The 56,777-nt window shown below is 59.4% G+C and carries 57 protein-coding genes (1 of these 57 only partly in view); 32 read left to right on the forward strand and 25 right to left on the reverse strand.

The genetic code is table 11. The features are described 5' to 3' along the window. Positions 1–151: 151 nt before the first annotated feature. From FCH38_RS20440 to FCH38_RS20465, 6 genes are all read left to right on the forward strand, one after another. Positions 152–742 (forward strand): methyltransferase family protein, encoded by a 591-nt coding sequence (locus tag FCH38_RS20440; RefSeq protein WP_174374954.1) that lies wholly within the window; start codon positions 152–154, stop codon positions 740–742. 159 nt (positions 743–901) lie between these two features. Then, on the forward strand, positions 902–1,375 hold the full coding sequence (locus tag FCH38_RS20445; protein WP_174374955.1) for a VOC family protein: 474 nt from the start codon (positions 902–904) through the stop codon (positions 1,373–1,375). A gap of 258 nt (positions 1,376–1,633) precedes the next feature. Next, a complete protein-coding gene (locus FCH38_RS20450; RefSeq protein ID WP_046800504.1) occupies positions 1,634–2,977 on the forward strand; it encodes an extracellular solute-binding protein in 1,344 nt (447 codons plus the stop codon). An 86-nt stretch (positions 2,978–3,063) separates the two neighbouring features. Beyond that, positions 3,064–3,954, forward strand: a complete 891-nt coding sequence (locus FCH38_RS20455) for a carbohydrate ABC transporter permease (RefSeq protein ID WP_149901428.1) — start codon at positions 3,064–3,066, stop codon at positions 3,952–3,954. Positions 3,955–3,961: 7 nt separating this feature from the next. Further along, positions 3,962–4,846 carry an ABC transporter permease subunit gene (locus tag FCH38_RS20460; RefSeq protein WP_174374956.1) on the forward strand — a complete coding sequence of 295 codons (885 nt, stop codon included), beginning with the start codon at positions 3,962–3,964 and terminating at the stop codon, positions 4,844–4,846. Between the two features lie 40 nt (positions 4,847–4,886). Continuing rightward, positions 4,887–6,011, forward strand: coding sequence for a sn-glycerol-3-phosphate import ATP-binding protein UgpC (locus tag FCH38_RS20465; protein ID WP_174374957.1), 1,125 nt, complete (start codon positions 4,887–4,889; stop codon positions 6,009–6,011). Between the two features lie 18 nt (positions 6,012–6,029). On the opposite strand, the gene FCH38_RS20470 is transcribed toward FCH38_RS20465, so the two are convergent. The 7 genes from FCH38_RS20470 to FCH38_RS20500 form a co-directional block, all read right to left on the reverse strand. Next, positions 6,030–6,857: a carbohydrate ABC transporter permease gene (locus FCH38_RS20470; protein WP_046800433.1), complete on the reverse strand. Its 828-nt coding sequence runs from the start codon at positions 6,855–6,857 to the stop codon at positions 6,030–6,032. Further along, on the reverse strand, positions 6,854–7,738 hold the full coding sequence (locus FCH38_RS20475) for a carbohydrate ABC transporter permease (protein WP_046800432.1): 885 nt from the start codon (positions 7,736–7,738) through the stop codon (positions 6,854–6,856). The genes FCH38_RS20470 and FCH38_RS20475 overlap by 4 nt, the downstream gene beginning before the upstream one ends. 69 nt (positions 7,739–7,807) lie before the next feature. Continuing rightward, positions 7,808–9,082 (reverse strand): extracellular solute-binding protein, encoded by a 1,275-nt coding sequence (locus tag FCH38_RS20480; protein ID WP_149901431.1) that lies wholly within the window; start codon positions 9,080–9,082, stop codon positions 7,808–7,810. A 72-nt stretch (positions 9,083–9,154) separates the two neighbouring features. Further along, positions 9,155–10,228 (reverse strand): ABC transporter ATP-binding protein, encoded by a 1,074-nt coding sequence (locus tag FCH38_RS20485; RefSeq protein WP_153516715.1) that lies wholly within the window; start codon positions 10,226–10,228, stop codon positions 9,155–9,157. Positions 10,229–10,235: 7 nt separating this feature from the next. Further along, complete coding sequence (locus FCH38_RS20490) at positions 10,236–11,747, reverse strand: alpha-N-arabinofuranosidase (RefSeq protein ID WP_153516714.1); 1,512 nt, start codon at positions 11,745–11,747, stop codon at positions 10,236–10,238. 121 nt (positions 11,748–11,868) lie between these two features. After that, positions 11,869–12,798 (reverse strand): ArsR/SmtB family transcription factor, encoded by a 930-nt coding sequence (locus FCH38_RS20495; RefSeq protein ID WP_149901434.1) that lies wholly within the window; start codon positions 12,796–12,798, stop codon positions 11,869–11,871. A gap of 160 nt (positions 12,799–12,958) precedes the next feature. Beyond that, positions 12,959–14,251: an ABC transporter substrate-binding protein gene (locus FCH38_RS20500; RefSeq protein ID WP_153516713.1), complete on the reverse strand. Its 1,293-nt coding sequence runs from the start codon at positions 14,249–14,251 to the stop codon at positions 12,959–12,961. Between the two features lie 111 nt (positions 14,252–14,362). On the opposite strand from FCH38_RS20500, the gene FCH38_RS20505 reads away from it, so the two are divergent. From FCH38_RS20505 to FCH38_RS20520, 4 genes are read left to right on the forward strand one after another with little or no spacing between them, the layout of a single operon-like run. Then, positions 14,363–15,427, forward strand: a complete 1,065-nt coding sequence (locus tag FCH38_RS20505) for a LacI family DNA-binding transcriptional regulator (protein ID WP_174374958.1) — start codon at positions 14,363–14,365, stop codon at positions 15,425–15,427. Then, the gene (locus tag FCH38_RS20510; protein ID WP_174374959.1) at positions 15,420–17,297 is read left to right on the forward strand and encodes a DUF2264 domain-containing protein; all 1,878 of its coding nucleotides are present in this window, start codon (positions 15,420–15,422) and stop codon (positions 17,295–17,297) included. Before FCH38_RS20505 ends, FCH38_RS20510 begins: the two co-directional genes overlap by 8 nt. Continuing rightward, positions 17,294–18,310 (forward strand): hydroxyacid dehydrogenase, encoded by a 1,017-nt coding sequence (locus tag FCH38_RS20515; RefSeq protein ID WP_174374960.1) that lies wholly within the window; start codon positions 17,294–17,296, stop codon positions 18,308–18,310. The genes FCH38_RS20510 and FCH38_RS20515 overlap by 4 nt, the downstream gene beginning before the upstream one ends. Next, complete coding sequence (locus tag FCH38_RS20520) at positions 18,307–19,089, forward strand: sugar phosphate isomerase/epimerase family protein (RefSeq protein WP_174374961.1); 783 nt, start codon at positions 18,307–18,309, stop codon at positions 19,087–19,089. Before FCH38_RS20515 ends, FCH38_RS20520 begins: the two co-directional genes overlap by 4 nt. A 174-nt stretch (positions 19,090–19,263) precedes the next feature. Here FCH38_RS20520 and FCH38_RS20525 read toward each other — a convergent pair whose 3' ends face one another. The 4 genes from FCH38_RS20525 to FCH38_RS20540 form a co-directional block, all read right to left on the reverse strand. After that, the gene (locus FCH38_RS20525) at positions 19,264–20,337 is read right to left on the reverse strand and encodes an ABC transporter ATP-binding protein (protein WP_149901440.1); all 1,074 of its coding nucleotides are present in this window, start codon (positions 20,335–20,337) and stop codon (positions 19,264–19,266) included. Between the two features lie 77 nt (positions 20,338–20,414). Continuing rightward, a complete protein-coding gene (locus tag FCH38_RS20530) occupies positions 20,415–21,290 on the reverse strand; it encodes a carbohydrate ABC transporter permease (RefSeq protein WP_174374962.1) in 876 nt (291 codons plus the stop codon). Further along, the gene (locus FCH38_RS20535; protein WP_149901489.1) at positions 21,283–22,161 is read right to left on the reverse strand and encodes a carbohydrate ABC transporter permease; all 879 of its coding nucleotides are present in this window, start codon (positions 22,159–22,161) and stop codon (positions 21,283–21,285) included. Before FCH38_RS20535 ends, FCH38_RS20530 begins: the two co-directional genes overlap by 8 nt. Positions 22,162–22,242: 81 nt before the next feature. Beyond that, positions 22,243–23,532: an ABC transporter substrate-binding protein gene (locus FCH38_RS20540; protein WP_174374964.1), complete on the reverse strand. Its 1,290-nt coding sequence runs from the start codon at positions 23,530–23,532 to the stop codon at positions 22,243–22,245. 118 nt (positions 23,533–23,650) lie between these two features. On the opposite strand from FCH38_RS20540, the gene FCH38_RS20545 reads away from it, so the two are divergent. From FCH38_RS20545 to FCH38_RS20605, 13 genes are all read left to right on the forward strand, one after another. Further along, a complete protein-coding gene (locus tag FCH38_RS20545; RefSeq protein WP_153516707.1) occupies positions 23,651–24,349 on the forward strand; it encodes a TetR/AcrR family transcriptional regulator in 699 nt (232 codons plus the stop codon). 246 nt (positions 24,350–24,595) lie between these two features. Further along, the gene (locus FCH38_RS20550; protein ID WP_174374965.1) at positions 24,596–25,738 is read left to right on the forward strand and encodes a Gfo/Idh/MocA family protein; all 1,143 of its coding nucleotides are present in this window, start codon (positions 24,596–24,598) and stop codon (positions 25,736–25,738) included. Positions 25,739–25,748: 10 nt separating this feature from the next. After that, positions 25,749–26,912, forward strand: a complete 1,164-nt coding sequence (locus FCH38_RS20555) for a DUF993 family protein (protein ID WP_174374966.1) — start codon at positions 25,749–25,751, stop codon at positions 26,910–26,912. 24 nt (positions 26,913–26,936) lie between these two features. Further along, complete coding sequence (locus tag FCH38_RS20560) at positions 26,937–27,758, forward strand: sugar phosphate isomerase/epimerase family protein (protein WP_174374967.1); 822 nt, start codon at positions 26,937–26,939, stop codon at positions 27,756–27,758. A gap of 19 nt (positions 27,759–27,777) precedes the next feature. Next, entirely contained in the window at positions 27,778–29,013 is a 1,236-nt protein-coding gene (locus FCH38_RS20565) for a Gfo/Idh/MocA family protein (RefSeq protein ID WP_174374968.1), read from the forward strand. Between the two features lie 334 nt (positions 29,014–29,347). Next, on the forward strand, positions 29,348–29,521 hold the full coding sequence (locus tag FCH38_RS20570) for a hypothetical protein (RefSeq protein ID WP_174374969.1): 174 nt from the start codon (positions 29,348–29,350) through the stop codon (positions 29,519–29,521). Positions 29,522–29,787: 266 nt separating this feature from the next. Beyond that, on the forward strand, positions 29,788–29,997 hold the full coding sequence (locus tag FCH38_RS20575; RefSeq protein WP_046800412.1) for a cold-shock protein: 210 nt from the start codon (positions 29,788–29,790) through the stop codon (positions 29,995–29,997). Between the two features lie 104 nt (positions 29,998–30,101). Next, entirely contained in the window at positions 30,102–30,389 is a 288-nt protein-coding gene (locus FCH38_RS20580; protein WP_149901446.1) for a cold-shock protein, read from the forward strand. Between the two features lie 27 nt (positions 30,390–30,416). Continuing rightward, positions 30,417–30,653, forward strand: coding sequence for a 30S ribosomal protein S21 (rpsU, locus tag FCH38_RS20585; RefSeq protein ID WP_046800410.1), 237 nt, complete (start codon positions 30,417–30,419; stop codon positions 30,651–30,653). 34 nt (positions 30,654–30,687) lie between these two features. Beyond that, on the forward strand, positions 30,688–30,903 hold the full coding sequence (locus FCH38_RS20590) for a hypothetical protein (RefSeq protein ID WP_149901447.1): 216 nt from the start codon (positions 30,688–30,690) through the stop codon (positions 30,901–30,903). Between the two features lie 146 nt (positions 30,904–31,049). Continuing rightward, entirely contained in the window at positions 31,050–31,322 is a 273-nt protein-coding gene (locus FCH38_RS20595; RefSeq protein WP_149901448.1) for a hypothetical protein, read from the forward strand. Between the two features lie 87 nt (positions 31,323–31,409). Then, positions 31,410–31,547 carry a hypothetical protein gene (locus FCH38_RS20600; protein WP_174374970.1) on the forward strand — a complete coding sequence of 46 codons (138 nt, stop codon included), beginning with the start codon at positions 31,410–31,412 and terminating at the stop codon, positions 31,545–31,547. Positions 31,548–32,134: 587 nt separating this feature from the next. Beyond that, positions 32,135–32,422 (forward strand): hypothetical protein, encoded by a 288-nt coding sequence (locus FCH38_RS20605; RefSeq protein WP_153516704.1) that lies wholly within the window; start codon positions 32,135–32,137, stop codon positions 32,420–32,422. A 383-nt stretch (positions 32,423–32,805) separates the two neighbouring features. Here FCH38_RS20605 and FCH38_RS20610 read toward each other — a convergent pair whose 3' ends face one another. Continuing rightward, a complete protein-coding gene (locus tag FCH38_RS20610; RefSeq protein ID WP_174374971.1) occupies positions 32,806–33,903 on the reverse strand; it encodes an acyltransferase family protein in 1,098 nt (365 codons plus the stop codon). A 309-nt stretch (positions 33,904–34,212) separates the two neighbouring features. Here FCH38_RS20610 and FCH38_RS20615 point away from each other — a divergent pair, with 309 nt between their 5' ends. The 4 genes from FCH38_RS20615 to FCH38_RS20630 all read left to right on the forward strand — a co-directional run bounded on the left by FCH38_RS20615 (position 34,213) and on the right by FCH38_RS20630 (position 38,833). Continuing rightward, entirely contained in the window at positions 34,213–34,449 is a 237-nt protein-coding gene (locus tag FCH38_RS20615) for an acyl carrier protein (RefSeq protein WP_046800405.1), read from the forward strand. Between the two features lie 316 nt (positions 34,450–34,765). Beyond that, positions 34,766–35,290: an RNA polymerase sigma factor gene (locus FCH38_RS20620; RefSeq protein WP_174374972.1), complete on the forward strand. Its 525-nt coding sequence runs from the start codon at positions 34,766–34,768 to the stop codon at positions 35,288–35,290. Then, positions 35,287–36,237, forward strand: a complete 951-nt coding sequence (locus FCH38_RS20625; RefSeq protein WP_174374973.1) for a FecR domain-containing protein — start codon at positions 35,287–35,289, stop codon at positions 36,235–36,237. Before FCH38_RS20620 ends, FCH38_RS20625 begins: the two co-directional genes overlap by 4 nt. A gap of 91 nt (positions 36,238–36,328) precedes the next feature. Continuing rightward, positions 36,329–38,833 (forward strand): TonB-dependent receptor, encoded by a 2,505-nt coding sequence (locus FCH38_RS20630; protein ID WP_236776669.1) that lies wholly within the window; start codon positions 36,329–36,331, stop codon positions 38,831–38,833. Positions 38,834–38,893: 60 nt separating this feature from the next. Here the strand turns inward: FCH38_RS20630 and FCH38_RS20635 are convergent, their stop codons facing one another. The 6 genes from FCH38_RS20635 to kduI form a co-directional block, all read right to left on the reverse strand. Further along, complete coding sequence (locus FCH38_RS20635; RefSeq protein ID WP_174374974.1) at positions 38,894–39,988, reverse strand: glycoside hydrolase family 88/105 protein; 1,095 nt, start codon at positions 39,986–39,988, stop codon at positions 38,894–38,896. A 99-nt stretch (positions 39,989–40,087) separates the two neighbouring features. Further along, on the reverse strand, positions 40,088–40,966 hold the full coding sequence (locus FCH38_RS20640; RefSeq protein ID WP_174374975.1) for an amidohydrolase family protein: 879 nt from the start codon (positions 40,964–40,966) through the stop codon (positions 40,088–40,090). Then, complete coding sequence (locus FCH38_RS20645; protein ID WP_174374976.1) at positions 40,963–42,099, reverse strand: D-galactarolactone cycloisomerase; 1,137 nt, start codon at positions 42,097–42,099, stop codon at positions 40,963–40,965. Before FCH38_RS20645 ends, FCH38_RS20640 begins: the two co-directional genes overlap by 4 nt. 24 nt (positions 42,100–42,123) lie before the next feature. Further along, positions 42,124–43,035 carry a 5-dehydro-4-deoxyglucarate dehydratase gene (gene kdgD / locus FCH38_RS20650; protein WP_174374977.1) on the reverse strand — a complete coding sequence of 304 codons (912 nt, stop codon included), beginning with the start codon at positions 43,033–43,035 and terminating at the stop codon, positions 42,124–42,126. Between the two features lie 114 nt (positions 43,036–43,149). Then, positions 43,150–43,893, reverse strand: coding sequence for a 2-dehydro-3-deoxy-D-gluconate 5-dehydrogenase KduD (gene kduD / locus FCH38_RS20655; RefSeq protein ID WP_174374978.1), 744 nt, complete (start codon positions 43,891–43,893; stop codon positions 43,150–43,152). Beyond that, positions 43,890–44,714: a 5-dehydro-4-deoxy-D-glucuronate isomerase gene (kduI, locus tag FCH38_RS20660; RefSeq protein WP_174374979.1), complete on the reverse strand. Its 825-nt coding sequence runs from the start codon at positions 44,712–44,714 to the stop codon at positions 43,890–43,892. Before kduI ends, kduD begins: the two co-directional genes overlap by 4 nt. A 137-nt stretch (positions 44,715–44,851) precedes the next feature. On the opposite strand from kduI, the gene FCH38_RS20665 reads away from it, so the two are divergent. From FCH38_RS20665 to FCH38_RS20675, 3 genes are all read left to right on the forward strand, one after another. Beyond that, positions 44,852–45,649: an NAD-dependent epimerase/dehydratase family protein gene (locus tag FCH38_RS20665; protein ID WP_174374980.1), complete on the forward strand. Its 798-nt coding sequence runs from the start codon at positions 44,852–44,854 to the stop codon at positions 45,647–45,649. Between the two features lie 89 nt (positions 45,650–45,738). Next, positions 45,739–46,476, forward strand: coding sequence for a FadR/GntR family transcriptional regulator (locus tag FCH38_RS20670; RefSeq protein ID WP_174374981.1), 738 nt, complete (start codon positions 45,739–45,741; stop codon positions 46,474–46,476). Between the two features lie 42 nt (positions 46,477–46,518). Further along, entirely contained in the window at positions 46,519–46,836 is a 318-nt protein-coding gene (locus tag FCH38_RS20675) for a cupin domain-containing protein (RefSeq protein ID WP_174374982.1), read from the forward strand. Between the two features lie 7 nt (positions 46,837–46,843). Here the strand turns inward: FCH38_RS20675 and FCH38_RS20680 are convergent, their stop codons facing one another. The 6 genes from FCH38_RS20680 to FCH38_RS20705 all read right to left on the reverse strand — a co-directional run bounded on the left by FCH38_RS20680 (position 46,844) and on the right by FCH38_RS20705 (position 54,753). Then, positions 46,844–48,076 (reverse strand): M24 family metallopeptidase, encoded by a 1,233-nt coding sequence (locus FCH38_RS20680; protein WP_174374983.1) that lies wholly within the window; start codon positions 48,074–48,076, stop codon positions 46,844–46,846. A gap of 315 nt (positions 48,077–48,391) precedes the next feature. Next, entirely contained in the window at positions 48,392–50,395 is a 2,004-nt protein-coding gene (locus tag FCH38_RS20685) for an aldo/keto reductase (RefSeq protein WP_174374984.1), read from the reverse strand. Positions 50,396–50,433: 38 nt separating this feature from the next. Next, the gene (locus FCH38_RS20690) at positions 50,434–51,519 is read right to left on the reverse strand and encodes an ABC transporter ATP-binding protein (RefSeq protein WP_153516692.1); all 1,086 of its coding nucleotides are present in this window, start codon (positions 51,517–51,519) and stop codon (positions 50,434–50,436) included. A 9-nt stretch (positions 51,520–51,528) separates the two neighbouring features. Then, the gene (locus FCH38_RS20695; protein WP_174374985.1) at positions 51,529–52,365 is read right to left on the reverse strand and encodes a carbohydrate ABC transporter permease; all 837 of its coding nucleotides are present in this window, start codon (positions 52,363–52,365) and stop codon (positions 51,529–51,531) included. Further along, positions 52,362–53,222, reverse strand: a complete 861-nt coding sequence (locus FCH38_RS20700; protein ID WP_174374986.1) for a carbohydrate ABC transporter permease — start codon at positions 53,220–53,222, stop codon at positions 52,362–52,364. Before FCH38_RS20700 ends, FCH38_RS20695 begins: the two co-directional genes overlap by 4 nt. A 259-nt stretch (positions 53,223–53,481) precedes the next feature. Continuing rightward, entirely contained in the window at positions 53,482–54,753 is a 1,272-nt protein-coding gene (locus FCH38_RS20705; protein ID WP_174374987.1) for an ABC transporter substrate-binding protein, read from the reverse strand. 92 nt (positions 54,754–54,845) lie between these two features. Here FCH38_RS20705 and FCH38_RS20710 point away from each other — a divergent pair, with 92 nt between their 5' ends. Beyond that, entirely contained in the window at positions 54,846–55,736 is an 891-nt protein-coding gene (locus tag FCH38_RS20710) for a helix-turn-helix domain-containing protein (RefSeq protein WP_174374988.1), read from the forward strand. Here the strand turns inward: FCH38_RS20710 and FCH38_RS20715 are convergent. Next, positions 55,733–56,587 carry an AraC family transcriptional regulator gene (locus FCH38_RS20715; protein WP_174374989.1) on the reverse strand — a complete coding sequence of 285 codons (855 nt, stop codon included), beginning with the start codon at positions 56,585–56,587 and terminating at the stop codon, positions 55,733–55,735. The genes FCH38_RS20710 and FCH38_RS20715 overlap by 4 nt on opposite strands. Before the next feature lie 123 nt (positions 56,588–56,710). On the opposite strand from FCH38_RS20715, the gene FCH38_RS20720 reads away from it, so the two are divergent. Then, positions 56,711–56,777: the 5' portion of an MFS transporter gene (locus tag FCH38_RS20720; RefSeq protein ID WP_174374990.1), read on the forward strand. Its footprint extends 1,142 nt past the window's final position; 67 of the gene's 1,209 nt are visible here — the first part of the coding sequence; it begins with the start codon at positions 56,711–56,713; its stop codon lies beyond the right edge, outside the window.

Consider the following 56,777-nt stretch of genomic DNA (forward strand, 5'->3'; position numbering starts at 1 on the left):
TCTTTCCTTAGCCGCATCCGCTCACACCAAGGCCATGGGACCGTTGTAACAAGGACGTATTATTGCTGTTTATACTCTGCGCATCAGACGAATCGGATATGGCTGTCCTTCGCCGATACGTTGCGGCTTGCCACTTTTTTCGGGAGAACCCATGATTGACGTTGCAACCGCGCTCGCCGTATGGGCCTATATTGCCGGTTTTCTATTTTTGACGGCGCGGCTGGCGAAGCAGACGGGAGAACCGATCTGGCTTTTCGCAAAAGGCCGTGAGCGACAGGCTGTTCCCGCCATGCTCTTTCGCCTCGCTTTTCTCCTTGGCGCTCTGCTGCCGCTCATCACCCTGTGGCTGGAGCCGCAAAATCCGGTCTGGCTTCTGAACCGCAGCGATCTTGGCGCCGCAATCCGGATTGGCGGCATGGTAATGGTGCTGGCCGGCGGCCTCATCGCGCTTTATGCGCAGAACCATATGGGCAGGTCATGGCGCATCGGCGCGGCCGAGGGTCATCTTGGCGCAATCGTCGATACCGGTCCTTTCGGCCGTTCCAGAAATCCGGTCTTTGTCGGTCAGATCGTGTTGTTTGCCGGGCTGGTGCTGGTGTTTCCATCGCCTCTACAGCTTGTTGTCGCCATCGCTCTTGTCATCGCCGTGTCGCTGCAGGTGACTATTGAAGAACGTGTGCTGACGAAAGAGCTTGGTCCGGCATATGACGCCTATCGGCGCCGGGTGCGGCGCTGGCTTTGACGATAGTCAAACCTGAGCCGTGGCGCGGCCTTCAACTTTTTCGGAACATTCATCCGCCGCAGGCATTTTATGCCGAATGGGGGGGGGCCGGCCATGGGCCGGCGAATTTCCTTGCCTGTTCAGGCAAGATGACGAGTTCCAACCTGGAGGAGCAAGCAGATGAAAAAGAACACGATCTGTATCTGGTACGACAAGGACGCCGAGGCCGCCGCCAGATTTTACGCCGCGACCTTTCCCGACAGCGCGGTAACCGCCGTTCACCACGCGCCGAGCGATTACCCCTCCGGCAAGAAGGGCGATGTGCTGACGGTGCAGTTCACCGTGGCCGGCGTTTCCTGCATCGGGCTTAACGGTGGATCAGCCTTCAAACAAAGCGAGGCTTTCTCGTTCCAGATATCGACCGAAGATCAGGAAGAAACCGATCGCTACTGGAACGCCATCGTCGGCAATGGCGGTGAGGAAAGCGCCTGCGGCTGGTGCAAGGACAAATGGGGCGTCTCCTGGCAGATCACCCCGCGCGTGCTGATGGACGCCATGGCAGCCGGCGGCGCGGAGGCCAAACGTGCCTTCGAGGCGATGATGGACATGAAGAAAATCGACGTCGCCGCCATCGAAGCCGCACGCCGCGGTTGATGCTTCCGCACTATTCAGCAGTAAGTAGCGAAATTAACTTGATCCCGGAAACATCCGAAAAATAAGGGAAAATCCGATTTCCTTGAATTAATCGCCTTTCCCCGCCGCGCAGATCGTCCTGCGCGGCAAGTCATCATAAAACGTTCAACAAAGTGTAAGCGATCCGTCAAAGACGGCTGTTAGCAGAGCCCGTGGCTTCGTGCTGGGAACATGATGTTCTTGCCGATCATGCCATCATCCATCAACGGGGCTCAACTCATGAAATCTTCCGCTCTGACCTCTTTCGTGGCCGGCGTCGCCATTGCTGCCGCCTTCGGCGCCACGGCTGCCCACGCAGAAAAGACCAAGTTCGAATTCTGGTACGGCCTTTCCGGCGATCTTGGCGATCGCGTTCAGGAAACCTGCAAGAAGTTCAACGATTCGCAGGCTGAATTCGAAATCGTCTGCACCTCGCAGAACGATTACGACGCCACGCTGCAGAACACGATTGCCGCCTATCGCGCCAAGAAGCAGCCCGCCATCACCCAGATCTACGATGCCGGCACGCTGGACATGATGCTGTCCAAGGCTTTCGTTCCCGCCAAGAAACTGATGGCCGACAACGGCTACAAGATCGACTGGGACAATTATTTCCCCGGCATCGCCAACTATTATGCCACCGCTGCGGGCGAGCTGAACTCGTTCCCCTATAACTCCTCGACCGCGATGTTCTATTACAACATCGACGCTTTCGAAAAAGCTGGCATCACCTTCAAGCCGGACACCTGGGAACAGGTTCAGGAAGCCGCTACGAAGCTCAAGGCCGCCGGCTTTGAATGCCCGCTGGCCTTCAACTTCGACACCTGGATGCTGATGGAGCAGTTCTCCGCCATCCATAACCAGCCGATCGCCACCAAGGGCAACGGTTACCAGGGCCTCGACGCCGAACTGACGATCAACAAGACGAAGTTCGTCGATCACGTCAAGTTCTTCAAGAAGATGCAGGACGAGAAGCTGTTCGTCGTCAAGACCAAGCAGCTCGGCATGGACATCCTGCCCGCCTTCACCTCGCAGACCTGCCAGATGTTCATGACCTCGATCGCCAATCACGGCACCGTCGCCAAGACCATGCCGGAAGGCGTGAAGTGGGACGTTGCCATGCTGCCGGTCTGGAAAGGCACTGAACGTCATAACTCGCTGGTCGGCGGCGCGTCGCTATGGGTCATGGCCGGCCGTCCGGATGCCGAATACAAAGGTGCAGCCGCGTTCCTGAACTTCATCGCCCAGCCGGAGATGGTTCAGTGGTGGTCGACCGTCACGGGCTACATCCCGGTCACCAAGACCGGCTTCGACGCCATGAAGGCCAATGGCTTCTACGACAAGGCTCCCTATAAGGGCCGTGAAAAGGCCATCGAAAGCCTGACGTTTACGCCGCCTTCGGAATATACCCGTGGTATCCGCCTTGGCGGTTTCACGCAGATCCGCAAGGAAGTCGCCACCTCGCTCGAAGCCATCTTCATGCAGAATGCCGATGTTCAGGCTGAACTCGACAAGGCCGTCGAGCGCTCGAACGCCGGCCTGCGCCGCTTCGAAAAGACTTATGCCGGCGCCAAGCTGAACTAAGTTCCGTAAATTTTCGAAGGACTTGCCCGCAGAGTCTCAAGCTTTAGGGCAAGTCCACCCATCTCTCCAGTATTGCCGGTTTTTTTATGGAAAAGCGCGCCGTCTTCAAAAGCACGTGGTTGCCCGTGCTATTCGCCCTGCCACAGCTTCTGCTGATCTTCCTGTTCTTTTATTGGCCCGTGGCGGCGGTCATCAACTGGGCCTTCACGCTCGAACCACCTTTCGGCGGCGCTGCGGAATTTGTCGGTCTCGCCAATTTCGAGGAGACCTTTCTCGATCCGCTTTATTGGCATTCGGTGCTCGTCAGCATGGTCTTCGCCATTGCCGGCCCATTCTTCACCATTCTCATCGGCCTCGTTCTGGCGCTTTGCGTCGATCGTGCGCTTCCCGGCTCCAGTTTCTTCCGGGTGCTTTATATCCTGCCCTTCGCCATCGCCGGCCCCGCCGCGGGCATGGCCTTCCGCTTCATCCTGTCGCCGGAACGCGGCCTTGCCGCCTCCCTCAACGCCTGGTGGCCGGATATCTGGAACCCGGCCAAATACGGCGAGCACGCGCTGATCCTCGTCATCGCCATCTTTGTCTGGAAATGGGCGGGTTATACCTTCATCTTCGTGCTCGCCGGCCTGCAATCGGTGCCGCGCTCCTTGACGGAAGCCGCCGCCATGGACGGTTCCGGCCCCATTCGCCGCGCCATCGACATTCAGGTACCGCTGCTTGCCCCCACTTTGTTCTTTCTGACCGTCATCATGATGACCGAAGGCTTCGTCGGGGCCGATACGTTCGGCATCGTCGCCTCCACCACCGAAGGCGGCCCCAACCGCGCCACCGAAGTGATGGTTTACCGCATCGTCAGCGAAGCCTTCGAGGGGCTGAACTATTCCGGCGCCTCGGCGCAGAGCCTCGTCCTCATCGGTCTCATCATGATTTTCACCTTCGTCCAGTTCCGCTTCGTCGAGCGGCAAGTCCATTACAAGTGAGGCGGCGATGATCCAGCGCACACCCTATGCCGACGCCCTGACCTACGCGATCATGGTGGTAGGTTTTTTTCTCCTCATCGGCCCGTTCATCGTCGTCATTTCCGGCGCCAGCCAGACGATCCAGCAGGTCAATAGCGTACCGTTCAACTTCATGCCGCAAGGCGAATTTTTCACCAATGCCGAGGCAGCCTGGAAACGCGCCAATCTCGGCAACGCCCTTTTGAACAGCATGATCATGGCGACGCTGGTCACGATCGGCAAGGTAGCCCTTTCGGCCTGCACAGCCTTTGCCATCGTGTTCTTCCGCTCGCCGCTCAAACATCTGTTCTTCTGGACGGTGTTCATCACCCTGATGTTGCCGCTCGAAGTGCGTGTGGTGCCGACCTATTCCGTGGCCGCCGATCTTTTCCAGCCGTTCCGCGCCATTCTGGGGCTGTTCGGCATTGAGGTGACGGTCGAGTGGAACCTGCTGAACTCGTATGCCGGCCTCACTTTGCCGCTGGTCGCCACGGCCACCGGCACCTTCCTCTACCGGCAATTCTTCATGACGGTCCCTGACGAACTGGCCGAAGCCGCCCGCATGGACGGTTCAGGCGCCGTGCGCTTCTTTGTCGACATGCTGCTGCCGCTGTCGCGCACCAACATGCTGGCGCTCACAACCATCATGTTCGTTTATGCCTGGAACCAGTATCTGTGGCCGCTCTTGATGGTCACCGATCCCTCCTACAAGACGGTGATGATGTCGCTACGCGCGCTGTTGCCGGCCGAAGACGGCACGCCGGACTGGAACGTCACACTCGCCGGTTCCCTCATCATCATCACCCCGCCGCTTCTCGTCGTGGCCTTCCTGCAACGCTGGTTCGTCCGCGGCCTCGTCTCGTCCGACAAGTGACGGCACGGCGCGTGGTTTTCAACAACAAGGTTTTCCTATCATGGCTCAGATCGATATTCGCCAGGCCCGCAAATCCTATGGCAAGACCCAGACCCTGCACGGCGTAGATCTCTCTTTCGAATCCGGCGAATTCGTCGTCATTCTCGGCCCATCGGGCTGCGGAAAATCCACGCTTCTGCGGATGATCGCCGGGCTGGAAGAGATCACATCAGGCGAAATCGCCATTGGCGGGCGCGTCGTCAACAAGCTGGAACCGCGTGAGCGCGGCTGCGCCATGGTGTTCCAGAATTACGCGCTTTACCCGCATATGTCGGTCGCCGGCAATATTGGTTATGCACTGAAGGTCGCCGGTGTTGCCAAGGCCGAGCGCCTGCGCCGCATCGAAGAAACCGCAAAGATCGTCGGCCTTACCGATTATCTGGAGCGTAAGCCGGCCGCCCTTTCCGGCGGCCAGCGCCAGCGTGTGGCCATGGCCCGTGCGATCATCCGCGAACCGCAGGTCTTCCTGTTCGATGAGCCGCTCTCCAACCTCGACGCCAAGCTGCGTGTCACCATGCGCGCCGAAATCCGCAAGCTGCACCAGCGCCTTTCCGCCACCTCCGTCTTCGTCACCCATGATCAGGTGGAAGCCATGACGCTCGCCGACCGGCTGGTGGTGATGAACAAGGGCAACGTCGAACAGGTCGGCCATCCGCTCGATATCTATCACCGCCCGGCCACCACCTTTGTCGCATCCTTCATCGGTTCACCGGCCATGAACCTGTTTACAACAAGGGTCGAAGTCGAATCGCCTGCCGTGATGCTGGGTGGCGCGGCGGTCAGGCTCTTCCCTGAAACCGGTCTCGAACTGCGCGGCCGCGACGTAACCGTGGGCATCCGCCCGGAACAGTGCCTTGTCAGCACGGAAGAAGGCGCGGGCGTACCGGCGATCGTCGATTTCGTCGAAGAGCTCGGCTCCGGCCGCATCGTGCATGCCGAGATCGCCGGTGAAACCTTCTCCGCCGCAATCGGCGAAGACCTTTCGGTCAAACCCGGCCAGCGCATCCACCTCACCATGCCGCCTGCGCACCTGCATTTCTTCGACCCGGCCACCGGCAAGCGGATCGAAACGGAAGGAGCAAACGAAGCCAACAGCGTCGGCAAGGAGGCATTGCTGGCGGTCTAAAAGACAAGGCCTTTCGGCTTACCCCTTCACGCCTGACGAAATCATGATGGCCTCCGTCACGCGCCGCTGGAAGATGACGTAAGCGATGATGACCGGTAGCGCTGCCAGCATTGCAACGGCCATCAGCCGCGCATAGGCGACACCGAAGGCGTCGTTGACCTGGGTGATGCCGACGGGGATGGTCATCATGTTTTCCGAGGTGACGACGAGGAAGGGCCAGAAGAAGGCGTTCCACACGGAAATGAAGGTCACGATCGCCATGGCGGTCGTGATCCCCCAGTTGAGCGGCAGATAGACCCGGAACAGGATCGTGTATTCGCCGCCGCCATCCAGCACCACAGCCTCGCGCATCTCCTTCGGCACGCTGTCGAAGAACTGTTTGTAGACGATGATGACGATGGGGGTGATGAGCTGCGGCAGGATGATGCCCGCCCAGGTGTTGATGAGGTTGAGGTTCTTCATCAGGATGAACTGCGTGACGACAAGCGTCTGCGCCGGCACCATGAAACTTGCCAGCACGATGCCATAAAGCAGCCGCCGGCCGGGAAAGCGGATCTGCGACAGCGCATAGGCACACAGCATCGAAATGAACAGGACGGAGACCGTGACGATGACGGCGGTGCCAATGGAATTGACATACCAGGTCAGCAGCCGCGTGTTGAAGATCGCGTTTACGTAGGCGCCCAGCTGGAACTCATCCGGCAGCAGCGATGTGTTGCCGGCAACATTCTCATCGGAGCGAAGCGAGGTAACGAAACTCCAGTAGAGTGGAAAAATCCACACCAGCGCTGCCGAAAAGGTCAGCAGGGTAAGAACGATGTTCTCGAGTTTTCTGGTCGGGCTCATGAGTTCCTCCGGATGCGCAGCAACTGGAACTGGAGAACGGAAACAATGACGATCAACAGGAAAAGCACGGTCGCAACGGCCGAGGCATAACCGCCATTGTTCATCTGGAAGGCCTCCCGATAGACCTTGAGGAGAAGCACAAAGCTGGAATTGAACGGGCCGCCGCCGCTCAGAAGATAGATCTGGTCGAATATCTTCAGTTGCAGGATCAGTTGCAGCGTCAGGACGAGTGCCGTCACCGGCCACAGAAGCGGCCAGGTGACGCGGCGGAAGCGTTGCCAGGTCGTCGCGCCATCCAGCGCCGCCGCCTCATAAAGCTCGGTTGGAATATTGCGCAGGCCGGCTATGAAAAGCAGCACGTTAAAACCGTTTGTCCACCAGATGGTGACGACAGCGACCATCGGCATCACCCAATAGGGGTTCTTGAAGACAGCGACCGGCTTGCCCGCCAGCAGCGAAATGACCGGCTGCAGAACACCGAATTGCAGATCGAGCATCCAGGCCCAGATCTCCGTCACCACAGAAACCGGCAGCACGTAAGGCAGGAAAAACAGGCTCATGGCGATTGTCTGCCCGATGCCCGACAGCCGGCTGACGGCGAGTGAAATCATCAGCGCGATGATGGTGGTCGGCACCACGGTCAAGAGAACGAAATAACCGTTGTTCTTCAGCGAGGTGACAAACAGCCGGTCGCCCAGCAGTTTCGCGTAGTTCTCAAACCCGACCCAGTTTCCCTCGCCGATCAACGGCGCATCGGTAAAGCTGATGCGCACCATTTCGATCAGCGGATAAAGGAAGAAGGTGGCGAAGACGACGATAAATGGCGTCACCATCGACAGCGCGATCAGCGACTTCTTCCGCCGGTTTTCAATCATTGCCATTAAATGCCTCCGGGCCTCTGCGCATTGCGCGATGCCCTCCAGCCATTGGGGCCGGAGGGCAGGCGTGGATTACTTGAGTTTGCCCTGAAGTTCGGACTGGATCTGCTCGACGGCTTCCGCGCTGCCGACAAAACCCTGTATGGCCGGTGCGATGACGTTGAGCGCCGCGTCATAGGCCGGAGAGGCAACCCCGGTAATCGTGGTCTTGGGGTCAAACACCGCCGCCTCCGCCAGCGTGGCATAGGTGGCGTTTGGCTGCATGGCCTTATATTCGGGGCTTTCAGTAATCGATTTATAGGCTGGAATATGTCCGGCATCGGCCCAGCTGATGGCGTGTTTTTCCATCCAGCCGATCACCGTCATGACGGCGGCGCGTTTTTCGCCGGAAACCGTGTTGTCGCCTTCATTGGGGATTGCGAAAGCGTGGGAATCCGCCCAGGTGGCGCGTTTGCCCATCAAAGGCGGCACTTCCACCGCACTCCATTTGAAACCGAGCTTGCCGTTCTTTTCCAGATCCTTGTAAGTCGGCACTTCCCAGACGCCATTCAGCTGGAAGGCGGATTTGCCGGCGGAAAACAGCGCCACCGAGGCCTCATATTCCGCCTGTTCCGGCGCCCAGCCGTTTTCCCGCCATCTGGACATTGTGTCGATGGCTTTGGCGGCCTTTTCGGCATTGTCGCCGGCCAGAACCTCCTTGCCGGTGACGAGTTCGCCACCCTGCTGCGACAGCAGCGTGTAAAACACCCGCCAGACCCCGCCTTCACCGCCCGACTGATAGGTGATCGGCGTTTGCACGCCATTTTCCTTCGCCCAGGCCAGCGCCTTTTCGAAATCCTCGATCGTCTTGATGCCGGTCAGCTTGCCTTCGGCATCGAGATAGGGAGAGCCCTTCAGAAGATCGGCATTGTAATAAAGAACGAGGGCGTGAATATCGAACGGCACGGCGTAAAGCTTGCCGTCCTGGGTGGCCGCCTCCACCGGTGCGCTGAAGAAATCTTCCGTCTTCAACCCGGCATCTTCAAGATCCTTCGCGGTGATTTCGCTCAGCACTTTTTCTTCAAGGCCAAGCGGCGCGCGCGACAGGTGATAGGTCATGATATCCGGTCCCGCGCCCACCGCAGAGGCCGTTCGCACCTTGGTGTAAAAGGGAACGCCCCATTCCAGCGTCGTGCCCTTGATCTGGATATCGGGATGTTCCTTGTTGAAGGCCTCGATCAGCGCCTTCATGCGCACGCCGTCACCACCGGCCAGAAAGTCCCACCAGATGATATCCTGTTTCGCAAGCGCCGGCATGGCGGTCAAACCCAGAACCGTGCCGATAAGCAATGTCTTGATCAATCGCATCGTTATTCCTCCCGTTTCTTGAAACACCCCGTCAGGGGATGGTTTGCTGCATCGACAGGCGCCTCCTCGCGCCTATCGCAACCTTTTGCCGTCGCTATCGAAAACCAGAATCCTGTCGGGCGAGGCGCTGAGCGAGACGGACCGGCCATCCAGCTGCTCCCGGGAGCCCTGCCGCTGCACGACAAGCTCCTTTCCCGCCCCGGTGCGGGTGTAGAGGTAAGACAGATCGCCAAGCTCCTCTGCCACCTCGACGATGACAGGCAAGGCGCCTTCATCCGTGATCGCCAGATGTTCGGGCCTGATGCCGATCTCGAGCCGCTGGCCGGGCGAAACCGGCTGTGACAACCGCGCTTCGAGAGGCCGCTCGCCGCCTTCGAGCGTCAGCGTCACGCGGCCATCGCGCTGCTCCACCACATCGGCCTGCAGGAAATTCATCGCCGGCGACCCGATGAAGCCCGCCACGAAACGATTGTCGGGATCGTCATAAAGCGTGAGCGGTGCCCCCGCCTGCTGCACGATGCCGCCCTTCAGCACGAAGATCCTGTCGGCAAGCGTCATCGCCTCCACCTGATCATGCGTGACATAGATCATGGTCGCGCCGAGCTTGCGGTGAAGCCGTGTCAGTTCCAGCCGCATCTGGACACGCAGTTCCGCGTCCAGATTGGACAGGGGTTCATCGAACAGAAAGACCTTCGGCTGTCGCACGATGGCGCGGCCGATGGCCACACGCTGCCTCTGGCCGCCGGAAAGCTGGGAGGGCCTTTTGTGCAGATGTTCGTCGAGCTGCAGGATACGGGCGGCCTCGCCCACCCTCTCATTCACCTCCGCCTTCGGCCGGCGGGCAAGCCGCAGGCTGAAAGCCATGTTCTCGAACACCGTCAGATGCGGATAGAGCGCATAGTTCTGGAAGACCATCGCCACGCCGCGATCCGCCGGTTCGACCGCTGTGACGTCGCGGTCGTCAATGGCGATACGGCCGCCACTGGTTTCCTCAAGCCCGGCGATCATGCGCAACAGGGTGGATTTTCCGCAACCGGAAGGCCCCACGAACACCGCGAAGCTGCCAGTCGGGATTTCCATCGAGACGTCCCGGATCGCTGCGAACGATCCGAAGGACTTGGCGATATTGTTGAGACGGACACCCATGACCGCCTCACTGAACCTTCAGGCGCAGCACATGATAGGACAGCGCCGGCACGGAGCCTTTGAGCGCCCCATCCTCGACGGCGACACCGCTGCCCGGCACCGGCACGACGCGGTCGGGCTGGTCGGGGCCGTTTCCGACCCGCAGGTCATATCCCGCCATCGCAAGATGCAAGCTGAGCGACGCGGACGAAAAGCCGGTAAGGCTGACATTGAGCTCTGCCGCCTCGGTGAGATGGCGGTTGAGGACAAACAGCGTCACCACGCCCTCGTTTTCATCGAACACGCCCGCGACATCGAGATATTTGACGTCGTCAGCCGCGTTGCAATCATAGGTCGGGCAATCGACCGCGACATTCAGCGCAACACCACGGCCATAAAGCGAGGCGAACTGATAGGGATAATAGATCGTCTGGCGCCAGGCTGGCCCGTTCTTTTCCGCGCGGATGGGGGCGATGACGTTGACGAGCTGGGCGATGCAGGCGATGCGCACCCGGTCTGAGCGGCGAATAAACTCATTGAGCAGGCCGGCAACGAAGAGAGCATCCTCGAAATTATAGGTCTCTTCCAGCAGCGCCGGCGCTTCCGGCCAGTCCCAGCTCTTGATGCGTTTGCTGTCGTCTTCACGGATATGGTACCAGACGTTCCATTCGTCGAAGCAGATGGAGACATCGTTCTTGGCGCGCTTCTTGGCCTTTACATAGTCGATGACGCCGGCAATCGTCTGGATATAACGACCGGTCTCTTCGATCTTGCCGAAATAATTCAGCGTGTCGCGGCTGTTATTGCCGAAATATTTGTGCAGCGAGATATGATCGACATTCTCGTAGCATTCTTCCAGCACCTCGCGTTCCCATTCGGGATAGGTCGGCATGCCGTCGTTGGAACTGCCGCAAACAATCGCTTCAATTGTCGGGTCGAAGCCTTTGAAAGCCTTGGCGGTTTCATTGGCCAGCCGGCCATATTCCACCGCCGTCTTGTGGCCGATCTGCCAGGGGCCGTCCATCTCGTTGCCGAGGCACCACATCTTCACGCCATGCGGTTTCTCTGTGCCGTGGCTGCGGCGCAGATCGCTAAGTTCGGTGCCACCAGGAAAATTCACATATTCAAGGAAGTTGCGGGCATCATCCAGGCCGCGGGAGCCGAGATTGACGGCCAGCATCATCTCGATGCCGGCCATTGAGGCCCAGTCCGCAAATTCGTTGACGCCAATCTGGTTGGTTTCCTTCGACCGCCAGGCAAGGTCCAGGCGGATAGGCCGCTTGTCGCGGGGACCAATGCCGTCTTCCCAGCGATAGGCCGATACGAAATTGCCACCGGGATAACGGATGGCGGGAATTTTCAGGTCCTGCACAAATTTCAGGACATCCCGGCGAAAGCCGTTCTCATCCGCCTGCGGATGGCCAGGCTCGTAAATCCCGCCATAGATCGCACGCCCCATATGCTCGATGAAGGCGGAATATAGGCGATCGTCGATACGCCCAATCCGGAAATCCCGGTGGACTGAAACCCGCGCTTTCATAGGCTCTCCTCCCTGCGCATTTATATCTTAAAATATGGTATGAACCATATTTGATAATATAGTTGCCGAGGGAATCCGCGCCTGTCAACCGCGAAAATCATACTTTTAAAATTTGAAATGCTCAGTCTGCCGTGCGCAGGCGCAGGACGATGTCCTGATCGTAATTTCCGAAACCCCGGCCGAAGATATTCAGCCCGCCCGGATGTTTCGCGTCGGCCTTGACCTCGATGCGCAGCCGGATGGAACGATGGCTCACCAGATCGATATCCTCAAGCGTCACATCCGAGATGCGGGTGCCGTCGACATAGGTTCCCTGCGCGGTGATGCGCCAGGTTTTGAGCATGCCATATTGGGAACCGGAGAGTTTCCACCAATCGGGCGTATACACACCCCGCTTGTCACCGAAGTCACCCGGCGAGGTCCACACGCCGATTTCCCTGCCATTGACGGAGAGGGTTATGTCCGATGGCCAGTTGCTGTGCGTTCCCGGCACCTCGGAACTGACCTCCATCGAAAACTCGATTTCCTCGACGTTTCGGCCTTGAATCTTGGCATTATTGGGGAATTGATATTCCACGAAGCCCGACGTCAACCATAAGAGCGCCGTCTTCATACGATCAGGGTCCATGAACGTATCGGGCACATCGAGAAGCCCGATAATACCATCAGGCGAACAGATGCCGCAGGGTGCCGTTACCGAACTCTGCGTATAGAGACCAAGCGGCATGGCCACCGCAATGTAATTGGAGGCGGCCGGCGTCTCGGGTTTTCGGAACGATACGATGAGTTCATCGCAGGTGGCGAAGCAGATTTTCTGGCTGCCCTTGCGCGCCTTGCGCGTCTCGGTTCGCAGCAACCCGGCTTCTTCAAGAACCGCCACGCCGGCGGAAACGGTGGACTGGGGTAACTCCAGTCGCTGCGCGATCTCGTTGACATTCAGACCGCTCGTCTCATGCAGCAGCTTCAATATCTGCACGCGGATCAACGATGCGGCCGCTTTCAGGACATCGAATTCTTTTTCAGCATCAACCAGGAGGAAATTGGGGGCCATTCTCTAATCTTCAGATTTATCGATCCAGATCAGGATTTCTGGCTTAAATACCCTATACTTGTCCAGTGTTGTTTATCGTTCAGGCATATCTGAAGGTTAAAGGCATGAAAAAGGCATCGCCACGCAGCTTTGAGGCCACGTGGCGATGCCCCTTTTGTCGTCAACCGCGCTTGCGCAGGGTCCGCGTGCCGGTGTCGACAAGATTCTGCGCCGCTTCATCCACGCTGGCGCGGCCAAAGGCGAGTGAGTCGGCGATGGGGCGCATCACACCACGGTCGAACTCGTTGGCTCCGATCGGGGCGGGTTCCGGATAGGCATCGGTCTTTCCGGACAGGCTTTCGATGTAGTCCACCGTCTTTCGCTCGGTATCGTTGAGGCTCGGCAACACCGCCTCACGCACCTTCTTCGCCGGCGGCACGCCGCGTTCCACGCCGAGAACCTTGCCGGCTTCCAGATCGTTGACGAAGAAGTTGATGAACTTCGCCGCCGCTTCCGGATTGGTCGAGGTGGACGATATGCACCAGATAAGCCCCGGCCGGTAATAATGCCCGGTCGGCTTGCCAGCCCCCTCACCCGGCAGCATGCCGATGGACAGCGTTTTCTTGTTGAGCGCCTGATAACCCACAAGCTGGTTGGAATAGGCAAAACCCGTGGCGGAATTGCCCAGCGTCAAGGCGTTGGATTCGATGGTATTGTCATCACGCGTCTGAATATCGGCGGAAACGCAGAGCTTTTCCTCGCGCAGCTTTTCCCAATAGGCGAACCATTCCTTGGCGTCTTCCTTGTTGAAGCCGATGGTGCCATCCTGAAACAGCAGCTTGCCGCGCTGGCGAAGCCAGACATCGAAGACATAATGATAACGCGCACCATAGGGAATGGCCCAATAATTGCGCCGCGCCGGACCGTTTTTCTTGAAATCGCGCGCTAGTTCCGCCAGCGCCGTCCAGGTGATCTGCCCTTCCGGCATGGAAACGCCGGCTTCCTTCAGCGCTTCGGCATCATACATCATGCAGAAGGAGTTCAGCCCGAGACCGACGCCGTAGAGCTTGCCGTCAATGCGGCACAGATCGATCTCGCTTTTGCCGAAGTTGGAAAGATCAAGCGACGAACCGACGAACTTGTCCAGTTCCATGCAGGCGCCACGGCCGGAATAATCGGCGATGGTGGATGGTTCCAACTGGAAGATATCGGCGACATTGCGTCCGGCCATTGAGGTCGCAAGCTTGGTCCAATAGTCGGAGCCGGCGATCATTTCGCCGCTGACCACCGTCTGCGGATCGGCCTTCTGGTAAAGGGCGATCACATCATTGGTGCGTTTGTTGCGATCGGCTGATCCCCACCACACGCAACGAAGCCGGGTCTCTGCCGCCAGCGCGCGAAAACCGCCCGCCGCGACCCCAAGACCGGCCAGCGCCGCCGTCACCAAAAATCCACGTCTATCGATAGTTTGCATCTGCTCCTCCCGCGTTTTGCAAATTTTTCACTGACTACTTAATTCTTGCAAATTTTCTGTATTTGCAATATTTGCATCATATTAGATTTTTTTGCAAGCGCAGGAGACGACATGAACGATACGCCCGACATCAGCCGCCCGCGCCAGTCGGATATCGCCCAGCGCGCCGGCGTCTCCATCAGCACCGTCTCTCGTGTTCTCGCCGGGGAAAAAGGCATCAGCGCTTCGATCCAGACCAAGGTTTTGGGGGTTGCGGCGGAACTTGGTTATCCGCTGCGACCGGTCACCAGCCAGACTGGCGGCGTGCCGCTGGAGGGCAAAAAGGTTCTCGCCCTGATGTCCGCCGAACGGGCAACCGGCGATATCGGCGCTTTTTATCACGACATTTTCGACATGCTGCGCAACCTCGCCCAGACGGACGGATTTGAACTCGATATCCGGCTGCTGCACCAGAAACAGGTGGATGACGCCCTGACGCAGCGGGTCTGCGAGGCGGACGGCCTTCTTGCTATCGGTCTCGACCCCGAAGAGGAGATCATCCATCGCATTACCCAGGGTGTGCTGCAGCCGGTTCTGGTCAACAGCGCCGACCCGTCGATGACGCTGGATTGCGTTTCGCCCTCCAACTTTTACGGCGGCGCGATGGCGGCGCGGCGGCTTCTGGAACTCGGCCACCGCAAGGTCGCCTATATCGGCCCGCACCACCGCCACACCATACGCGAGCGCATGCGCGGCTTCCGCCACACCATCCTCGAACAGGAGGGAACCATTTATGAGGAATTCCTGCTGACGACGGTGGATAGCGGCTTTGGACAAGCGGGCGATGCGGTTCGCCAGCTACTGGCCAAAAACCCTGACCTGACAGGCATTTTCTGCATGAATGATGCCATTGCGCTCGGCGCGCTGGGGGCAGCGCAGGAGCTTGGTCTTGCCGTTCCGGATGATCTTTCCATCATCGGCTTCGATGACCTGCCCTTTGCCGAACTCTCCACCCCGCGCCTCAGCACCATCCGCGTCGACCGCCGTGAAATCGCCCGCGAGGCGGTGGAACTGATGCGCCGCCGGCTGACGGAGCCTTCCGCCAATGCCCGGCAGGTTCAGCTGGGCGTGCAGCTGGTGGAAGGACAGACCGCCGGACAGGCGAAAAAGACGGGAAAGGCGATACGTCATGCATGATGCGGCAAACAATGATCCGATGACCCGTTTCAATCCGCTCTACGGCAATCCGCTTAAAACCCGCGCCGATGTCAGAAAGGCGCTGGATGACAGTTTCGCACCGCTCCTGCCCTATTTTTCAGAGAGCGGCGCAAGGGTGACGCTCAGCGGCACTGCCGCGCATTTTGACCGGGCGGCGGCAGATCTGGAGGGATTTGCCCGGCCGCTCTGGGGCATCGCGCCGCTGGCGCTCAGTGGCGATACGTTCGACCATTGGCCGCTTCTGGCAAAAGGCATCGCCAACGGCACCGATCCCGCCCATCCCGATTATTGGGGCGACGTGCGCCAGAAGGATCAGCGGCTGGTGGAACTTGCAGCTCTGGGCTTCGCGCTTCGGCTTGCGCCACAACATCTTTGGGAACCCCTCTCCGACGCGCAGAAGGACAATGTCCGCCGCTATCTGCTCACCGCCCGCGAGCGCAATTATGCCGATAATAACTGGAAGTTCTTCCGGGTGATGGTCGACATGGCGCTCGATCATCTGGGCATAGATTTCGATCGCAGCCTGACGGACACCTTCCAGGCGGAGCTGGACGGCTTCTACATTGCCGATGGCTGGTATCGTGACGGCGATTATCGCCGCATCGACCACTATATCGCCTTCGCCATGCATTTTTACGGCCTGATCTACGCGAAACTCAGCAAGCCTGATGATGCTTATGCCGAACGTTACCGTGAACGCGCCCGCCTGTTTGCCGGCGATTTTGCCAGCTGGTTCGATGAGGATGGCGGCGCGCTCGCCTTCGGCCGGTCCATGACCTATCGTTTCGCCTGTGGTGGCTTCTGGGCCGGCCTTGCCTTTGCCGATGAAGAAGCCCTGCCCTGGGGCGAGATCAAGGGGCTTTATCTGCAGCATCTGCGCTGGTGGGCGCAAAAGCCGATCGCCGACCGCGACGGCGTTCTCTCCATCGGTTACGCCTACCCGCAGCTGACCATGTCGGAAAGCTATAATTCGGCCGGTTCGCCCTATTGGGCCTTCAAGGCCTTCCTGCCGCTCGCCTTGCCGGAAAGCCACCCCTTCTGGCAGGCGGAAGAAAAGCTGCCCGAAACCTCCACCAAACCACGGCCGCTCATTCATCCCGGCATGGTGATGATGCGGACCAAAGGCAACGTAACGGCACTTTCCAGCGGACAGGAAACCCTCTCCATGCGCGGCGGGTCGGAGAAATATGCCAAATTCGCCTATTCCTCGCGCTATGGTTTTGGTGTGGAAGTGGATGAGCGCGGCTTCAAGACCAATGGTTTTGACAATATGCTGGCCTTCTCTGATGACGGCCTGCATTACCGCGTGCGCGAAACCAACGAAAAGGTTCTGCTGGCCGGGGACAATCTGCGGGCGACATGGAGACCGTTCCCCGATGTCGCGGTTGAAACGACGCTGGTTGCCGCCGGCGACTGGCACATCCGGCTGCACCGGATCACCACCGCCCGGCCGCTTTCGGTCACCGAAGGCGGCTTCGCCATCCATCGGAATGACGGCGACAGCGATGCCGTAACCGAGACGGCCGGCCATGCATCGGCGGATTGCGGCACCGACATTTCCGCGATCATCGATCTCGGCTCTGTCATATCCCGCCAAGGCGTCGCACTGAAGGCGCTGCCCAATACCAACCTCGTCAATGCCAAAACCACGGTGCCGCAATTGCGCGGTGATATTCCAGCCGGCGAAACTCTGCTTGCCTGCGCCGTCTTCGCGGGATTGACCGGGCCTGAAAGCAAAAACGCCCTGGCAGCTGTTCCGGCACTTCCGGACATCAGGGCGCTCGACCGCCTGTTTGCGGAACGCGGCGTCCCGGTCAGCAGCATGGCGGCGACGGGAGAGCCACGATGACGAGCCCGCTTCCGCGTCTCAGCCTTGCCATGGACCCGGAGCGGACGCAGCATGTGCTGACACCACAGGCGCTCGAAAGGCTGTCGCGGAGCGTCGATATCATCGATATCAACCGGATCTGCGACTTTCACGATCCATCGGTAAAAGACCAGCTGGAACGGACGGATACTCTCCTGACCGGCTGGGGCTGTCCCGATATCGGCGCACGGGAGTTGGCGTTGATGCCAAGGCTCAAGCTGATTTCCCATGCTGCCGGCACGGTGAAATATTTCCTCTCGCAGGCGGTCTTTGAGCGCGGCATCACCGTGTGCAGCGCGGCGGAAGCCAATGCGCAGCCGGTCGCCGAATTTACGCAGGCGATGATCCTGCTTGCCGGCAAGCGCGTATTCAGCTTCCGACGGTTTTATGGAAACGATCGCGGACGGGAAAACGTCGATCGCCTGCAATCGCAGGCCATCGGCAATCTTGGCCTGACGGTCGGCGTGGTCGGCGCATCGCGCATCGGGCGTCGGGTCATCAATCTGCTGAAACCCTTCGATCTCGACATCATCCTTTTCGACCCGTTTTTAAGCGCAACAGAGGCGGACCGCCTTGGCGTGCGGCTGGTAACGCTTGATGCGCTGATGGCAATGAGCGACGTCATTTCGCTGCATGCACCGTCGCTGCCGCAGACCCGGCATATGATCGGCGCGGAAGCGCTTGCCCGGATGAAGGATGGCGCAACCCTGATCAACACGGCACGCGGTGCGCTCGTCGATGAAGAGGCGCTGCTGGCGGAACTAAAAACCGGGCGTATCGAAGCCGTCATCGATGTGACCGATCCGGAAGTGCCGCCGCCGGACTCTGCCTTCTACAGCCTGCCCAACGTCTTCCTGACGCCGCACATCGCCGGCGCCATTGGCCTCGAACGCGCCAGGCTGGGCGACATGGCAATCGCGGAAATCGAACGCTTCTGTCAGGGCGCTGCACTTGAACAGCAGGTACGGCCGGAACATCTGGAACTGATCGCATGAGAATTTTCGAGCCGGGCCTCTGCTCCGTCACCTTCCGCTCCCTGTCGCCGCAGGAGGTCATCGACCTTGCCGTCGCAAACGGCATCAGGGCAATCGAATGGGGCGCGGATATCCATGTGCCGCCAGGCGACCTCAAAAACGCAAGGGATGTGGCCGAGCGGACCGCTAAAGCGGGCCTCACCGTATCCTCCTACGGCTCCTACATCTTCGCACCGGATTTTACGCGGCAAGATTTGACCGCCGTTCTCGAAACCGCCAAAGCGCTCGGCACCGGCCATATCCGTATCTGGCCGGGCCAGCGCAAACGTCCCTCCACGGACTACTCTTCCGCCGAGCGCCGCACGGCGACCGAGGCACTGGCAGAGATCGCCCGCCATGCGCAAGATTACGGCATGACGATCGGGCTGGAATATCACCCCAATTCACTGACGGACACCCTGCCCTCAGCCCTGCAACTGGCGCAGGATTTGGCCGCGCCCAATCTCTTTTTCTACTGGCAGCCGGCACCCGGCCTGCCGCTCGAAAAGGCGCTCGCTGAAATATCGGAAATCGGCTCACGCATCTGCCATCTGCACGTCTTTGCATGGCTTGCCGACACCAGCCGTCTGCCGCTTGCCGAGCGCGCGGATTATTGGCGGTCGTGTGTCGAGGCGTTGCCGCAGAGCGAATGGACAAAACCGGCTTATGCGATGCTGGAATTCGTCAGGGGTGATGACATCGGCCAATTTGCGGAAGATGCGGTGACGCTCAGCGAGATCCTCGCCGGTCATACCGATTAGTGCACGACTTCAACCTCACACTCGACGTCATCCTCGGCCCTGCGCCGGGGATTTAATCACGTTGAACAAAATCAACACGTTGCAGATCCTCGGGACAAGCCCGAGGATGAAGAACGCAAGCTTTGCGGGCTTCGTTAGCCGCCCTACGGTGAGACAGCTGCCACCCACTCGTTCTCATATCCGCCGCCCATCCGCCCCGAACAGATGTGTCTTGGCCAGATCGAACGCAAAGGGAATGGTCTCGCCGATGCGGATCTGGCGCTGGCCGTCCAGCAGCACGGTGGCCGGTTGGCCGTCGGGGGTGCTGGTGTAAACCACCGTCGAGCCGCCGAGATGTTCCACGAGCTGGATGGAAGCTTCGCCGAGCGAGGATTGCGCCTGCGGGTTGACGTGTTCGGGGCGCACGCCGAAGGTCAGTGGTTCACCTTCGCCGGCCGCAACTGGTTTTTCCAGCACGATGCGCTGGCCGGCCACCTCGATGGTGCGGTTGGAACTGTCGCCTGAGGCGACCTTCGCCGAGAGGAAGTTCATCTTCGGCGAGCCGATGAAGCCGGCTACAAACTGGTTGGCTGGATTATTGTAGAGATCAAGCGGGCGGCCGACCTGCATGATGCGGCCGTCACGCAGGACGACGATCTTGTCGGCCATGGTCATGGCTTCCACCTGGTCATGCGTCACATAGATCATGGTGCTGCCGAGCGTCTGGTGCAGCTTGGCAATTTCGACGCGCATCTGCACGCGCAGTTCCGCATCGAGGTTGGAGAGCGGCTCATCGAAGAGGAAGATTTTCGGCTCGCGCACGATGGCCCGGCCGATGGCGACACGCTGGCGCTGGCCGCCGGAAAGCGCCTTCGGCTTGCGCTGCAACAGGGGGCCGATCTGCAGGATATCGGCGGCCTTCTGTACCCGCGCCTCGACTTCCGGTTTTTTGTAACCCGCGGTTTCCAGCCCGAAAGCAAGGTTTTTGTAAACGCTCATATGCGGATAAAGGGCATAGGACTGGAAGACCATGGCGATGCCACGCTTGGAGGCAGCGGTCTCGTTGACCCTCTCGCCATCAATACGAACGTCGCCTCCGGAGATTTCCTCCAGACCGGCGATCATGCGCAAAAGCGTGGATTTTCCGCAGCCTGAAGGGCCGACGAAAACGGTGAATTCGCCGGGTTCGATCTTGAGATCGATGCCGTGGATGACCGGAAAAGCGCCGAACCGCTTGACGATTTTTTCCAGAGTAATGCTGCTTGCCATGCTGTTTCTCCCGACTGTTGCGCCGCGCAAAGGGCAGCCGCGACAGTGTTGATGGTCTTATAAAATGTTTTCTCGGTTCAGCGTTTCATTCCCGTCGTGGCGATGCCTTCGATCAGCAGCCGCTGGAAAAACAGGAAGAACAGGAAGACCGGCACCAGTGACAGGTTGGACATGGCGAAAAGCGAGGTCCAGTCCGAGCTGCCGGTGGAATCCACGAAGGATCTGAGGCCGAGCTGCACGGTGTAGGTGTTGATGTCGTTCAGATAGATCAACGGCCCGAAGAAATCGTCCCAGGTCCAGATGAAGGAAAAGATGGCGGCCGTCGCCAGAACAGGCATCGATAGCGGCAGCATGATCTTCCAGTAGATGCGGAAGGGCGAGCAGCCATCCATGACAGCCGCCTCGTCCAGTTCACGCGGGATACCGCGGAAGAACTGCACCATCAGGAAGATGAAGAAGGCATCCGTCGCGAGGTACTTCGGCACGATCAGCGGCAGCGAGGTGTTCACCCAGCCCATTTCCAGAAACAGGATGTATTGCGGGATGAGCACGACATGATAGGGCAACATCAAGGTGCCGAGCATCAGCGCGAACCAGAAATTGCGCCCACCGAACCGCAGCCTCGCAAAGGCGAAGGCTGTGAGCGAGCAGCCGACCACATTGCCGATGGTGGCGAGCACCGAGATGAAGAAGGAGTTCCAGAAAAACTGCCCGAAACTCACCTGCAGCCCGGTCCAGCCGCGAATATAGCCGCCGACATCGACCGACGAGGGAATGAGCGAGGAAGAACCAAACAGCTCATCCTGCGGCCGGAACGAACCTGAAATCATCCACAGGATCGGATAGAGCATCGCAAATGAAGCGATGATCAGCGCCGTGTGGAGCATCACCGATTTCAGCGGCGAGCGTTGCGGGCCTTGTCCCGGCCGGGGAGCGGTAACAGCGTCAGTCATCGTAATGCACCCAGTATTTCGCGCTGAGGAACGAGAAGGCCGTGAACAGCGAGATGATGATCACCAAAATCCAGGCAAGCGCCGAGGCATAGCCCATGCGGAAGAAACCAAAGGCTTCCTGATAGAGGTAGAGCGTGTAGAACAGCGTCGAGTTGATCGGCCCGCCGGTGCCTTCGGAAATGATGAAGGCGGGCGTGAAGGCCTTGAAGGCGTCGATCGTCTGGATCACCGCATTGAAGAAGATGACAGGCGTCAAAAGCGGCAGGGTAATGCGGAAGAACTGCCGCATCTTGCCTGCACCATCGATTTCGGCAGCTTCATACATATCCTGCGGGATTTGTCTGAGACCCGCGAGGAAGATGATCATCGGCGAGCCGAACTGCCAGACGGACAGGATGACCAGCGTGTAGATCGAATAATCCGGATTGGAAATCCAGCTCGGCCCTTCATAACCGAATGCCTGCCACAGGATCATGTTGACGAGACCGTCAGAGGCGAAAAGCTGGCGCCAGAGTACCGCAATCGCCACGCTGGAGCCAAGCAGCGACGGCAGATAGAAGATCGCCCGGTAGAGCGTCAAACCCTTGATGCCGCGATTGAAGGCAAGCGCCACCAGCAACGCGAAGATGAGCTTCAGCGGCACCGACAGCAGCACATAGGTAAAGGTCACCTGCATGGCGGCTGCAAATTTCGGATCATCGGTGGCGATGCGCACATAGTTTGCCGCCCCCACCCAGTCCGGCGACTGCAACAGGTCATAATTGGTGAAGGACAGATAAAGCGACGCGAGCGCCGGGCCCAGCGTGAGGCCGAAGAAGCCAATCAGCCAGGGCAGAAGAAACAGGTAGGCGTGGATGTTGCGATCGAACATCCGCCTTGCGCCGCCCCGTTTCGGGAGAGCCACGCCACGGCTCTCCCCCACAAGAGTTTCAGATCGAAATGCCATACGCCATCACTTCCGTTTGATAACGGTTTCAGATTCCTTGACGAGACGGTCACCGCCCTCTTCAGGCGAAATCTTGCCGAAGCCAACTTCCTCCGCCGTGCGCTTGAGCACGAAGGCGAATTCGCCCGCACCCGGAGGTGGCGCCGGCGGCAGATCGCCGACACCGGGGGTAATCTCGGCAATATATTCCACCATGCTCTTGCTGACCTCGTCGAGCTTGGGGGTAAGCGCGTTACGCATGGATTCCGAGGCCGGAACGCCGCGTTCGACGCCCAGGATGTCGATGCCCTGTGGCTCAGCAACGAGGAAGTTGATGAACCCAACCGCCTGCTCGATGCCGGCGCTGCCATTGGCGACACTGATGAGCATGGAAGGCTTCAGATAATGGCCGGAAGGGCCATCCTTCGTGCTCTTCGGATAGGAGCTTATGGCAAGTTTCGCCTTGTTGAGCTTCTGATAACCGACGAACTGGTTGGAATGGGCAAATGCAGTTGCTGCCTTGCCCGTCGTCAGCGGGTTGGTTTCGATATTGAGCTGGTCGAGCGCCTGCACATCGGCCGGCACACAGGCGCCGCTCTTGCGCAGATCCGCCCAGAGCGTGAACCACTTGGTTGCGTCGGTCGGGTCGAAGCCGATGCCGCCATCCTGCGTGTAGAGCGATTTGCCGTTCTGGCGCAGCCAGTTTTCGAAGCTCGGCTCCACGCCGCTGGCATCGGCCGTGGCATAATAACCGGGCTTCGGCTTGTTCTTGCTGAGCTTGGCGGCGTTTTCGGCAAACTCTTCCCAGGTCTGTCCGGTTGACGGCGGTGTCGCGCCGGATTTTTCCCAGGCCGCCTTGTCGAAGAAGACAGCGCTGGAATTGACCCCGAGGTTGATGCCGTAAAGCTTGCCATCGACCCGACCGGAATCGATGTTCATCTTGCCGAAGTCCTCGATTTTCAAGCCCTTACCGATATAGTCGTCCAGCGGCGCCAGCGCGCCGCGACGGCCATATTCGAAGATGTAACGATAATCCATCTGAATCAGGTCAGGCGCATTGCGGCCGGCCACCTGCGTGGCAAGGCGCGGCCAATAATCACTCCAGCCGGCAAATTCGCCGGCAATGTCGAGATCCGGCTTGGCCTGCTTATAGGCTGCTATCGCCTTGTTGGTACGATCGGCGCGTTCCTGCGATCCCCACCACAACATCCGCAGCCGCGCGGCCTGAGCCTGCGCTGAACCGCCCCCCAATGTTGCGAGTGAAAGGGCCGCAAGCCCCGCTGAAAGCACACTTCTCCTGTGAAGCATCACGGACATTGGCAACTCCTCCCTATTGACTGCCAAATTGATGATGAGTGCAAACGACACTTGCCGTTTTATAACTAATTGGTTACATGGGAACACTGATCGCAAACATTGTCAAGCGGGTGCTGAAATGGAAGAAACGACAAAAAACCATCAGCCCGATCCGGCTCCTGAGAAAACGCCTGCCCCCAAGCGCAAACGCGCCACCGCACAGGTTCGAAACCCGGAAAGAACCAGGGCCGCCATCCTTGAAGCCGCTCGCCGCGAGGTGGCCGCCAAGGGGCTGGCGGGCGCACGGATAGACGTCGTCGCCCGCCGCGCCGGCACCAATAAGCGGATGATCTACCATTATTTCGGCGACAAGGATGCGCTTTATCTCGCCGTTCTGGAAGACGCCTATCGTCACATCCGCCACACCGAAGGGCGACTCGACCTCACCCGCAAGCCGCCTTCGGAGGGGTTGCGGGAGCTTGCGCTTTTCACCTGGCATTATTTCCTCGACCACCCCGAATTCCTGAGCATCCTTGCGACCGAAAACCTCAACAAAGCCCGCTATCTCAGGCAATCTCCGACGATTGCGGCCATGCATTCAAATTTCATTTCGGAGCTTGAAGAGGTGCTGCGGCGCGGTCGCGACACCGGCGAATTCCGCGATGGTCTGGATCCGATCGACGTTTATCTGACCATCGCTTCGCTCGGCGCATTCTATCTTTCGAACCGGTTTACGCTGTCGACGATCTTCCAGCGCGACCTGACCGACCCTGCCGAACTGGAACGCTGGGGCCAGCACATCGTCAACACGCTGCTTGCTGCAGTGCGGCCAGTCTGAGCCGGCAGAACCGAATTCTCGTTTAACAACAGCGACGACGCGCTATTCGCATCCGCGAAGCGCGTCGTTTTCTTTTGCGGCGCGGTGGAAACACCTTGCTGCTGCCCCTCTCGAAATTTGAATTTTGTCCGCCAAAAACACCTTGACAGATCGCATCCTTCACGACCACAAATAACCAAATGGTTACAAATTGCCATGTTTGACGGAAGCGGCATTTCGGGAGAGAGCCGCCTTGGGAGGAAATTCATGAAACGTATCGGCGTCATCATGCACGGCATCACCGGCCGCATGGGTTACAACCAGCATCTCGTGCGCTCCGTTCTCGCTATTCGCGATCAGGGCGGCGTGCTTTTGAAGAACGGCGAAAGGGTCATGCTCGACCCCATTCTGGTCGGTCGCAATGGCGCGAAGATCGAGGAAATCGCTAGGAAGCACAATGTCGCCCGCTGGACGACCGATATCGATGCTGCTTTGGCGAACCCTGATGACACGCTGTTCTTCGATGCCGGCACCACGCAGATGCGCGGCAGCCTTTTGGAGAAGGCCATCAAGGCCGGCAAGAACGTCTATTGCGAGAAACCCATTTCCGACACCATGGAAGAGGCGCTGGCGATTGCCCGGCTGGCCGAAAGCGCCAGCATCAAACACGGCGTGGTGCAGGACAAGCTGTTCCTGCCGGGCCTTCGCAAGCTCGCCATGCTGCGCGACAGCGGCTTTTTCGGCAAAATCCTCTCGGTGCGCGGCGAGTTTGGTTATTGGGTATTCGAGGGCGACTGGCAGCCGGCGCAGCGCCCTTCATGGAATTACCGCCTGAAGGATGGCGGCGGCATCATTCTCGATATGCTGTGCCACTGGCGTTATGTGCTCGACAACCTCTTCGGCCCGGTGAAATCGGTAAGCTGCCTTGGCGCGACCCATATTCCCGAGCGTTTCGACGAACAGGGCAAAGCTTATAAGGCGGATGCGGACGATGCGGCCTATGCCACTTTCGAGCTGGAAGGCGGCGCTATCGCCCACATCAACTCCTCATGGGCGGTGCGCGTGCGCCGCGACGATCTCGTCACCTTCCAGGTGGATGGCACCCATGGCTCGGCGGTGGCGGGCCTGACGAAATGCTTTACCCAGCACCGCACCAACACGCCGAAGCCGGTGTGGAACCCCGACCAGCCGCAAACCATCGATTTCTACAAGACCTGGCAGGAGGTTCCTGACAACGTCACCTATGACAACGGCTTCAAGGCGCAGTGGGAAATGTTCGTGCGCCATCTCGTCGATAATGACCCATGGCCCTACGGGCTGATGGAAGGCGTGAAGGGCGTGCAGCTTGCCGAGCTGGGGCTGAGATCGTGGAAGGAACGCCGCTGGCTCGACGTTCCCGCCATTTCGTAAGGAGGCCAAGGTGAGCGAACTCAAGCTTCCGAGGGAAGACCGCAGCATCGAGGTCTACAGACTATCAGGCACGCCGGTTCCCGTCGAAAAACGAAGTGCTGCGGATTTCAACCGCGTCGCTTTCGCCGCCGCCCATGTGGTGGCCGATCCGTTTGCCGATAACGACCCGTGGCTGACGCCCGCCATCGACTGGGACGCAACCCTGCGCTTCCGTCACCGCCTGTGGGACCTCGGCCTCGGTGTCGCCGAGGCGATGGATACTGCACAGCGCGGCATGGGGCTGGCATGGCCACAGGCGCAGGAACTGATCTCCCGTTCGCTGAAGGAAGCAGCGCCCCGCAAGGATGCGCTGATTGCCTGCGGCGTGGGCACCGACCATCTGAATGGCGGCGGTTATGATCTAAACCAGATTACCGACTCTTATCTGGAACAGCTTGATTTTGTTCAGGGAGAAGGCGGGCGGGTAATCCTGATGGCGAGCCGCGCGCTGGCCGCTGCTGCCCGTTCCCCGGATGATTATCTCAAGGCTTATGCCAAGGTGCTTTCCCGCGCCGAGCAGAAAGTGGTGATCCACTGGCTGGGTGAGATGTTCGACCCGGCGCTCGAGGGTTACTGGGGTTCCGGCGACCATATGACGGCCATGGAAACCTGCCTTGCCATGATCGAGGAAAATGCCGACAAGATCGACGGCATCAAGATTTCGCTTCTTTCCAAGGAGAAGGAAATCGCCATGCGCCGCCGCCTGCCGGCAGGCGTGCGCATGTATACCGGCGACGACTTCAATTATGCCGAACTGATCGCCGGTGATGAACAGGGCCATTCGGACGCTCTGCTCGGCATTTTCGACGCCATTGCGCCGGCCGCCTCCAAGGCGCTGGCCAGCCTGAAGCGCGGCGCGGACAATGAATTCTTCGATATTCTGGAGCCGACCGTGGCGTTGTCACGCCATATCTTCAAGGCCCCGACCCGCTTCTACAAGACCGGCGTGGTGTTCCTCGCCTATCTCAACGGGTTGCAGGAGCATTTCACCATGGTTGGCGGGCAGGAAAGCACCCGCTCCACCCAGCATTTCGCCGAGCTTTTCCGGCTGGCGGACAAGGCCAATGTGCTGGCCGAGCCGGATCTGGCGACGCATCGTATGAAGGCGTTTCTGGCCGTCCGCGGCATCGACTGACGCAGAACAAGGGGAGATACAGAGATGAGCCTTGAAGGCCTTTCCATCAATTTCGCCACCGTGCGTCAGGGCGGCTCCTTCGACGCCATTGTCGATGCCTGTCTTGCGCACGGCATTACCGCCATTTCGCCCTGGCGCGAGCAGGTGCACGGTATCGGGCTTGCCGAAGCCGCGCGCATCGTTGAGCAGAACGGCATCCGCCTCTCCGGCCATTGCCGTGGCGGCTTTTTCCCCGCCCCCGATGCGGAAGGCCGCCGTCTGGCAATCGAGGACAATAAACGCGCGGTCGATGAAGCCGCCGTCATGAAGGCCGATTGCCTTGTGCTGGTCGTGGGTGGTCTACCCGCCGGCTCGCGTGACCTCAAAGGGGCGCGGCAGATGGTGGAGGACGGCATGGCCGAACTTCTGCCCTATGCGCGGGCTGCCGGCGTGCCGCTTGCCATCGAACCGCTGCATCCGTTCTATGCCGCCGAGCGGGCCTGTTTCAACACGCTGAAACAGTCGCTCGATCTCTGCGACCGGCTGGGGGCGGGCACCGGCGTCGCCATCGATGTCTACCACGTCTGGTGGGACCCGGAACTGGAGGAGCAGGTGGCGCGCGCCGGCAGGAACGGGCAAATCCTCGCGCATCATATCTGCGACTGGCTGGTGCCGACCACCGATCCGCTCAATGATCGCGGCATGATGGGCGACGGCGTCATTGACCTGAAGGCATTTCGCGCCATGATCGAGGCCGCCGGCTTCCATGGTCCGCAGGAAGTGGAGATTTTTTCGCATCGCTGGCAGGCACGCCCGATGGACGAGGTTCTCACCACCGTCGTCGAGCGTTTCAAGACTGTTTGTTGAGATATCCGGGAGAGAGACAATGCCTGAAAGGGTGAAACGCAAACGTTATGCGCTGGTCGGCACCGGCAATCGCGGCACCACCATGTGGGGCCGCGAACTTCTGGCCGGCTGGAGCGATTATGTCGAGCTGGTCGGCATTTGCGACCTGAACCTGATGCGCGCCGAACGCGCCCGCGCCATGATGGGATCGAGCGCGCCACTTTACGACGATTTCGACCGCATGATGCTGGAGCAGAAACCTGAACTGGTCATCGTCTGCACGCCTGATGACACCCATGACGACATCATCATCCGCGCCCTGGAGGGCGGTGCCGATGTCATCAGTGAAAAGCCCATGACCACCACCCCGGAAAAGATCGACCGCATTCGCGCTGCGGAGGCCAAAAGCGGCCGGCGCGTCGATGTGTCCTTCAATTACCGTTTCTCGCCGACGGCCGCGCGAATCAAGGAATTGATCGATGACGGCGCGATCGGCACGGTGACGTCGGTCGATTTTCACTGGTATCTGGATAACCAGCATGGCGCGGATTATTTCCGCCGCTGGCACGCCTTCACCGAACATTCCGGCAGCCTGTTCGTCCACAAGGCCACGCACCATTTCGATCTTCTGAACTGGTATCTCGATTCCGACCCCGTGGAAGTGAAAGGTTTCGGGCAATTGCTGCATTATGGCAAGAACGGCCCGTTCCGCGGAACGCGCTGTCGCACCTGTCCGCACAAGAACGAGTGCGATTATTTCATGGATCTCGGCGCCGATCCCTTTCTCGATGCGCTTTATGAAGACCCTTCGAGCATCGACGGTTATATGCGCGATGCCTGTGTCTTCCGCGAGGAGATCGATATCCCTGATACGATGAGCGCCTCGATCCGTTATGCCAGCGGCGTGCAGGTTTCCTATTCGCTCAACACCTATATGCCGATCGAGGGTCATCACATTGCCTTCAACGGCCATAAGGGCCGAATCGAAATGCGCCAATATGAAAAGCAGCCCTGGACGGAACCGCCGGCCGACGAAATCCTTGTCGTGAAAAGCTTTGGCGGCGGCGTCGAACGCATCTGGGTGCCGCATGAGCCGGGCGGCCATTATGGCGGCGATAACCGCATGCGCGACATGATCTTCAAGCCCGGCTCGAACGACCGGCTGCGGCAGCGGGCCGGCTCACGCGCCGGCGCCATGTCGGTTCTCTGTGGTGTGGCGGCGCTGAAGAGCGCCCGTGAGGGCGGCTCTGAGGCCGTGAAATCTCTGCCGCTGTAGAATCTTCGGCGCGCGGCCCCTTCGATAGCGGGCCGCACGCTGCAATTGGCAAAAAGAACGGACGATATTCCGCAGATTACGCGCTTCTTCCATCCCGGTAAGATGATGGCCGGGGGAAGAAAGAGTGAATTATGTCCAGTTTTGAATCCTTCGTTCCGCTTATCATCATCGGCGCCAGCCTCTTTGTTTTCTTCAAATGGGTGGGACGCGATATGAACAGGGACGAGAAAAAACCGCGATCCCGCCGATGAAGGCTTAACACCTGCGCACAACCATGCGCGGCAGCGGAACCTCGCGCTTCTCCCGGCGTTTTCTTTCCAAAGGAGAACACGCCATGACGCAGCCAAAAAAGCCGAAAACAGACGAAAAAGGCCCTTCGAAGGCCAGTGAGATTCCGCCTGCCGGCCCGCACGCCAAACCCTCCCTCACCGATTATGACAAGACGCCGGGCGCAGGCAGCTTGCCGGATGGCGACAACTCGAAGGATGTTTCACCGGGGGCCGGTTGACACGTATCCCGCGCGGCGCGCGGGTGCCAGGCAGCGGGGAAAATGTTTGTAAAATACTTACTTACAAGAAATACTAAGATGGCCTCACGTATTTTCCACAGCGCCCACGTTGCAAAATTGAAAATTCCGGCTATATTTGCCCAATCGACAATTGCTTGTGACCGACGCTCCAGCCCTGTGCTCTCGTTGGATTTCCTCTCAAATAATCGATCCAATCCCGCAAGGTATCGCGGGAACCACAACGATTGCTACGAAAGGAAATCGTTATGAACACTGGTACTGTAAAGTGGTTCAACGCCACCAAGGGCTTCGGCTTCATTCAGCCTGACAACGGCGGCACGGACGTTTTCGTTCACATCTCCGCAGTTGAGCGCGCAGGTCTGCGTTCGCTGAATGACGGCCAGAAGGTCACCTACGACATCGTTCAGGACCGTCGCTCGGGCAAAAGCTCCGCCGACAATCTGCGCGCTGCCTGATTTTTCATTCGCGCCGCTGGCGTCAACACGGCAACGGCGCGAAATGATTCTGAGAGGTCGGGTTACGCCCGGCCTTTTACTTTTTTTGGCCATGGGAGGCCCTCATGCGCAAAAATCTTTACCGCACCGGCGATGCGATTGTCCTCAAGGCGGGCGTCCTTGGCGGCAATCAGCCCAGCGGTCCCGGCCGGATCGTCATGGTTCTGCCGGAAACACAGGGTCTGGTCCGTTTCAGGGTTCGTTTTCAGAACGAGAACTTCGAACGGAACATTGCATCCGATGAAATCGATACCGCTTCGTCCTCATCTCGAGTAATGGATGCGGAAAGTTCAGCACCGCGTGCTTCGGGATCCAGCTGGATCAACTCGAACACGATCAAAATCAGAAAATAGCAGCAGCGGCTGCTTTAAGGAGATATTTTGCAGGTCATCGTCAGAGATAACAATGTCGAGCAAGCGCTTCGCGTCTTGAAGAAGAGAATGCAGCGCGAAGGTATTTTCCGCGAAATGCGTGCCCGCGAAGCTTACGAAAAGCCGTCGGCAAAGCGCGTTCGTGAAGAAGCCGAAGCCGTGCGCCGCCACCGCAAGCTGGCGAGAAAAAAGATGCAGCGCGAGGGACTGCTGCCGGCTCCTAAAAAGGCTGCCCGCACCCGCTAACCGCTAATCTTGCCTTCCCGCAAAGGAGAACGTCATGACCGAACCAAAAGAGGCTGTTTTCAAACCCGAAAAACTGTCCTCTCAGGATAAGGCGTCGATGACGGACAAGGCGGCAAGACAGATTATCACTGCCGAATCCGACCAGCGCGCGCGCAAGACGGAACGGCTTCGCCAGCTTCGCGAAGCGCAGGAGGCGGCAACCGCCGCCACTCCGCACACCCCTGCCAAAAGGCCGTCCGGCAAAAAATAGCGCGGTTGCGCATTTTGCCGCCGTCCACTCGAAAAACCTCTTGAACCTTATACGCAACAGGCGCACCTTTCGCCTGTCAGCAACCTGTTGAAGGGCGCTGGTGATTGAGGGCAGACAGTCCTCGCCCCAAACGAAAGGAGGACGTCATGTCTTCCGAGTTTTATGCACCAAGCCTTTCACGCAACCTCGTCCGCACCGGCGGCGCGGGGTACCGGGAAAATGCATCGCTGCGCCTGCTTCTGAACGCTGCTGAAGAAACGGCCGTTCGCCAGGATCGCGATACCTGCTTTTCGGTCTTTCCCGATTTTGGCGTCCAGACCGACGTGTTGAAGAGAGCCGTTCCCGCGGGCCGCATCCGCCTGTCCAACTCGACCCTGTCCTTCGGGAAACATTCACTCACGGGACCACCTTCGCCCTGAGGGTGAAGGCGATTCCGCCCCCTGTCCGCCTTGAGCGACCATGCTCACGCGTTACATCACATACCGCTTCAACACGAGGAGAACACCATGGCCAAGGGTCAATTGCGCAGCAACAAGGAAGTCCGCAAACCAAAGAAGGACAAGACCAAAGCCGCGGAGGCAGCACCGACCGGTTCGCAGGTCAAGTTCGCAAACGCCACGACGGCGGATGGCAAGAAGAAATAACAGGGTTTGAGCTGGCCGCCGGCAGATTATAGAGGGTAAAACATCCTTTTAGCTTCCGGACTTGTTTTGGCCACATTGCCCACCTATATAGCTCATATAGCAGCTGCTGGTGAGCGCGAATGAAATTGTCGTTCGCAGTTGTTTTAGTCGCTTTAGACTTTTGACCACGGATGTACTGGCACTGGTGTTGAAAGCGATATGAGGAAGGTCGGTGCAATATTGCCCCGGCCTTTTTTGTTGCCCGCAATGCCGAAGATTACAGATTACAAATATCTCCGAACGGGCGACCACCAGCCGAATTAACTTGCCTATCGCCCGCAAAGGGCGCACGCTTATTCATCGGTAATCAATGGGCGTTACCGCCGTCAGGCTGCTATGCCGTCCGCAAGCCCCCGTCCTGCGCATGTCGTTGACCGACAGGACCGTTTCGCAAATTTACACGACATGCACGGCGGCATCGGCCGGGACACCGGAAACGGTTTTCTTTGGAAAAGCCCGTCGTTTCAAAACGTTGAAGCGTCCTTCCACAGCGTCCCCACGGACGCTTGGCGCTCCGGCTTTGTGTACTCCACAGAAAGGAGGACGTCATGTCTTCCACATGCGACAATTGCATCATCTCATCACGAGACCTGAAAATGCTTCAATCGGTGCTCGAAGGTCTCGGTTATGACCGCCACCTCATAGATGATGAAGCCCTTCTTTATAACAATGCGGCCCGCAAGGTGATCCAGCTGTTTCAGGACGGACTGACCGACCCGGACGATCTTTCCGAGGAAATGCTGTTTCTGTTCGGCACTCACAAACATGAACGTGTGAAGGCGTGGAAACCGCTGCCGCGTTACGCGATCCAGGGCCTGCCGCCGCTCTATCGGTGAGGAAATGCCCCCCTCGTGCCTTACATGAAGAGCAATCTTCAAAATCACCGAAGAAAATAACGGCTTGGCAAATGCCATATATCAGGCAACACTGAAATGGAGCGTCCTGAATGCGTTCTAGCGCAATACGGGACGCTCCCCGTATGGAATTGCAGCATCGGATATTGCAGAGCCACGACTGGCTTGCGGCAATGTCTGAACCGGGTTTCATATCGGCAAGTTTTGCGTCTGCGTGGAGGGTGGAGTATGACGTATGACTGGAGCGGCCGCAGGATGCGGCGTATGCGAGCGGCGAAACTGACGATTATCAGCCTCGTCGCGGCATTCATACTGACGGCTCCGATCTTTGCGCATTACTGAAGCCGCTCAAATTTAACCTCCGATCAAACCGTCTGGCTGATCTTTGCCGGCTTTTTCAGACGGTTCTTCAGCCATTTCTGAACGGGCTGATCATAATGCACCGTCAGCCACCAGGACAGGCAGGTCGTCCCGACCAGGAAAGCGATGCCGGCCGGCAAAGCCATGTTCGTCCCATCGACCACGGGCATCAGAAGCTCCGTCCAGGCAAGAAGCGGAATATGCAGAACATACACCGCATAGGACGCCGTACCCAAAAACACCGACACCATTGCCGTCCCGCGGCCCGGAACCGTCTGGCTTGCGACGAACAATAGCAGCGGCCAGATGAAAAGCACGACCGTAAGATCAAAAAACGGTCGAAGCTCCCGCGTCATCGGCACGGCGAGGATGAAGCAGACCAGCAGAAGACAGAGAGCAGCCTGTACCGGCCGCAGCCGCGGCGCGCGGTTACGGTAACGATAAATCAGCGCACCGACGAAAAATGAGAAAAATACCCGCCCCATGCCGGCATACATTTCATTCCAGCGAAAACCCGCATGGAGCCTGCCAAACTCAGCGGCGGCCACCATCAGCACAATGGCGCTGACGGCCAGCACCGCAACCGTCTGTTTCGTTGTGGCCCGCACGCCCCAACGGGCATAAAACACATTCACCACCAGTTCATTGAACAGCGACCATGCCGGGCTGACGAGGAACAACGCGCCGTTGAGGGTAAGCGTGAAGGGAGCTGGCAGAAAGAGAAGTCCCGTCACCAGCGCGAAAGCCAGCTCGCCGGGATCGATATGACGATGAAGATCATCGATCGGCGTCGGCAGGCCCAGCACATAAAGACAGATGAAATAGGCGGCCATCAAGGCCAGCGCCAACCCGTAAAGCGGATAAAGACGTGCAAAGCGCGCCTTCATGAAAAAGCTGGGGGTAATCGCTCCCTCGAGCAACCTCCTGCTATAGGCATGCGCCAGCACAAAACCGCTCAAGGCAAAGAACAGATCCACCGCGAGATAGCTCGACGCCGTGCTTTTTCCGAAAAGCTGCTCGGCATGACGGTGAACGATGAAGAGGGCAGCCACACCCCTTATGCCGTCGAGCAATATGAAGCGTTCCGGGGACGTTTGGACCATGGCGTTGAGGCTCTGTGAGACTGGACGATATTATTCCACAAAAACGAGGTTTAACGCGCAGCGGTTCATCGCTTCCAGTCACAAACTGTTTAACGCAGCATACTCTGCGCAATATTATGAAACACTTCCCCTTGGCCGACACTCTTCCGCAGACGTTAAAGGCGTGCTACGTCCGGATGTCATCGATGCATTGCCCCTTTGACTTTGCGCATCACGCCCCGCGAAAACCGGCTTCGATTTTTGTGGGATACCCTAAGCGCAAATCTGACCGGGCGGATCGGAGACAGGCAACTTTCGCGGAGTCCCATTATGTCCAGCATTGCAGACCGTATCAGAAAAATCATCGTGGACCAGCTTGGCGTAGACCCCGCCACGGTCGTCGACGACGCCAATTTTGCTGACGATCTCGGTGCCGATTCCCTCGAAGTCGTTCAGGTCGTCATGGAAATCGAAGAAGAATTCGGCGTGGAAATTCCCGATTCCGCCGCAAACACGATCCTGACCGTGGGTGATGCCATCCGCTTCATCGAAAAAAACAAGGCCTGATTTCAGGCCTGATTTTGGGCGTACGCGGCAGCGGCGGGTTTACCCCGGCGTGCGGCTCGGGCTGGCCATTGCGAAGGAAATCATCGAACGCTTCGGCGGCACGATCACCATTCGCGAACCACAAAAAATGGCCTGATCCAGACCATGATCTTCGCCAGAGCGGGGGCTTGAAAGACGGCCGGGCACCATCCGCCCGGCGCATCTTTCGCTGAGTGTAAAAGATATATGATAAAATTAGTCATGTTTATTGCCATGGGGTGATTTTTCACCTATGCAGCCCGGGATCGCTCAATTCTTCCGACCGGGAACCCGCCTCATGTGGAGCAAGCCCACGTCCCGCGCACGCATCGATGATGCCGTACAGCTCTATTATGAGGAACTGTGCAAGGCCATGAACCGGCGCGGACACACGACTGCCATTTCGCAGGAGATCGTCCATGATCTTTACGTGCGGCTGACCGGCAAACCCCGGCTTCCCGAAAATACCTCGCTCATCCGCGCCTTTCTGGTGCGCGCCTGCGCCAATCTCGGCATCGACCGCCGCCGCCGCGAACAATTCGAGCGCAGGCTGTTTTCGGGCAGCATGGAGGAAGCGCTTGCCGCGCCACAGCCGGTCAATGATGCCGATAGCCTCGCCGACAGGGAACATCGCCTGAAAGTGCTGCGCCGCGCCGTCATGTCCATGTCGCTACAGCGCCGGCAGGTCTTCCTTGCCAGCAGCATCGGCAACCTGAATTCGGTTGAGATCGCCGCGCGAAGCGGCATCAGCAAGAACATGGTCGATCGTCATCTGCGCAAGGCCTATCTCCATTGCCTTGATTGCCTGGAGGAAACGCTGTGACGGGATCGGCAAAAAGCGCCTCGACGCTGCGGGAAGAGGCCGTCGACTGGTTCCTGCGGCGACGGGAAAGCCCGGACGACCTCATGCTGGCCGCGCATTTCGATGACTGGATCGCCGGGGATGAACGACATGCAAAGGCTTATGAGCGTGTCCGATGTCTTATGGGCGACGCCGGCGCCCTTCTGGCGGCCGATCAGGCGTTTCTGGCCAAGGCAACACGCAGGCGCGGCGGCGGCAAAGCCAAGGCGGCAGCGGCGGCCATTGCCGGCGTCTCGCTGCTTTCCGCCTTTTACCTCACCGACATGCCCATGCGTCTGCGTTCCGACCATATGTCCGGCACGGCGGAACGGCAGGTCGTCACCACGCCCGATGGTTCGACCATCACCCTGAACGCCCACTCCGCGATTGCACTGCGTTTCTCGAAAGAGGAGCGACGCATTGTGCTGCTGCGCGGGGAAATTTTCGTTGAAGTCGCCCCCGATGCGGCGAGGCCTTTTTCAGTCGAGGCGGCAGGCGGCACGACCACCGCGCTCGGGACAGCCTTCGATGTCGATATGCGCAACGACGCGACGAGCGTGACGGTGCTGGAACACAGCGTGCAGGTGGAAACGGGCAAGCAGGGCCAGAATGGCCGGGTTCATGAAAACCAGCGCGTCGATTATTCGCCCAACGGCCAGCTTGGCAGCATAGAAACGGTCGATCCCTCCTCCGTCGCCGCCTGGCGCAACGGCCGCTTCATCTTCGAGGACAGGCCGCTTGCAGAAGTGGTGGAAACCTTCGAGCGTTATCTTCCCGGCCGCATCGTCATGACGCGGCAGAGCCTGCGGCAAAAGCGGCTGTCGGGCAATTTCGATCTTTCCAACCCCGGTGCCGCTCTTGCGGATCTGGCTGCCGCGCTGGAAATCGGCGTCATCAAAGCCGGCCCTTATCTGACGGTTCTTTATTGAGTGAAATTTCTTCGCCGGGGGTGTCCTTAAAAAACGGGCCCGTTCGTTCGTGGAGCAGAACAATATCTGCCGCCCCGGAGAGGTGCCCGAAATGACCAGACCAGAACCCGCTTTCCGCCACGGGACACGCGCCCGCGCATCGTTATTTTCCCTTTTGCTTGCCAGTGCGGCCGTGGCGGCTATTCCCGCCCAGGTCTCGGCGCAGCAAACCCAGAAGGTGGCGATCAACCTGCCCGCCGGCAACATGGCGACCGCGCTCAATCGTCTCGCCAGCCAGTCCGGCCTGCAGATGGTTTATGACGCCTCTGTCGCCAAAGGTCTGAAAAGCGCTTCCGTATCCGGAACCATGACGCCGGCCGAGGCGCTGGAACGGCTGCTTTCGGGAACCGGCATTCGTTACCAGTTCATCGGCGAAAAAACCGTCCGCATGGAAATGGCCAACCGTTCCGCCGCCGCCACCGAAGGCGGTGAAAGCACCGTGCTCCAGCCAATTACACTCAAGGGCGGACGCGTCTTCAACGGCGATGCCCCAAGCGTGGTCGAGATCGATCAGGCCGCCATCGAGGCCGCACAATCCAATTCCCTGCCGCAACTTCTTCGGAAAACCCCGGGCGTCAGCTCCAGCGGCGGTGTGCGCTCGCAAGGGCAATCCACCTCCATTCGCGGCTTTGCCCGCCAATCCGACGTGCGGCTGCTGCTGGATGGCGCACCGAAGAATTTCGAGCGTTACGATCAGGGTACCGTCTTCATCGATCCGGAACTGCTCAAGCGCGTGGAAATCCAGAAAGGCGCGACATCCGTCCGTTATGGCAATGGTGGCTTTGGCGGCACCGTCATCATGGAAAGCAAGACGGCTTCCGACATGCTGAAACCGGGCCAGAGCTTCGGCGCATGGGGCAAGACCAGCTTCCAGTCGGCCAACAAGCAGAAGCTCGGATCGGCGGCGATCTACGGAAAATCCGATTTCGGCGGGCCTGTAACCTATGACGGGCTTGCCTCGATCATCTGGCGCAAGAGCGACAATATGCGCGTCGGCGGGGGTCAGGTCTATGACGCGTCCAACGATAAGATCACCTCTTTCTCCGCCAATGCCGGTGCCGCCTATGACGGCCACGAGCTGCGCGCTTCGGTCATTTACGGCAAATCTGGCGATTACGGCCCGCTTGCCGCCAATCGCGGTGATCTCGGTCTGACGGCCTACTCCATCAAGACCTATGGTTTTGATCTGGCACGGCTCAGGGCACTGGCCTGGCGCGACATGGAGGATTTTTCCTCAACGCTGAAATATTCCTATGACGGTGACAGCGACCTCGTGAATTTCAAGGCAATGGCGAGCTTTTCGGCCACCAGCCTCGACATGACCCGTCCGGCCATTCCGGGTTTCGTTCCGACAGGCTCGCTCGGCGGCATGCAGGACGACACGAAATATACCGACTTCAAGCTGGAGGCGGAAAACACGTCCAATTTCGAGCTCGGCGGCGTGTCCCATGTCGCCAATTATGGCGTGCAATATATGCGCCATGAGCGGGACTCGTGGATGTACGACATCGCCAACCGCACCAGCGCCCAATATAATTACGGCCGTTATGCCTCATGGATCAAACCGGAAGGCAAGCAGGAAACCATCGCCGCCTTCTTCCGTGACGAGATCAGCCTGACCGACACGTTCAAGGTGACGCCGGGCATCAGGTTCGACCATATCCGCTCGCAAGGCGTGCCCAATGCCGCGCCGCGTTACAACACACCCGCCGCCGGTCACGATTATTCGGCCGTGTCCCACAGCGGCGCGACGCCGGCTCTCAGCATGCGCTGGGAAGCGGTGCCCGGCACCACCTTCTTTGCCGACTGGGCCTATGCCATGCGCGCGCCGGTCATTGACGAACTCTATTCGAGCCAGAGTCTGGCAACCACGGCGTCGGGAACCTCGCGTAACCTGAAGGTCGAGCGCAACAACAACTTCAATATCGGCGTTTCCCAGCGTTTCGATGACGTGTTCCAGAACGGCGACAGCCTGACGGCTTCGATCGGCGGCTTTTACAACAATGTCACCAATCCCATCACCCGCCGGTTCGGCAGCGCCAACCTTACCCGCGTCAAGAACGTGCCCTTCTACTGGAACACGCCGTCCTACAAGATTTACGGCCTCGATGTCTCGGCGAGTTATGATTCCGACTACGTCTTCGGAAATCTCGGGCTTTCCTGGATGAACGGTTCCCGCAACGGCGCGATCAACGACGTCTATGGTCCCGATACCTATATGAACGACCTGTCGCCGCTGACCGCCAACCTTCAACTGGGTTACAAGTTGCCGGACTGGGATCTGGCGCTGAGCTGGAACGGCCAGTTCGTCGCCCATCAGGAGCGCACACCGGTCAATCAGGGTACCGGATACTTCTACGCACGGCCGGAAAGCCTTGGTTACGCCGTGCATGGCATCGCCCTCGACTGGACACCGAAGGAGGGCATGATGGCCGGGCTGGAAGTGCATGCCGCAGTCGAAAACCTGTTCGACAAATATTACTTCCCCTATCTCAGCGACGGTATCGCCGCCCAGCCGGGCCGCAATTTCAAGCTGTCGATCAGCCGCAGGTTCTAAACGGTGTAGCAAGCTGAAAACCAAGAGGGCGGAAACCGTTTCCGCCCCCTCACCCGTTGATCACTTTAGTTGAAGACTTTCGGCATAGGCCATCATCAGCGGCCCGACGCCTTTGGCGTCATCGGAGACAACCGGCTCGGTCAGGTAATAGTCCGGGGAGCCATCGCGATAATTGCCCTCAAAGCCGCCAAGGCCGGCAACATGGACGATGCCGGTAAGGCGGACGACACCCTCCTCGTCAGCCTTGAGCCGCGTCTCCAGCAATGCATCAAGCGCCCGACGGCCAGCCGCGCGGGCAACATCCGCCTCTTTACCTGATAAAAGCCGCAGCCGGCTCGCCCGCAGCAAGGCATAAGCGAACATTGCCGAGGCCGAGGTTTCCTGGTAATTGCCGGCAAGGGTCGGATTATCGAGCACCTGCATCCACAGGCCGTTCTCCGTCTGCCGTGCGGCAATTCCGGCCAGAATCAGACGCGTCTTTTCCCGAAGCTCCGCCGTCCTGTCATCATCCGGCAGGATGACCAGCGCATCCACCAGCGCCATGGCAAGCCAGCCCACCGCACGCGCCCAGATGGCCGGCGATTTGCCGCTTGCGGGATCGGCCCAGCGCTGGTCGCGGCTTTCATCATAGCCATGGACATAAAGCCCGCCGGCATCCGCCGTCAGTGCAAGCGCGGTTGCGAATTGCCGAAGTGCATCGTCGATCAGTTCAGGCTGACCTGTCGCCTGCGCATATTCGATCTGGAAAGGCAGCCCCATATAAAGCCCATCCAGCCAGACCTGATGCGGGTAACGCTTCTTGTGCCAATAATTGCCCGCCTTGATGCGCGGATGGCTGTGGAGCTGGCCTGCCAGATGTTCTGCGGCAGCCAGATAACGCGCCTCACCCGTTTCTGCCGCCAGCGGAAAGAGGACGCGACCGGCGAGAACATGATCGATATTATATTCTTCCGGCGCGTAACCGGTAAGCACTCCATCGGCCGATATCTGCGCATCAGCCAGACGATGAAGATGTTCGCCCCAGCGCCGGTCTCCGCTTGCCTGAAACAGAAGCTGCAGCCCCCGATAGATACATCCATCCTCATAACACCAGCTGCCACCCTTGTAGTGCCGGTATCGTTTTGAGAATTGATCAAAATAATCAGTGGCTTTCATGAATTTTCTCAACAAGATTACAACGTCCGCCGGCCCGATATGCAAAGACCCATCAACCAGGCATGATGGGTCTGCCTTGCCCAATCGTCTCGACTGAAATCATGCCCCGGCGAATGGCGGCAGCTTGAACAGGGCTTCAGGATTTTCCACCAGCGCATAATGGCGCGCAGCGTCATCCGGCAACCAGCCGAGAACCAGTTCCGCAAGCCTTGCATCATCCGGATAGGCTGCGGTCTCCCTGATGGAATTATGCGGCCAGTTTGTGCCCCAGACGATGCGTTCCGGCGCATGGGCCGCAATCGCCCGCGAAAAGGCGGCAACGTCTTCATAGGGCCAGCTGTCGCGCGCGCTTTCATAGACGCCGGCGAACTTGAACCAGAGATTGCCGCGGTCGATGAGTTTTAGAAGTGCCGCCATTTCCGGGCCATCGGTTTTGATGCCCTTGAAGAACTTGCCGTGGTGATCGAACACCCAGCGTGAGCGAATTTTTTCAAGGCGCGGCAGGTGATCGAGCAGCGTATTGCCATCAAACTGCACCGCCACCATCCAGTCGGCGGCGTGCGCCCGCTCATCGACCGCTTCCAGCTCGGACAGGTTCACGGCACCACCCGGCAGGTCCATGATGCGCGCCCCGACGGTACCGGCAGCGGTGAGGCTTTCCATGTCCTTTTCGGTCGTACTCGCATCGATGATGACAACCGCGCGGGCCGCTTCGCCGATTTCAGCAACGCAGGCAAGCGTATTGGCATTGTCGCGCTGGTGGGCATTGCCCTGGGTGATGATGACCCGGTCGATGCCGAGCCATTGCATCAGCTTTCGGTAGTCGGCGGGACCGGGAAGCGAGCCCGGCGGCAGGCCCGGCCCGCCCGGCAAGGCGGGGTAGCCTGGCAGATAAAGATGCATCTGCGTATCGACAGCGCCTCTCGGAAAAGCAGGGTTCGGCGCTTCACCCGTCAACTGGCGTTCAAGCTCACTCATGCGTCCGGCATCCTGAATTCGATAAGGGCATCCCGGTTGATTTCAATGCCGAGACCCGGACCATCGGGAATGGCGACAACGCCATTGACCGCCTCGATCGGCTTGCTCAGAACCGCCTGCCGGAACGGATTATAAGTGCGGTCGAATTCCATGATCGGCTCTATCGGATTGACGCGCACCGGATCGGGCGTCATCGCCGCCATGAATTGCAACGCGGCGGCGATCTGCACACCCGTGCCCCAGACATGCGGCACGATGCGCACGCCATGTAACGTGGCAAGCGTGGCAATCTTCTGCGTTTCGGAAAAACCACCGCAGCCGCAGAGATCGGGCTGGAGAATATCCACAGCACCGGCAGACAGCGCCTGCCACATGCCATAACGCCCGTGCCAGGTCTCACCGCCCGCAACCGGGATCGGTTGGCCTGCCCGCACCCGCTGATAGGCATCGAGTTGTTCTGGAACCACCGGCTCCTCGAACCAGTCGACGCCATAGTCGGCAGCGCGGTTGCCGAGCGCGATGGCTTCGGTCACGGTATAACCGTGATTGGCGTCGATCATCAGCCGCATATCCGGCCCGATCGCCTCGCGCACGGCAGCGATGACCCGGAGGTCCTCTTCAATGCCGAAACCGATCTTGATCTTGCAGGCGTGAAAGCCTTCCGCCCGGCGTTCCGCCATCTCGGACGCATTGTCGGAAACGCGGTCGACACCATCGCGCTTGAAGCTGCCGGTGGCATAGGCCCGCACGCTTTCGCGCCAGCGTCCGCCAAGCAGCATGGAGATGGAAGCGCCGTAATGCTTGCCCTTGATATCCCAGAGCGCGATATCGATGCCGGAAAGCGCCGTGAGGCTGAGGCCGCGCTGGCCCTGATCGCGCAGGGCATTATAAAGCACGGCCCAGATTTTTTCGGTCTGGCGCGGGTCCTGGCCGATGAGCCAGCCGGCGTAAGCCTGAACCACGGCGGCGTTCGGTCTGGCCGGACCGAGGCATTCGCCCCAGCCGACCGTTCCGTCATCACATTCGATCTCCACCAGAATATGGGCGCGACGATCAAAGCGCATGGAAGCGCTTTCAAACGGCGTGTCCAGCCGGTGTTCGAGCAGATGCGTGCGCACCGCAGTGATTTTCATGGCTCCCCTCCCGTCATGCCGTGATCAGGCTTTGCGCTTGTGCGTGCCGATCAGGGCCTCGAGCATGCCGATTTCCTCATTGGTCAGGTCTTTCAGCGGCGCACGCACCGGACCGGCATCAAAGCCCTGCAGGCGAACGCCGGCCTTGACGGCGGAGACGGCATAACCCTTGGCGCGGTTGCGAATGGCCATGAACGGATAGAAGAAATCTACGAGAATGCGTTCGCAGGTGGCGCGCTCTCCGGCACGCAGCGCCGCATAGAACTCATTGGCAAGGCCGGGTACGAAGTTGAAGACGGCCGAGGAATAGGTGGTGAAACCTGCGCCGAGATAGGCTTCGGCAAACAGTTCCGCCGTCGGCATGCCGCCGAGATACATCAGGCGGTCGCCCATCTTGGCGGTGATCTGGCGAACGAGACCGATATCGCCGGTGCCATCCTTGAAACCGACAAGGTTCGGGCACTCGTCGCAAAGACGCGCCAGCGTATCGGCCTGCAGCACGGAATTGTCGCGGTTATAAACCATGACGCCGATGCCGACCGACTGACACACCTTCTTGATATGGGCGTAAAGACCTTCCTGCGGCGCATCGATGAGATAATGCGGCAGAAGCAGAATGCCATCGGCACCTACCTTTTCGACCGAGCGGGCGATATCGACGGCAATTTCGGTGCCGTAACCGCAGCCGGAAACGATGGCGGTTTCGCCGGCCACTTCCTTTGCGGCGGCAACGATGGTGGGGATTTCATCCGGCTTCAGCGAGAAGAACTCGCCCGTACCGCCAGCGGCAAACAGCACCGGCGCTTTATAACCGGCAAGCCATTCGACATGCGCCCTGTAGCTATCGGCCGCAAAACGACCCTCGGCATCGAAATGGGTGACCGGGAAGGACAACAGACCGGAGCCGAGCGCCGTCTTGATTTGTTCGGGGTTCATCATCGAAATTCCTCTGCAAGTTCACTGAATGAAAGCCACCTAAGCCGCTTGCCGCACCTTTGTCAATAACTCATCATACATGTTGTATGATGAATTTCGAAAATCTGTCACAGATTAACGCGCCAACCAGCCGCCATCGACATTGAGAATGGCGCCATGCACATAATCCGCCGCCGGCGAAGCCAGAAATACCGCCGCGCCGGCAATATCCTGCGAGTGCCCCCAGCGGCCTGCCGGAATACGCTCGAGGATGGCCTTGTTGCGGGCAACGTCCGTGCGCAGCGCCTCGGTATTGTTGGTTTCGATATAACCGGGTGCTATGGCATTCACATTGATGCCCTTTGCCGCCCACTCATTCGCCAGAAGCTTGGTGAGACCGGCGACGCCATGTTTCGCCGCCGTGTAGGACGGCACGCGAATGCCACCCTGAAACGACAGGAGCGAGGCGATATTGACCACCTTGCCGGAGCGGCCTTTCGCCAGCAGCTCTTTCGCGAAAGCCTGCGTGGTGAAAAACAGCGCCTTGAGATTGACGTCCATCACCTCATCCCAGTCGAGTTCGGAGAACTCGACTGAATCGGCACGGCGGATGATGCCGGCATTGTTGACGAGGATATCGAAACCGGCGTCAGCAAAACTGTCCTTCGCCGCCAGCGGATCGGCGAAATCGATGAGCAGCGCGCTGGCCCTGCCGCCATCCCTGGCGATGATATCAAGCGTTTCATCCGGCGCACGGCGCGCGGCGCAGACAACCTCCGCGCCGGCGGCGGCAAGACCCACCGCAATCGCCTGGCCAAGACCGGTATTCGCGCCCGTGACGAGCGCCTTGCGCCCTTCAAGCGAAAAGGGGTTCCTCATTTCAGATCCCCCGGCTGGATGAAGTCCATGTCGGTATAATCGACATTATCGCCGGCCATGGCCCAGATGAAGGTGTATGAGCCGATGCCGGCGCCGGAATGGATCGACCAGGGCGGAGAAAGCGCGCCTTCTTCGTTGGAAATAAACAGATGGCGGGTCTCCTGCGGCTCACCCATCAGATGCAGCACGCGCGACTTTTCATCCATGCCGAAATAGAGATAGGCCTCCATGCGGCGATCGTGAATGTGCGAGGGAATCGTGTTCCAGACGGAACCGTCCTCCAGCATGGTATAACCCAGCACCAGCTGGCAGCTTTCCATGACGAGCGGATGGATGAACTGGTTGATGGTGCGCTTGTTGGAGGTCTCCGTCGCGCCGAGCTTGACTTCCTTGCTGTTGGCAAGCGTGACGAGCTTGGCCGGCAGGCTGCGATGCGCCGGGCAGGAGGTGATGTAGAATCGGCCGGCGCCATCAAAGGTCACGGCACCGCTGCCTGCACCGAGATAAAGCACATCGCCGCGATTGAGCGTGTAGGTCTCGCCGCCGGCGCTGACCGTGCCGGTTTCGCCGATATTGACGATGCCCATTTCGCGCCGGTCGAGGAAGGACGGCGTCTTGGTCTCTTCCACCTTGTCCAGCGTCAGCGGTGCGCCATTCGGCACCGCGCCACCCATCACGAACCGGTCGTAATGGGTATAGATCAGCCTGATTTCACCGGAACGGAACATGTCGTTGGAGAGGAAATGCCGGCGGAGCCCTTCGGTATCCAGCGTTTTTGCATATTCCGGGTTCACGGCCTGCCTTGTTTCGACGGTCAACATCAAACTCATCCTTCGTGATTGTTGCGTATGGCACATAATATATGTTATCCGCTTTTTGTACGATCTGTATGACAAGGTCAAGAGGCACGCCATATCTCGACCACGTCGCAGACGGGCAAAGCTGAGGGAGAATGGCAATGAAACGGCTTCTTGTTACCGGTGCGGCGGGCCAGCTTGGCCGCGTCATGCGTGAACGTCTGGCGCCGATGGCCGAGATATTGCGTCTTGCCGATCTCTCCCCGCTCGAGCCGGCAGGGCCGAACGAGGAATGCGTGCAATGCGACCTTGCGGATGCGGATGCCGTGAATGCGATGGTTGCCGGTTGCGACGGCATCGTTCATCTGGGCGGCATATCGGTGGAGAAGCCCTTCGAGCAGATTCTTCAGGGCAATATCATCGGGATTTATAATCTCTATGAGGCCGCCCGCGCCCATGGCCAGCCGCGGATCGTCTTTGCCAGTTCCAACCATACGATCGGTTATTACCCGCAAACCGAGCGGCTCGGCCCCGATGTTCCGGTGCGGCCGGATGGTCTTTACGGCGTCTCCAAATGTTTCGGCGAGAACCTCGCCCGCATGTATTTCGATAAATTCGGGCAGGAGACGGCGCTGGTGCGCATCGGCTCCTGCACCCCGGAGCCTGTCAATTACCGCATGCTGTCCACCTGGTTTTCCTACGATGATTTCGTCTCGCTGATCGAGGCGACGTTCCGCGCGCCCGTGCTCGGCTGCCCCATCGTCTGGGGCGCATCGGCCAATGAGGCCGGCTGGTGGGACAATTCGCATCTCGGCTTCCTGGGCTGGAAACCGAAGGACAATGCCGAGACCTTCCGTCAGCATATAGCCGAGACGACCCCGAAGCCGGACCCGAAGGATGCGTTGGTGCGGTTTCAGGGCGGCACGTTTGTCGACAACCCGATCTTCAAGCAGAGCTGAGTGATCAGCGGGATTGCAAGCCGGGCCGCGAATAACGTATCGAGGACATTCGGACGCAACCCCGCACCCTTTTTAGAACGGCGACACAGATGACAAAAGCGACAACCTCCGAACTGGCAACTCCGCAAGCCAAGACGCTTGTGGTGAAGGTTTCGGAGGAACTCCGCAGCCAGATCGCCAAGGGCCGTTACAAGACGGGCGAACGCCTGCCCTCCGAGGCGCAGCTGACGCAGGAATTCGGCGTGAGCCGCACCGTGGTACGCGAGGCCATCGCCTCGCTGCGCTCCGACGGTCTGGTGGAGCCGCGTCAGGGCGCCGGCGTCTTCGTGCTGGAGCCCGCACCCGTGGAGCGACGCCCCTTTCACAATGTCGATCTCGCCCGGGTTTCCTCGCTGATCGAAATGCTGGAACTGCGCACCGCCGTGGAAGGCGATGCCGCTGCCCTTGCCGCCATTCGCCGCTCTCCGGCGCAGGAGGAAAAGATCATCGAGGCCTTCGATGCCTTCCGCGCCAGCGCCGCAAAGGGAATTCCCACGGCCGAAGCCGATTTCGCCTTTCATCTTGCCGTGGCCGAAGCGACCAACAATCCGCGCTTCAGCGAGTTCCTGCAGGTGCTCGGCTCAACCGTCATTCCGCGCCGTGCCGTGGCCGAAAACGGCTCGGAAACCGTGCTTTCCCCCGCCGATCTCAGCCGTCTCGTCGGCGAACATGAAGCGATCCTGATCGCCATACAGGACGGCAACGAGGACGCGGCGCGAAGCGCCATGCGCAACCATCTGAAAAGCAGCCAGACGCGTTATCGCGCCATGCTGCGCGCGCCGCGCTGAGACGGCCGGCCTCAACCGCATTAAAAGACCAAGGAGAACGACATGCAGCAGCTTCCCAAATTCCCCACCGTTTCGCCCGATGACGGCGTGGAACGCAATGTGCTTTCCGAAGCGCCTGAGCTGATGGTCGTGTCCTTCCGGTTCAAGACCGGCGCAGAAGGCAAGCTGCACAGCCATCCGCATGTGCAGTCCACCTACGTCGCCAGCGGCAGCTTCCGCTTTTACCGCGATGGCGAAGCTTATGATCTGCAAAAGGGCGACAGCCTGATCATTCCCGGCCATGTCGAACACGGCTGCCTGTGTCTGGAAGAGGGTGAGCTGATCGATTGCTTCACCCCGCGCCGCGACGACTTTCTCTAAACCGGCGTCAGTCCCCGGATAAATCCTTGAGAGTGCGTGGCAGGCTGTTCATGCACTCTGCGCCTGTTGATGTCACGAGGAACTGATCCTCGATCATCAGTGCGCCCATCCCTTCGCCGTAAAAAGGCGCTTCGAGCGCAACCACCATGCTGGGAAGAATGATTTCCGGATTGTCATGGGAAAAGAACGGCCATTCCTCGATACCAACACCACCGCCGACGGAATGGCCGAAATGACCGCGATAATATTCGCCGAAACCTTGCCTGCGCATCGAGGCCAGCATGGCCGCGTGCACCGCGCCAAAGCTATTGCCGGGTCGGAGCGCTTCCAGCCCGCAGGCGAAAGCCGCTTCCAGCGCTTTGAAAATATCGGCAGCAAGAGCCGAGACCGGCCCCCACGAAAAAGTCCGCGCACCGTCAGAAGAATAACCGTCTACCAGCGTGCCAACATCGGCCTTGATCAGCGCGCCCGGAGTGACCGCTGCCGTCATATCCGACAGGGCCGGACCGACGGAAATATAGTCCCAATGCCCGCTCAGCGAAAAACCGGATTTCGCGGCATGTGCCTGCGCGCCGGATTTCCAGGCGGCGGAGAGTTGACCAAGGGCTGCTCCCGGTCGAACGGCGGCCGCCATCTCGACCAACCCTGCCTCGGCGGCGGCTGCCGCCTGCCTGAGAAGTTTGATCTCGCGTTCTGACTTCACCGCCCTCAGACGTTTCAGCACCGTCGAACCATCAATCCAGTTCACGTCGGGCAGCGCCTGCCGCAGCGCTGAAAAATCGGCGGCGGGCATGAATTCCAGATCCGCACCAATGCGCGCCGCAGACAGCCCGCGCTCCCGCAGCAGATCGGAGAGCAGCCCGAAACAGGCGGCACGATCGAATGTCTCCGGCCGCGGCCCACCGGAATTGTTGCGGCGATAGGCATCATCCACCTGCGTGGCGGCTTCCACACCCGAAAGATCGACCATATCGATCCAGATGCGATGGCAGCGCAGATCGACATCAGGCGCGGCCTTCCCGACGAGCGCGGCGGCATGATCGCTGACGACGGCGGCGAGCGTCACCCCGGCATCGGCCGGCACCAGCGCAATCGCGGAACCCGCTTTGCCCCACATCGTCGCCACGCCGGCAGGAGCACCGACGGCATAACGGAAGGCTTCGGGCTGGAACAGCACCAACGCATCGATATCCGCCTCCCGCATCAGCTGCTGCGCACGGCTTCGGTTGATATCGGTCATGGGAACCCCGGTGATTGTTTGGCAACGCGTTTCTGAACCTAAGCTTTAGCAGTCACCGGGAGAGGAAAGAAGGTGGAAGATGACATCTCCACCCGGAGAATCGCCAGTTGAAGCAAGCGGATGCCACTTGTTTCTTCTCCCCGCCGGGGAGAAGTCCGCGGCAGCGGGATGAGGGGGGAAGGGTAGAGATATTCGGCAACGTGGCCCCCTCATCCGACCCTTCGGGCCACCTTCTCCCCCTCGGGGAGAAGAAATATGCCGCAACGCGTTGCCCTATCCGAATGAGCGGCGGATAAATCCGCCGCTTGTCGTCTTTCAAGCCTCCAGCCACTTCACCTGCTCATCCGTCAGCGCAATATCCAGCGCCGAAAGGCTGTCCTCCAGCTCCGCAATCGTGCGCGGCCCGATCAGCGGAATGACCGGGAAAGGCTGGGCGATGACATAAGCGAGCGCGATGTGGATCGGGTGGCGGCCCAGTTTCTGCGCAAGCTCGATTGCCCGGTCGCGGCGGTCGAAATTGCGGTCGGAATACCAGACGCGGACGATTTCCTCGTCGTCCTGCTTGTCCCGCCCGGCCCGGTCGGTGAAGAAGCCGCGCCCCTGGCTGGACCAGGCGAAGTTGGGGATCTGGCGCGATCGCAGCCAGGCCTTCCAGTCATCGTCCGAGGCCGCCACGCATCCCGCCCAGATGGGATCGAGCATTTCGGCGAGCGAGAAATTGTTGGAAAGCGCACCGGGTGCCTGTTTGCCATTCTTCTGCGCATAAACCGCCGCTTCGTCCATGCGCTCGCGCGTCCAGTTCGAGCCGCCGAAGATGCCGCGAATGCGGCCGCGCCGGACTTCGGCATCCATGGCGTCGACAAATTCACCGACCGGCACGTCGGGATTATCGCGATGCATGAAATAGGCATCGACATAATCCGTTTTCAGTCGCTGCAACGACTGATCAAGCTGTTTAGCGATCATATCGGGATAGCAGAGCGGTGAATGCGCGCCCTTGCCGATCAGCACGATCTCCTCACGCGGCACGTTGCGGCTGGTGTGCCAGTCACCGAAAATCGCCTCGGTCCTGCCTGCGCCATAAACATAGGCCGTATCGAAGAGATTGCCGCCCGCTTCGTAAAAGGCATCCAGCGTCAGGGATGCGGAGGCGAAATTGGGGAAAAACTCGAAACCGAGCGCGACCACGGAAGCGGGTTTGGCAAGGCCCGGTATTTGCCGCTTCGGAACCGAATTTCCGGCAACGACCGTGCCACCGGCAATATTTCCGCTGCGCGATGTCGCCTTTTCGACGCTGTATTCCAGCCCGACGGAAGCCCGCCACTGGTCCATGACACGCAGATTGCCGAGGCTATCGGCCCAGGCCATGCCGGGTGCATCGAATTCCTTTTTGCCCTGGCGAATTGCTTCGCCGGCCGCATCGACTTCGAAGGAATAAAGCCAGCGATCCTCCGGCACCTCGATGGTTTCGACCTTGTCGCCCCTGATGATATCGATCCGGCCGGTGCCGCCCTTGTGGCCGGCGGCGAACCAGAAATCCTTAACCTCGATGCGGCCTTCCGAACCGATGATGCGCAGCACATTGTCCTGCCCCGCCATGATCGAGCAGGAGACTTCGGCGACGATGCCGTTTGCAAATTTCAGCACGGCGGAGGCCCATTCATCAACGCCCGACTGGCCGAGATGCGCCGCACCTGCGACCTTTTCCGGTTCGGCGAAGGGTTTTCCGTCTACTGCACCGGCAATCATCCGCACCATGGAAACCGGATAACCGCCGACATCAAGAATGCCGCCGCCGGCCGTTTCATTGGCGAACAGCCGGTGATCGGCCCGGAACGAACCCATGTTGAAACCGAAGCTGGAGCGGATGAGGCGGATATCGCCCACCGCACGGCTCTTCACCAGTTCGACCAGTTTCGCCGTCTGCGGATGCAGGCGATACATATAGGCTTCGCCGGCAAAGACGCCGGCCTTTTTCGCCTCATGGAAAATGGCGTCGGCATCATAGGCGGAAAGGGCGATGGGCTTTTCCACCAGCACGTTCTTGCCGGCCCGGATCGCCTTGATCGCCCATTCGGCATGGCCGGTATGGGGTGTGGCGATGTAGACGGCATCGATATCGGGATCGGCAAGCAGCGCATCGTACCCATGAATGATGCGCGCACCGGCGAAAGCCTCGGCAAGGCCAGGCTTATCCGGATTGCGGGTGGCGATGGCCTCTAACCTGCCGGTGCGGGAATGGGCGATACCGTCAGCAAAGGTTCTCGCGATGGTGCCCGGGCCGATGATGCCCCAGCGGATCGGTTGTTCGGTCGTCATGAAATCCTCGTCTTTGATGTGGGTGCTTGGGAAAAGGTTCAGCGCAGGCGGGTGCCGTCGCTGTCGAAAAGAAAGGCCTTGCGGGCGGAAAGGCCGACCGTCAGCCGGTCGCGATTGCCGACATCGCGCGATTCCGGCCGCTCGATGATAAGCTGCTCGTCGCCTGCGGTACGGGCATAGACATAGCTTGTATTGCCGAGATGTTCGGCGACATCGACATGCACGGTGAGATCGGCATCACCCCCACCCGCATCGGCAAAATGTTCGGGCCGGATGCCGAGCGAGACTTTGCTTCCTTCGTTCAAACGGTCCCTTATCGGCAGGGTCAGCCGCACCGCGGGATCGCTGTCGAGCGACAGCGTGGCGCTCTCCGCGCCGCTGCCGATGATAGTGGCGTCGAGAAAATTCATCTTCGGCGAACCGACGAAACCGGCAACGAAGCGATTGGCGGGATCGTCATAGAGATCGAGCGGCGCGCCGACCTGTTCGATATTGCCTGCCCGCAGCACGACGATCTTGTCGGCGAGCGTCATCGCCTCGGTCTGGTCGTGGGTCACATAGATCATCGTGGTGCCGAGCTGCTTGTGCAGCCGCGAGATTTCCACCCGCATCTGCACCCGCAGCTCCGCATCGAGGTTCGACAAGGGCTCATCGAACAGGAAGACCTGCGGTTCGCGCACGATGGCGCGGCCGATGGCGACGCGCTGGCGCTGGCCGCCGGAAAGCTGCTTCGGCCGGCGCTGCATCAATTCGTTGATCTGCAGGATGTCGGCGGCGCGGCTGACACGCTTTTGCGTATCGGCCTTGGGATTGCCGTTCATTCTAAGGCCGAAGGACAGGTTTTCGGCCACCGTCATATGCGGATAAAGCGCATAGGACTGGAACACCATGGCAATGCCGCGATCGGCCGGATCGGCATCGTTGACCGTCCTGCCGCCGATGCTGATATCACCGTCCGAAATATCCTCCAGCCCGGCGATCATGCGCAGCAGCGTGGATTTGCCACAGCCGGAGGGACCGACGAAAACGACGAATTCGCCATCGGCAATATCGAGATCGGCGCCGTGGATGACTTCCAGCGCGCCATAACGCTTGACCACGTTCTTGAGCGAAAGTTCCGCCATGCGGCCCCCTTACTTGACTGCCCCGGCGGAAATGCCGGCGATGAAGTGGCGCTGCAAAGCCACGAAAACCACGAGGATGGGCGCGGTGAGCAGCACCGCCCCCGCCATGATGCCGCCCCATGACACTTTGGTAAGCCCGATGAGGGTGCCAAGCGCCACGGGAGCGGTCATCATTCCTGGGCGGGAATTGATGAGAAGCGGCCAGAGATAATTGTTCCATGAGGCCAGGAAGAGAATGATGGAGAGCGCCGCCATGGTGGGCCGCGCCAGGGGCAAGGCGATGCGCAGGAAGATCTGCCATTCCTTGACGCCTTCCACCCGTGCCGCATCGAAAAGCTCCGTCGGCATCATCGAGAAGGATTGCCGCATGAACAAAACGCCGAGCGAGTTGAACAGCGGCGGCACGATCAGCGCCACCCAGCTATTGGCGAGTTTGAACTCCCGCGCCACCATGATGAATTGCGGAATGACCACGACCGCGAAAGGCAGGGTGATGGTGCCGAGAATGATGGCGATCACCACCCCGCGACCGGCAAAACGATACCGCGCCAGCGCCCAGCCCGCCATCGACGTCAGGAACACCGAAAGAACGGTATAGATGACGGCAACGGTGATCGAGATGAACATGGCCCGCAGGAAATTGGTGTCCGCCTGCAGGTTCTGGAAGTTCTCGATGAAGTTGGTGGAGGGAACGAGCACGATATCCGGGCTGAAAATGCCATAATCCGGCATGGTCGAGAACACGAACATCATCCACAGCGGAAACAGCCAGATGATGGCAAGCGGGGTCAACGCCGCATGCAACGCGATCTTCTGCCAGAAAAGCGTTCTGGATTTCGATCTCATTTCGGCTCCCTCCCGACCCAGAGATTAAGCAGGGAAATGGCGATGGCGAGCGCCGCCATGGTGTAGGCGATGGCCGAGGCGTAACCGAAATTGAGCGAAGTGAAGCCCTGCCGGTAAAGGAACAGCCCCAGCGTCTCCGTGCCGCCGCCCGGCCCACCCCTGTTGGTGATGAGGAAAGGTTCAGCGAAAAGCTGCATGGTGCCGATGACCGACAGGACGACGCAGAAGAGGATGATGGGTTTAAGCAACGGCAGCGTGATGTAAAAGAACTGCTGGCGCTTGCTGACCTTGTCCAGCGTCGCCGCCTCGTAGACATCGCCGGGGATGGATTGCAGCCCGGCGAGGATGATGATGGCGTTATACCCCGCCCACCGCCAGGTAACCGCGATGATGACGAGCGCCATGGCCGCATTGGCATTGTCGAACCAGGAAATGGGCGAAAGGCCAACTGAGGTGATGAGCTTGTTGATGATGCCGAAATCGGCGCTGAACATCAGCCGGAACACAGCCGCATAGGCGACCTCGCCGACGACAACAGGCGCGAAAAAGGCAAAACGATAAAGCGGCCGCGCCTTCAGAAGCGACGAGTTCAGCAGCACCGCCATGACGGTGGCAAGCGCGATCATGACCGGCACCTGAATGACCAGAATGATCAGCGTATTGTAGAGCGCATTATAAAATGCCGGATCGGAGACGAGCCGACCCCAGTTCATGGAGGGCGCAAACCGCCATGGGTTGATGCGCGTATTCTGGAACGACAGCATGAACGAGCTGATGATCGGCCAGACCCAGAAGGTGGCGAAAATCAGGAGATAGGGCGCGAGGAACGCATAGGCGATCCTGTTCCTAGACGGCATGACGACCTCCAGATGCCGGATGATAAGCCGGATAAATGGAAAGAGCTTGGAAGAGGCTGGCCCCATTTCAGGGCGAGGCCATAGCAAGGCAGTGCGGCAGGTTTCTTCTCCCCGAGGGGGAGAAGGTGGCCCGAAGGGTCGGATGAGGGGGCAACGCCAGTGACAAATCGCACCCTTGCCCCCTCATCCCGCTGCCGCGGACTTCTCCCCCTCGGGGAGAAGAAATTCGTGGCACCCGCTCGGCCCATAAACCGTCGGCTTATTCCGCGACGGGCAAACCCGTGGCCGTTTCGATCTGCTTGGCCGCATCATCCAGCGCCGCTTTCGCATCCGGATACCCGCCTGCGAAATATTTCGTCTGCGTCGCCTTGTAGATCGCATCCGCATCCGACTGGAACGCCGTGCCACGGCTCGGCACGATCTTCGGCAGGGTCGCCAGAATATCGCTCCACACCGCCTGCCCGCCCCAATAGGGCTGCTTTTCTTTCACGAAAGGATCATCGATGGCGGAAAGCAGCGATGGAACGAGGCCGAAGGATTTCAGCATCGTCACCTGTCCCTCATTGGTGGTGAGCGCGTAATCGATATATTTCCACGCCGCTTCCTTGTGCTCGGACGTCGAGCTGATCGCCAGTGACGAGCCGCCGAGATTGGCCGCATGCGGACCATCGGGCGTCAGGCTCGGCATGAGATACACGCCCCACTTACCGGATAGATCGGGAGAACCGGAGCGAACCGTGCCTTCATACCAGGCGCCATACATCTGACTTGCGGCCTTGCCGGCCGTATTGGCCTGAATTTTCTCATCCCAGATCGCGGCCGTGATGATGCCCGCGTCCTTCATTTCCTTGACCTTTTCAAGGGTCGTGACACAGGCGGGCTTGTTAATGGTGATGTTCTGGCCATCGGTCGAAAAGTAACCGCATCCCTGCTCATTGGCGATCATGCGAAACCATTCGCTGTCGCCGTTGAAATCAGCCTGCGCCATGACGGTGCCGGGATTGGCGGCCATGACCTTCTTGCCGGCGGCGATGAAATCATCCCAGCTTTTGATGGTTGCCGGATCGACACCTGCCTTCTCATAGAAGTCGCGGCGATAAAACACTGCCACTGGACCCGAGTCCCACGGAACGGCGTAGGCGGTGCCGTCAACCTCCAGCTCCGTGCGCTTGAAATCCGGAAAAAGCGCCTGTTTCTCAGGCGTGTAGCCAAGCTCGGTCAGATTGGCGAAACAATCGGGAAAACGGCTCCAGAACAGCTCCGCCTCAAAATTCTCGACGGTGACTATGTCAGGAAGACCATCGCCACCGGCCGCACAAGCTGCCAGCGTCTTGTCAAAAACCTGATTGTTTCCAAGGTCTTCAACGACGATCTTGATGTCAGGATTCTGTTTGTTGAAGCCTTCCACCGTGGATTTCAGCGCCGAAGCCGCGACATTCCAGCTCCAGATGGTGACGGTTTCTGTTTGCGCAAAAGCCGGGGCTGCAAGCAGCACCAGAGCCGTAGACGCGCCAAGAAATTTAAAGCACATTGAAAACCTCCCTTTTTCAATTGCCGTTCTTTAGCGAACATGGGCACATTAGCGGCGGCAGGAAATCTGTCTCGTAAAAAGGGAACATCGATTTGGCGGAAAGTAAGATTGCCGAAAGAGCCTTCTATCAGCCGGGTGCAAGCAGCATCGAAGGCATGCCGACGACGCTGCAGCTTTTTCACAATCATCCGCCCATCATGCTCCGGCCCCACTGGCACGCGCAGGTGGAGGTGAATTACGTGATGTCGGGGTCGGTGCATTACCGCATGGGCGATCACGACCTGACGCTCAATGCCGGGCAGATGTGCATCTTCTGGGGCGGACAACCGCACCAGATGGATCGCTCTTCCGACGATTCCTTTTATACCGGCGCGCACCTGCCGCTGGTGCATTTCTTCCGCATGCGCCTGCCCGCCGCCGTCTCCGGCATGTTGATGGGTGGTGCGACGATGGTGAGCGGTGAGACGGACCGGGCCGACGCGGAAAATTTCGGCCGCTGGTTCCGTTACGTCACTTCGGGCGATCCGGCCAAAGCCCAGCACGCCGTGGAGGAATTGCTGCTCAGGGTCGAGCGCATGTTCCTTGAGCCCTATTCCATCATCTCTGCCGCCGTGAATGGCAAACGGGAGAGCGATGACGAAGGCATGGCGCCCTCCATCGGCGTGGTGCGCATGTGCGATTTCATCGCCGCCAATTTCCTCGACGACATCGACGCGACCGAGATCGCCCGCGCCGCCTCGCTGCATCCGAAATATGCGATGAACCTGTTTCGCAAATCCACCGGCATGACGCTGATCAAATATCTGACCCTGCTCAGGCTTTCCCGCGCGCAGGCGATGCTGATGACCGGCAAGGACAATATATTGCAGATCGCCATGGAAAGCGGCTTCGGCTCCGTCAGCGCCTTCAACAAGGCGTTCCGCCAGATATCAGGCATGTCGCCCTCCGATTTCCGCCGCGACATGCGCGCGACGGCGGCTTAATCGTCCAAGTCTTCACGATCGGAGAAAGCAGCACTACGCTGCCGCGCCGCCTGACGATAGGCCCGGGGCGAACTGCCCAGCATCCGCCGGAACATGGTGGTGAAGGCGGGTATGTTTTCATAACCGGCATCGAGCGCGACATTGGTGACCGCCTCTCCCGCTGCAAGCCGGGGCAAGGAGGCAAAAATGCAGGCCTGCTGCCGCCATGTGACGAAGCTCACTCCCAGCTCTTTGCGAAACAGCCGGGTAAACGAGCGCCGGCTGATGCCCATGGCCGCCGCCCAGTCGTCAATCTCCACCCGCGCCACAGGCTTTTTCAGGAAATCGCGGCAGAGGGTGGCCAGACGCTGGTTATCGGGAAACGGCAATCCGAGTGGCCGTTCAGGCAAGCGATTGACTTCATCAAGCAAAAGCGCCCGCACCAGACCCTGCCTGTGGAAAGCGGCTGGCTGGTGTTCTTCGCCCAGCAGCTCCGAGATCAGGCTGGAGGCGAGATCGGTTATTTCAACGACCCGTGGAGCCTCGGCCTGGAACAGATCGGGATGGACGTAGATCGAGTGCATCTCCACCGTGGAGATGATCTCGGCCTCATGTTGCAGCCCGGCGGGAATGAGCAGCCCGTGGCCGGGCGGTATCATCCAGCGCCCATCCGCAGTGCTGACCAGCACGACACCCTGACGGGCACACCATATCTGCACCCGGCTATGGCTGTGCGGCGGCGTCCGGTGTCCCGTGGGGTAAACACGGTGAAGCGCCAGCACCGGTTCATTGGTGCCGTCGATCAATTTCAGGCTGCGCTCATGCTCCTCCAGGCTCACACCCAGGGGCTGCCGCGATTTGATTTTTGCCATTTGGCCCACTCACAAAGAAAATCGTCCAGAACACAAATGCAGGCCAGAAACAATATGAATAAAAGCGGGAAGAAATAAAGACATGTTTCCCGTCTTCCGCCGGGAACCCAAGAGGACTACATCATGGCCACCGTCACCAGCGCCAGCGCCGGCAACAGCTTTAACCCGCAACGCACGGCGTTTTCGATCA

This window comes from Agrobacterium tumefaciens (assembly GCF_013337285.1).
Taxonomy (GTDB): Bacteria; Pseudomonadota; Alphaproteobacteria; order Rhizobiales; family Rhizobiaceae; genus Agrobacterium; species Agrobacterium burrii.

Coding starts and splice junctions, on each gene's coding strand:
- FCH38_RS20530 (WP_174374962.1), bottom strand. CDS start 21,290: ATGACTGACGCTGTTACCGCTCCCCGGCCGGGACAAGGCCCGCAACGC.
- kduI (WP_174374979.1), bottom strand. CDS start 44,714: ATGTTGACCGTCGAAACAAGGCAGGCCGTGAACCCGGAATATGCAAAA.
- FCH38_RS20590 (WP_149901447.1), top strand. CDS start 30,688: ATGACCGAACCAAAAGAGGCTGTTTTCAAACCCGAAAAACTGTCCTCT.
- FCH38_RS20575 (WP_046800412.1), top strand. CDS start 29,788: ATGAACACTGGTACTGTAAAGTGGTTCAACGCCACCAAGGGCTTCGGC.
- FCH38_RS20460 (WP_174374956.1), top strand. CDS start 3,962: ATGATCCAGCGCACACCCTATGCCGACGCCCTGACCTACGCGATCATG.
- kdgD (WP_174374977.1), bottom strand. CDS start 43,035: ATGAACCCCGAACAAATCAAGACGGCGCTCGGCTCCGGTCTGTTGTCC.
- FCH38_RS20620 (WP_174374972.1), top strand. CDS start 34,766: ATGTGGAGCAAGCCCACGTCCCGCGCACGCATCGATGATGCCGTACAG.
- FCH38_RS20705 (WP_174374987.1), bottom strand. CDS start 54,753: ATGTGCTTTAAATTTCTTGGCGCGTCTACGGCTCTGGTGCTGCTTGCA.
- kduD (WP_174374978.1), bottom strand. CDS start 43,893: ATGAGGAACCCCTTTTCGCTTGAAGGGCGCAAGGCGCTCGTCACGGGC.
- FCH38_RS20640 (WP_174374975.1), bottom strand. CDS start 40,966: ATGAGTGAGCTTGAACGCCAGTTGACGGGTGAAGCGCCGAACCCTGCT.
- FCH38_RS20615 (WP_046800405.1), top strand. CDS start 34,213: ATGTCCAGCATTGCAGACCGTATCAGAAAAATCATCGTGGACCAGCTT.
- FCH38_RS20595 (WP_149901448.1), top strand. CDS start 31,050: ATGTCTTCCGAGTTTTATGCACCAAGCCTTTCACGCAACCTCGTCCGC.
- FCH38_RS20715 (WP_174374989.1), bottom strand. CDS start 56,587: ATGGCAAAAATCAAATCGCGGCAGCCCCTGGGTGTGAGCCTGGAGGAG.
- FCH38_RS20600 (WP_174374970.1), top strand. CDS start 31,410: ATGGCCAAGGGTCAATTGCGCAGCAACAAGGAAGTCCGCAAACCAAAG.
- FCH38_RS20680 (WP_174374983.1), bottom strand. CDS start 48,076: ATGACCGATATCAACCGAAGCCGTGCGCAGCAGCTGATGCGGGAGGCG.
- FCH38_RS20500 (WP_153516713.1), bottom strand. CDS start 14,251: ATGCAAACTATCGATAGACGTGGATTTTTGGTGACGGCGGCGCTGGCC.
- FCH38_RS20510 (WP_174374959.1), top strand. CDS start 15,420: ATGCATGATGCGGCAAACAATGATCCGATGACCCGTTTCAATCCGCTC.
- FCH38_RS20580 (WP_149901446.1), top strand. CDS start 30,102: ATGCGCAAAAATCTTTACCGCACCGGCGATGCGATTGTCCTCAAGGCG.
- FCH38_RS20440 (WP_174374954.1), top strand. CDS start 152: ATGATTGACGTTGCAACCGCGCTCGCCGTATGGGCCTATATTGCCGGT.
- FCH38_RS20465 (WP_174374957.1), top strand. CDS start 4,887: ATGGCTCAGATCGATATTCGCCAGGCCCGCAAATCCTATGGCAAGACC.
- FCH38_RS20515 (WP_174374960.1), top strand. CDS start 17,294: ATGACGAGCCCGCTTCCGCGTCTCAGCCTTGCCATGGACCCGGAGCGG.
- FCH38_RS20685 (WP_174374984.1), bottom strand. CDS start 50,395: ATGACGACCGAACAACCGATCCGCTGGGGCATCATCGGCCCGGGCACC.
- FCH38_RS20675 (WP_174374982.1), top strand. CDS start 46,519: ATGCAGCAGCTTCCCAAATTCCCCACCGTTTCGCCCGATGACGGCGTG.
- FCH38_RS20490 (WP_153516714.1), bottom strand. CDS start 11,747: ATGAAAGCGCGGGTTTCAGTCCACCGGGATTTCCGGATTGGGCGTATC.
- FCH38_RS20470 (WP_046800433.1), bottom strand. CDS start 6,857: ATGAGCCCGACCAGAAAACTCGAGAACATCGTTCTTACCCTGCTGACC.
- FCH38_RS20525 (WP_149901440.1), bottom strand. CDS start 20,337: ATGGCAAGCAGCATTACTCTGGAAAAAATCGTCAAGCGGTTCGGCGCT.
- FCH38_RS20610 (WP_174374971.1), bottom strand. CDS start 33,903: ATGGTCCAAACGTCCCCGGAACGCTTCATATTGCTCGACGGCATAAGG.
- FCH38_RS20565 (WP_174374968.1), top strand. CDS start 27,778: ATGCCTGAAAGGGTGAAACGCAAACGTTATGCGCTGGTCGGCACCGGC.
- FCH38_RS20630 (WP_236776669.1), top strand. CDS start 36,329: ATGACCAGACCAGAACCCGCTTTCCGCCACGGGACACGCGCCCGCGCA.
- FCH38_RS20495 (WP_149901434.1), bottom strand. CDS start 12,798: ATGGCCCCCAATTTCCTCCTGGTTGATGCTGAAAAAGAATTCGATGTC.
- FCH38_RS20505 (WP_174374958.1), top strand. CDS start 14,363: ATGAACGATACGCCCGACATCAGCCGCCCGCGCCAGTCGGATATCGCC.
- FCH38_RS20700 (WP_174374986.1), bottom strand. CDS start 53,222: ATGCCGTCTAGGAACAGGATCGCCTATGCGTTCCTCGCGCCCTATCTC.
- FCH38_RS20670 (WP_174374981.1), top strand. CDS start 45,739: ATGACAAAAGCGACAACCTCCGAACTGGCAACTCCGCAAGCCAAGACG.
- FCH38_RS20540 (WP_174374964.1), bottom strand. CDS start 23,532: ATGTCCGTGATGCTTCACAGGAGAAGTGTGCTTTCAGCGGGGCTTGCG.
- FCH38_RS20645 (WP_174374976.1), bottom strand. CDS start 42,099: ATGAAAATCACTGCGGTGCGCACGCATCTGCTCGAACACCGGCTGGAC.
- FCH38_RS20455 (WP_149901428.1), top strand. CDS start 3,064: ATGGAAAAGCGCGCCGTCTTCAAAAGCACGTGGTTGCCCGTGCTATTC.
- FCH38_RS20545 (WP_153516707.1), top strand. CDS start 23,651: ATGGAAGAAACGACAAAAAACCATCAGCCCGATCCGGCTCCTGAGAAA.
- FCH38_RS20450 (WP_046800504.1), top strand. CDS start 1,634: ATGAAATCTTCCGCTCTGACCTCTTTCGTGGCCGGCGTCGCCATTGCT.
- FCH38_RS20520 (WP_174374961.1), top strand. CDS start 18,307: ATGAGAATTTTCGAGCCGGGCCTCTGCTCCGTCACCTTCCGCTCCCTG.
- FCH38_RS20695 (WP_174374985.1), bottom strand. CDS start 52,365: ATGAGATCGAAATCCAGAACGCTTTTCTGGCAGAAGATCGCGTTGCAT.
- FCH38_RS20550 (WP_174374965.1), top strand. CDS start 24,596: ATGAAACGTATCGGCGTCATCATGCACGGCATCACCGGCCGCATGGGT.
- FCH38_RS20690 (WP_153516692.1), bottom strand. CDS start 51,519: ATGGCGGAACTTTCGCTCAAGAACGTGGTCAAGCGTTATGGCGCGCTG.
- FCH38_RS20445 (WP_174374955.1), top strand. CDS start 902: ATGAAAAAGAACACGATCTGTATCTGGTACGACAAGGACGCCGAGGCC.
- FCH38_RS20665 (WP_174374980.1), top strand. CDS start 44,852: ATGAAACGGCTTCTTGTTACCGGTGCGGCGGGCCAGCTTGGCCGCGTC.
- FCH38_RS20605 (WP_153516704.1), top strand. CDS start 32,135: ATGTCTTCCACATGCGACAATTGCATCATCTCATCACGAGACCTGAAA.
- FCH38_RS20475 (WP_046800432.1), bottom strand. CDS start 7,738: ATGGCAATGATTGAAAACCGGCGGAAGAAGTCGCTGATCGCGCTGTCG.
- FCH38_RS20485 (WP_153516715.1), bottom strand. CDS start 10,228: ATGGGTGTCCGTCTCAACAATATCGCCAAGTCCTTCGGATCGTTCGCA.
- FCH38_RS20535 (WP_149901489.1), bottom strand. CDS start 22,161: ATGTTCGATCGCAACATCCACGCCTACCTGTTTCTTCTGCCCTGGCTG.
- FCH38_RS20635 (WP_174374974.1), bottom strand. CDS start 39,988: ATGAAAGCCACTGATTATTTTGATCAATTCTCAAAACGATACCGGCAC.
- FCH38_RS20560 (WP_174374967.1), top strand. CDS start 26,937: ATGAGCCTTGAAGGCCTTTCCATCAATTTCGCCACCGTGCGTCAGGGC.
- FCH38_RS20570 (WP_174374969.1), top strand. CDS start 29,348: ATGACGCAGCCAAAAAAGCCGAAAACAGACGAAAAAGGCCCTTCGAAG.
- FCH38_RS20480 (WP_149901431.1), bottom strand. CDS start 9,082: ATGCGATTGATCAAGACATTGCTTATCGGCACGGTTCTGGGTTTGACC.